The organism is Flavobacterium lotistagni, assembly GCF_011392125.1.
GTDB lineage: Bacteria > Bacteroidota > Bacteroidia > Flavobacteriales > Flavobacteriaceae > Flavobacterium > Flavobacterium lotistagni.
Window position 1 is genome coordinate 115,344 of record NZ_JAAJBU010000001.1, and the last position, 57,671, is coordinate 173,014.

Genomic DNA, 57,671 nt, shown 5'->3' on the forward strand with positions numbered 1-57,671 from the left:
CATTCACACCAATCATCACATTGGACGAACCCGCTTTGAACCCTGCCTTTTGCCCAATCAGGGTATTCCCATCGCCCACTGCCTGATTCCCGGCTTGCGTCCCATACATGGTGTTTCCCCACGCATTAAAAAGTCCTCCGGCACCCCAGCCTGTGATGGTATTATTACCTCCGGTAATATTTTCTGCACCCGCACCAAATCCCAAAAAGGTATTCTGTCCGCCGGTAGTGTTTTTAATACCGACCAGGCCGCCGATGAAAGTGTTGTAGAAAGCTGTCGTTTGCGCCGCCCCGGCGGATCTTCCAATCAAAGTATTGTATTCACCTGTGGAAACGTTAGGCCCGGCTGCCCAACCTACAAAGGTATTATTGGCTCCAGTGGTATCGGCGCCACCTGTAACTGTGCCGATAAATACATTATTCGCTCCGGTGGTCAATGCTGCGCCGGCACCTGTTCCTACCCTTACGCTGGAACTGCCTCCTACGGTTGTCGAAGTTGGAGTGGCTGATGTTAGAGATATTGTTTGTGCATTACTGCTAAAGATTCCGGCAAGTAAGAAACCTGCCATAACTAATTTCTTCATGTGTTTAAGATTTAATTGTTATAGAATGGATTTAATTTTTAATGAATTGGATACTAGCGTACATATTGTTGCCTAGATTGAGTTTGAGAATATAATTCCCATTGGCAAAACCAGAAACGTCAATGGTATAACTCTGTATTGGTGGAGCAAAATTCTGTGACACCTTGGAAACACCAAACATGTCATAAATCGTGAAGTTCTCGACTTGATAATTTGACACTGTGAAATTAAGTTCAGTATGCACCGGAACCGGGTAGACCACAGTTAGTGGCGAACCAATTTTTCCTGAGCCGCCAGGTTTAGGTTTGATTACTGTTCCTGGTGGATCACCTGGCGCACATGTCATACATGGACTAGGCATTTGGGGTTTAAAAACAATCGAATAATTCTGGTGGGGCTTGATTACGACCGAATCGTCAGAGTAGATTTTCCCTTGTAAAACCACATTTTGGGTATTGTTGACTATGACGTCATCTTGAAAATCCAAGTCTAGATTTTCGTTGTCAGAAGAGAAAATGACGTAAGCCGAATTGTTAGAGAAATTAATCGTTTGAGCTACTACATCTTTGCTCCATATGACCAGAAAAAAAATAAAATAAAGCAGCCGTCTCATAAGTGTTGGTTTGGATATGCATCAAATGTAGTACAAGCTCCTACTGAAAAACATCCCATAAAAAGGGTAATTTTTATCTATATTTGAAAAAACAAACCATGGCTAGATTTATACTGACAATACTGGTGTCACTCTTCTTTTTTGAAGTTGCCGGCCAGCATGACAAAAAAAATGTAGCGCAGTGGCTAGAACTCTTCACACAGAGTGTTGCCTCAAAACCAGATTCTGCTTTTTATTATATTAGTCGTGCCCATGCAGCATGTCAAAAAATTAACGACCCCTATTTGATGTCACGCTGCGTTTTTAATTTGGGGTATCATTACTATCTGCAACATCAAAGCGACAAAGCTCAAAAATTCTTCGAACAATCTTTGTCATGGGCCGAAAAATCCAAAAACCATAAAATCCTGTCGATGGCGCACAATCAGCTTGGACTGTTATGGACCGATCGTGGAAAATTCAACGAAGCCTTGAAAGAATACCTGCTTGCCATCGATATCGCACAACAACATGACTTGTTTAAAAACAAATGCGCAACTCTAGTTAATATTGGTTCTTTATATGAATACCAAAAAGACACGGTTAAAGCTCTGAAGTACTATCTTGAAGCAGAAAAAATCGCCAAAAAAAATCATCTGAAAGAGATCTTACTTTCCACTTACGGCAGTATTGCGATCATCAAGCGGAAGTCCGATATTCCGTTATCGCTGAACTATTATCAACGTGCTTATCAAATTGCCAAAGAAATTGATGACCGCTACGAGCAATTCAACACGTTAATCAATTTAAGTTATGGTTATCTGGCTTTGAATTCAGAAACCGGAAACCGTCAAGCATTTGAATGTCTGAAAAAAGCAGAACAAACCGCTTTGGCACTCAACGATAAAGAGAATCTATTTTATGTTCATTTCAATATCGGCGCCTATCATTTCAACCTAAAGCAATATGCCAAAGCACTGCAGAGTTATCAGACTTCGTTGTCGTTTTATCAGCCCACGATTAGTATCGATCAAAAAATCAATCTCTATGATGCGTTGATTGAAGTGTATAAAAAAACCGAAGATTATCGCCATGCCTATGATTTCCAACAAAAACAAAATGCGTTGAAAGACAGTATTTTCAACATAGAGAAAACCAAATCATTCAACGAAATACAAACTCGGTATGCTGTAGAGAAAAAAAATCTGAGGATTCGGTTACTCTCCAAAGAAAAACAAATCGAACGCAACCAAAAGAGAACTGCCATTTACATAGGATTGATGCTCATCATTCCTATGCTATTGTTGCTATTGTTCTACAAGCACCGCATCAAGACCCAAAATTTATTGCGCGAAAAAGAAAACAAAATTTTTGTACAGGAAAAGGAACAGCTCAAACAAGAACAAGAGCTCAAACGCATCACTGGTGTTTTACAAGGTCAAGATCAGGAACGCAATCGCATCGCACAAGAAATTCACGATGGTGTTGGTGGGAAACTAGCCGGTATTAAACTACATTTGTCTCAGATCAATACCACTATAGCCAACGACAAAATCCAGGATATCATCAACGGCATTTCGGGTGTCTTTACTGAGCTTAGAGCCATATCTCATGATTTGAGTCAAAACTACATTCACCAACAATCGCTGCAAAATCTCATTCAGGAACTCATCGTCGAATACAACAATAGAAAGGAGTTTCAAACCGATCTTCATCTTTATCCAGTGGACATGTTAGAAACCTTACCGCAAGAGATCAAACACCACCTTTATCGCATACTTCAAGAATTACTAGCGAATATCGCAAAACACGCCCAAGCCAAACAAGTATATATCAATTTGACCCGCCATGAAAATTCGATTAACCTAATTGTGGAAGATGATGGCATCGGATATATAGATACAGGAAAAACAGGTATCGGCATCAAAAATATTCAGGAGCGATTGCAATCACTTGGAGGCACCTTACATATGGAAAGCCACCCGGGTCAAGGCAGCTGTTCAAACATTAATGTTCCCATTTTATGATTAAAATCATCATTGTAGATGACCATCAAATGTTTCTGGAAGGCATGAGTTCAGTGCTTTCCAACGAAGCGAATATTGAAGTGCTTTTTACTGAAAATAGTGCCCGAGCTACACTAAAAAAAATGAAAAGCGAGTTGCCTGACTTGATTATTACCGATATTTCGATGCCCGATATGAATGGAATTGAATTCATCAAAAACCTCAAAAACCATTTCCCAGAAATCAAAATATTGGTACTCAGTATGTATAAAAGCGCGAACCACATCGACGGAATCGACGGCTACTTACTTAAAGACACTGACAAGAACGAACTCATTGAAGTCATCAACGGCATCGTATTGCAAGGTAAAAAATTCTTAATCAACCCGACTTCGGAAGAAGATTTCGTTTTCAAAAGATCGATACTGAGTCAACGGGAAAAGGAAATCATTCAGCTGATTGCCCAAGAATTTACCACCGAGGAAATAGCAGAAAAGTTATTCATCAGCAAACACACCATTGAGTCGCATCGCAAAAATATTTTTTTGAAATTGCAGGTCAAGAATATCGCCGGATTGATAAAAAAAGCGATCTATCTCGGGGTGATCGATTAATTATTTCTCCCGAATATAAATATCAATCGGCACGCCTGAAAAATCCCAATGTTCGCGAATTTTGTTTTCCAGAAAACGCTTATACGGATCTTTCACATACTGCGGCAAATTGGCAAAAAACACAAACTGTGGCGTAGGCGTTGGCAATTGCATGCAGTATTTGATTTTGACGTATTTGCCTTTCAAAGCCGGTGGCGGATGGCCTTCAATCACTTTGAGCATATAGTCGTTGAATTTGGAAGTCGGTACTCTTTGCGAACGGTTCTCATATACTTTGACCGTTGCTTCTAACGCTTTGAGCAAACGCTGCTTGGTGAGTGCGGAAACGAACAAAATCGGCACATCGGTAAACGGCATGATTTCCTTACGGATTTTTTCCTCGTAATCGCGGGTCGACATGGTGTCTTTCTCGACCAAATCCCATTTGTTGACTAAAATGACAACCCCTTTGCGGTTCTTCTCGGCGAGCCAGAAAATACTTTGATCTTGACCTTCGAAACCACGTGTGGCATCGATCACCAGAATACAAACATCGGCGTGTTCAATCGCGCGCACCGAACGCATCACCGAATAGAATTCGAGATCTTCCTTCACCTTGGCTTTGCGTCGGATTCCGGCAGTATCGACCAAATTGAACTCAAAACCAAAACGATCGAATTTAGTGTCGATGGCATCGCGTGTAGTTCCCGCAATGTCAGTTACCATAAAACGGTCTTGCCCAATGAGCGCGTTGATGAAACTCGACTTTCCAGCATTCGGTCTTCCGACTACGGCAAAACGAGGCAATTCGATTTCTTCTTTTACAGGTTCAGGACGTTGCGGGAAAGCTTCGATCAAGGCATCGAGCAATTCGCCGGTGCCGCTTCCTGAAATGCTCGCAAAAGTATAATAATCGCCGAGGCCGAGGTTGTAGAACTCAAAAGCATCTTTCTCACGCATTGCGTTATCAACTTTGTTCACGGCGAGCAACACGGGTTTGGTCACTTTTCTCAAAAGTTTGGCAACCGTTTCGTCCATTGGGGTAATGCCTTCCTCAACATCCACCACGAAAATGATCACATCGGCCTCATCAATGGCCAGTTCGACCTGTTTGCGGATTTCGCCTTCAAACACATCTTCCGAACCGCGCACGTAACCACCGGTATCAATCACCGAAAACTCTTTTCCGTTCCATTCGCTTTTGCCGTAATTGCGGTCGCGGGTGACGCCCGAAACCGAATCGACAATGGCTTCCCTTCTTTTGATGAGTCGGTTGAAAAGGGTTGATTTCCCTACGTTGGGTCTTCCGACTATGGCTACAATGTTGTTCATGCTTTTGAAAATTGTGCGGCAAAGGTAAATAAAAAAAGTGCCTGAGTGCCTGAGTGCCTGAGTTTAATTTTCAGGAGCTAATCCGGCTGTACGCTATACCTTTTTTTGCCGATGTTGCTGAGTATGCGGTAGAAAAAATGCGGCGGCAAAAAAAGGGTGCCGCTGCCATCCGGGCTAGGGCTAACGATTGCCAATTGCATCTGTTTTATTAATTAGTACGTGTTAAAATACCTGAAGCCCACTGGGCTTCCTCCTCTTAATATCAAATGGGCTAGGGCTATTGTGCTAGAACGGCAATAAATCGGGCGGAAGAAATTCTGCCTTGGCTTTGGCGTCGTTGAATATATCGGTGCTGTAATGCTGCGCAATGAGTTCCTTGAAATGCGTTTGCAATCTTGGGTTCTGGGCCATGAAATCCGTAAAGTCAGCAGTACCAGATTGCAATTTGAAATGATTGACTATGTAAACCGCCGCGACGGTCAAAGTGTGGTGGTAAATTTCGGCTTCACCCAAAAAAGTGGCGTAGGCTTTTATTTGTTGGGTGATATTCGAAACCGCGGTTTCAAGGCCGTACTTCTGGATATGAATCCAGGCCAACCGCAAATGGGCTTCGTGGTTAAAAACCTCAGATGGCAACGCACAAGCGGCAAATTGCTGCTCGAACTGCGAATCGGTAAGGTCGAAATGGTGTTGCATGACGAAATGTTTTTATAATTGGATCAACGTAATAATTGCCAGAGAGCCGCGTGAGGGATAGTAGTGAAAAGCCCGGAGCGCAGTGAGGACTTGAAACGCATAGCCCGACCCTTGTGGTCACGCCCAAAAAACTGTTAACTGTAAACCGTCAACTATTGATTATACCCAAACCGCCGAAGCTGGTTCACGTTGCTGCGCCAGTTTTTGTTAACCTTCACGTAAAGCTCAATGTGAATTTGCTTGCCGAAAAATTTTTCTAAATCGGCGCGGGCTTCGATACCGACTTTCTTTAGCGCCTCGCCTTTGTGGCCGATGATGATGCCTTTCTGGGTGTCGCGCTCGACCATAATCACGCTGCGGATGCGGATGATGCTCTCATCTTCGATAAATTCTTCGGTTTCAATCTCGACCGCGTAGGGAATTTCCTTGCTGTAATTCAGTAGGATTTTCTCGCGAATGGTTTCGTTGACAAAGAAACGCTCGGGCTTATCGGTCAAGGTATCTTTTGGGTAATACGGCGGCGATGCGGGCAACAGTTCGATAATGCGCGAAAAAACTTCGGGCACGTTGAAGTTCTTTAAAGCTGAAATTGGGAAGATTTCGGCATTCGGGACTTTTTCGGCCCAGAACGCGACTTGTTCTTCGAGTTGCTCTTGGTTGGAATTGTCGATTTTGTTGAGCAGTAACAGCACCGGGATTTTCGCGTGGATGATTTTGTTGAAAAACGCTTCGTCTTTCAAATCCTTTTCGCCGATCTCGACCATGTAGATCAGAATGTCGGCGTCTTCAAAAGCGGATTTCACAAACTGCATCATCGATTCCTGCATTTCGTAAGCGGGCTTGATGATGCCAGGTGTGTCGGAAAGTACGACCTGGAAATCGTCTCCGTTGACAATACCGAGAATCCGGTGGCGCGTAGTCTGAGCTTTGGAAGTGATAATCGACAAACGTTCGCCAACAAAAGCGTTCATCAGCGTTGATTTGCCGACGTTGGGGTTTCCGATGATATTGACGAAGCCTGCTTGGTGTTCCATAATGCCAGAATTAAAAAAAGCCACTCATTGCTGAATGGCTTACTTAGTAGCGGGAACAGGACTCGAACCTGTGACCTTCGGGTTATGAGTTGTAGTTGTAAACTCAAATCCGATTGGTAAACCAAACCGCTCTATTGAGAAAGCTACCAAAATCGTATACGAAATCGTGTACTGATTTTTAATTGTTTCAGGCTCCAAAGATAAGGGTTTATACGAATTGATTTTTCTTGTGGAAAATATTTTTCAATAGGTAATCAATCGCTTCTTTATCAGACAATAATTTTTTCGATTTTGGTTTAGATAGGGAATGATGATTCATTTTCTTACTGAGCATAGCGTATAACTTTTCCTGTTCCTCTTGGGAAAGATGAATTGCAATGTTATATACTGTTTCAGCAAGCATACAACAAAACAAGCAAACAAGAAATTTTGCTCTGGGATTAACTATGGTTAACTGTGGTTAAAGGGGTATTAACAGGAGTTAACGCAATATTACCTGTATGTTGAAAAAACTATTTCAACGGTTGTTGCCACGTTGCAACGATTGTTGAGATGCTATTGAACGGTTCAATAAACCTTTCTAAAGACATTCTCAAGTAAATAATCAATTGCCTTTTTGTCTGATAGCAATTGTCTTTTTTTAGGTGTAGATCTCAAATGCGGATTGACTTTTTTGTTGAGCATGAGCAACAGTTTTTCCAGTTCCTTATCAGGAAGGTGAATCGCTATTTCATATACTGACTCTGCACGCATAGTGCGAAACAAGTCAATTGAAATTTTACGGGACGGTGTTTTCCGGGTTTAGCTGGGTTTTGTCGATGATTTCGTGTGATTTCCCGCGATTGGCGACTTTTCCCGAGACTTTCCGAGACTTTCTGAGACTTTCCGAGACTTTCTTGTGAGTTCTGGTTTATTGAAGCTTTTCTAAAGTATTAATCAATTCTATTTTTCTTCTCTTCTACTTTATAGTATCCTGATTTAATTCCGAATGGCAATTCTTGACATATTTATCAATTATATATTGAGAAATAGGCTTTAAAGGCTTGTTGGTATTGGGATGCAAACCCGGAGCATTAAAAAACTCACATTTACTATTCTGTTTGACATACCATACCACAGGTTGATTATTCCTAAAAAAAGTGGTGCTGTCACAAACTTCAATTTTCTTAAAATCAAGTAGGTTTTCGTCTCGATCAATTATCGGATTGATGTTAGCAAAACCTAATTTATTGCCCTCACAAACAACTTCTTCATAATGATCATTATTCCACTGCATACATTCCTTGGAAGGAAACAACTCTTTTTTAATGATGTAGCCCAGAAAAACCAATCCAATAAATCCAAAAATAATTATTACCCTTTTTCTATCAAAATAGTCATTTGAAATATTTTTCAAACCTTCTTCTGCTATGTTTTTAGTCTTTTCTTCTTCAACTTCTATTGAATGATCGCTTACAGCTTCATCAAAATTCTCACCTCTAAAAAAAGAAATAAAAGGTCTTGGGGTAAAATCAATTAATACAGCAATCAATTCCAAAACCGTTTGCTGTGGATTGTCTGTTTTTCCAATCAAAAAATACTGCACGGGGCGCAATCTATCGCTATCCGCTTTTTCAATCTGCTTCCTAAGGTTATCTTCTTGACTTAAATTAAAAAAATCCTTAAAGACTCCCCTATCATTTTTACTATTTCTTATCTCCAAATAATTACAACACGCTTTTTTCAAATTCGCGGGTGTTGGATTTAATAACAAACCTGAACTGTCTTGCATTTTTACAAGATTATAATGATGCTTTATTGCACTTGCATAATCTTCAAGGGTAGCTTTATTCATAAGCAATCATTGGAATTTATCGGAAACCTCTGGAAATATCGGAATCATTGGAAATCTACTGCAATCATCCACAAAAAGCCCCATTCCTTTGCTTCAGAATTAGTTCTTGTTTTGAATTGCAATCAAGACAAATGTACAAAACTACTTCTTAAAAAGTGAGCCCAAACAGGATGGAATTCTTATCCGGGAAGTATAACTAAACCCTTCTGCCACAGCTCACTTCACTTCCCAAAAAACAATTAGCGAGTCATCGCAAATCTCCGCATGGCCTATCCAAAATCAATAGCGATTGAAAACGTCGCCAAGCCATGCTATGTCTAATTTTTTAATCTAAAATCATGAAAAAATCTATTGTTTTATCAGCTTTATTTTTGGCTTTATCTTTTTCAAAAAGCCCAGTAAATTCATTGCAATCTTCAACAAAATCAACCGTTGAAATTGGAGGACAAAATGGTCAAATTCCAGTAAATCCACCTAAACCTTAATTTCAAATCAGGTTGAAATAATTCTAATCGAATTTATTTAGCTAACTTCGGGGAATGGCACTTAAAAAGTTACATTTCCCGATTGTTATTTTATTCTCATTGCTAATTCAATCTTGCGATTTTTCTTCTTCCAAAAAATTGCCTTTGGATAGAGGGAATGATTACAACAAAACTATTGAAACTGCTGAAAAATTTAAGCAGAAAAATAAATTTGACAGTGCTTTCTACTATTTCAACAAAGCCAAAACCATTTGTGATGTTGATAATGAAGGTGAACAAATCATTTATGCGCTGATCCAAATGTCAAACATCCAACAAGTGTTGGGAGATTATTCTGGAAGTGAGGCAAGTGCCACCGAAGCTATAGATTACTTCAACAAAAAAGTAGATCCAAACTATCAAATAGCGATTTACAACCTTCTGGGTATCGCATATGAGGAACAATTAGACTATGACAATGCCGTCTTCTACTACAAACAATCCTTAAAACTTGCAACAGATAATCTACAAGTTGCTATTATAAAAAACAATATCGCCGTAGTCAATATATCAAAGAAGCATTTTGACGCTGCAATTCAAATACTTAGGCCTTTAAAGGAAGTCAATGAAGTAGTAAAACATCCTGAAACCCATGCCAGAATTTTAGACAATTTAGGGTATTCCTATTTCAAGACAAATGCTCCAAAGGCTATTAGTTTACTTGAAGAATCATTGGCTTTAAGAAAAAAAACAGGCGACAATTTTGGCATGATTGCTAGTTATTACCATCTATCAGACTATTATCAAAATAAAGATTATGGCTTGGCTAAAAATTTTGCCCTTATGGCATACCAAACCGCAACTGAAATTAAAAGCGCGGAAGACCGGTTAGAATCGCTCAACTTATTGATTCGAATTGCTTCTGCTGAAGAATCAAAAAAATATTCATTGATTCACATTGCGCTCAATGACAGTATTAACAACGCAAAACAAATTGCCAAAAATCAGTTTGCTAAAATTAAGTACGATTCCAAAAAAGAGAAAGCTGAAAACCTGAGGTTGAAATCTCAAACTGAAAAAATCATTATCGCTTTTATCATTTTCTTAATTGTTGTCATTTTCTCCTTTTTATTAATTCGTTCCAAAAATAGGCGACAGCAGCTACTCTCTGCCTACGAAGCAGAAACTAAAATTGCAAAAAAACTGCATGATGAGTTAGCTAACAATGTTTTTCATTCAATGTCTTTTTTGGAAACACAAGACATGAAAATTCCAGAAAAAAAAGAAGTTCTATTAGATGAATTGGAGAAAATATATCGTCAGGTTAGAAATATCTCAAAAGAAAATAGTGCTATTGACACCAGCGATAAATTTTACGCAAATTTGCTTGAAATGCTCTCTGACTTTAATAGTGATACCGTTAAGGTGATCATCAATAAGAATATGATAGATTGGAAAAAAATCCAGCCAGAAAAAAAAATTACAGTGCATAGAATTTTGCTTGAACTGATGGTCAACATGAAAAAGCATAGTAAGTGTAGCCTTGTCTATATTAGCTTTGAAGCCTTGGGCAATCAAATACAAATTACCTATTCCGACAACGGAGTTGGAATTCAAGACCCGCTTTTTTTAGCCAACGGACTCCAAAATGTGGAAAACCGTATTCAGGCCATCAACGGAACCATTAATTTTGAAACTAAAGCCGATAATGGTTTTAAAGTAAAATTTTTGTTCCCGAAATAACCCGACAACATATGTATAAAAAGGTTCTAATAGCAGAAGATATCGATGCCAACAGTATGGCGATTGTCCATACCCTAGAAGAACTTGAAATCTTAGAGGTTGACTATGCGAAATATTGTGATGATGCCTTGCTAAAAATAAGAAAAGCCATAAACGACAAATGTCCTTTCGATTTGCTAATTAGTGACCTATCTTTTAAAAAAGAACACCGAATAGAAAAAATCGAGACCGGAGAAGATTTGATTACTCAAGTAAGGTCAATACAACCTAATATTGATGTAATTGTCTATTCTGTTGAAGAAAAATCCTATCGCATCCGATCCCTTTTTGAAAACCTTAAAATCAATGGGTTTGTCAATAAAGGCAGAAAGAGTATTGGCGAATTAAAAACTGCTATTCATGCCGTTGCCGATGGTAAAGAATACTTATCTCCTGAATTATCATACATATTAAAGGATAAAACCATTCATGAAATTGATAAGTACGACGTAAAAATAATCCAGCTTCTTTCAAAAGGAATGCAACAAGATGAAATTGAAACCGAGTTTAAAACCATAGGCATTTCTCCGAACAGCAAAAGTGCCATTGAAAAAAGAATCAGCAAACTCAAGGATTATTTCAAAGCCAACAATAATGTACACCTGATTGCCATTGCCAAAGACCTAGGCATTACTTAAACTTTATCATTTTAAATTACTTAAAAAATAATTGCGCTTTACGGTTTTCCGTAAGGATAGGATTTCTATTGGATTTAAGTTTGGGTATTAATCTTAAAAATTAAAACTTATGAATGACAAATGGGAATTTTACCAAGATCCATCCGGCAAATGGAGATGGAGAAGAACCGCTTCAAATGGTTCTATTGTTGGAGCTTCAACACAAGGTTATGTTAACAAATCCGATTGCATTGAAAATGCAAGGCGAAATGGATATAAAAATTAGGGCAAAATGGAATATAAAGTTATCCCATTTGTTGCCTCAATTGACCCTAAAAAGGGAACACCTGAGCATGTTGCCGAACAATTAGATTCGCTAATAAAAATATATACTAGCGATGGCTGGAAATATATAAGACTTGAAAGTGTGACCACTTTTGTCCAACCTGACAATGGATGTTTTGGATTTGGTGCAAAACCAGGATATACTACTACTAGACAAATGGTGGTATTTGAAAAATAAAATGAAGCATTTTATTCTGAAATTCATTCAGTTGTATTGGTTAATAATACCTGAAGAGAAAAGACGGAAATGCATTTTTAGAAAATCATGCTCCAAATATGTATATGAAATCGCTAAAAACGAAGGATTCATTAAAGGCGTATTTGCTTTTCATTTCAGATATAAAAATTGTAGATCTGGGTTTGAACTATTTAAAGACCCTATGAACAATCATACAAAAATGCTTCTTCCATCAAAAAAAGTAATTGAAAACGATGATATCGCGGAAAGACTATTAATTCTAGAAAACTATAAATCATGAAAAAATACTACGTAAACAAAAATGCACAACCAAACGGTGATCATGAAGTACATGATCAAGATTGTCCGGATCTGCCTATTGCGGAAAACAGGAAATACTTAGGAGAATTCTCCAACTGCAAAGCTGCTGTTGCCGAGGCAAAAAAGACCTATTCAAAATCCAATGGCTGCAAGACCTGCTCTAAGGAATGCCATACTTCATAACCTAGATCATGGAACTCAACATTCAACTCAAATCGTTGGCTGACAAAATTCATCAGCTCAAGGATAAAATTGAAACGGAAGAATCAACAAAACACGCTTTTGTGCTTCCGCTGATTAACATTTTGGGCTATGACGCATTCAACCCTACCGAGGTCGTTCCTGAGTTTACCGCAGATTTAGGCTTGAAGAAGGGCGAAAAGGTAGATTATGCCATTTTCCAAGACGGTGTTCCCATTCTGATTATTGAGTGCAAAAAATGGAGTGAAAATTTATCGGTTCACAATTCGCAGCTTTTCCGTTATTTTCATGTGACCAAAACACGTTTTGCACTTTTAACCAACGGCATAACCTATCAATTCTATACTGATTTAGACGAGAAAAACAAAATGGATCAAAAGCCATTTCTGGAATTCGACATCACCAATCTCAAAGACAACGTCATTGCTGAAATAGCCAAATTTCACAAGTCAAGTTTTGATGTAAACAACATCGTTACCAATGCAAGCTCTTTAAAATATATCCGAGAAATCAGAAAGCAAATCAATGATGAATTGACCCATCCTTCTAATGAATTCGTAAAACTTTTCGCCAACAAAGTTTATTCGGGAAGATTGACTGAAAAAGTCATGGAAGAATTCAAAGATTTGGTGCAAAGAGGATTCAATCAATTCATTAGTGAAAAAATCAATGACCGATTGAATGCTGCCCTTAGTAAGGAAGCACAAAAACAAAACGAAGAACAAATCGAAACTATACCTGAAGACAATCGTGTTTTCACCAGCGAAGAGGAACTGGAAGGTTATAGAATCATTGTGGCTATTCTCAGGAGAAAGTTACCCACCAAAAGAATCGTTTATCGCGATACCCAATCCTATTTTGGGGTTCTATTAGACGATAATAACCGAAAACCATTGTGCCGATTACACCTAAACGGCGGCAAAAAATACTTAGGGTTATTTAATGAAAATAAAGCTGAAGTCAAACAACCTATTCAATCCATAGACGACATCTACTCTTTTGAAAAAGAGCTGTTGGAAACTGTGGCTATTTACGAAAAAGAATAGGTATGGGCTTTAGATTCCAAAAAAGGATTAATCTCGGCAAAGGCTTAGGGTTAAACATAAGTAATTCTGGCATTTCACCTAGCTTAAGAACCAAGTCAGGAAGTATTAGCTCCAAAGGGTTTTCTGTAAAAACAGGAATTCCCGGGGTGTCTTACAGAAAATCGTATAAATCGAGTGGATGCTTATTATTAATTGTTCTCTACATCAGCCTAGGCGGAATCATATTCAAAGCACTACTATAAAAACATCAAAAAAATGGAAAGCAACATCATGACTATTGAATTGAAAAGTCATTTTCTCCGATTATATCAGATGGCATTAACCGATGATTCATTTAATATTTTAGAACTGCAAATGCTTTATCATCTGGCTGATGACAGAGGAATTCCAAGAGAAGAATTAGACCGATTGTTTTTAAATCCTGTCGATCATCAATCAGCAATTCCAGAAGATTTAAACATGAGGATTGAGTATCTCTATGATTTGACGCGAATCATCTGGGCAGATCAAAAAATCACCGATGACGAGTTGGCTACTTTAAAAAAGTATTGCAAAAAGTTTGATTTTCTGGATGACAACATTGATGATTTGGCCAATTATCTCATTGATTGTGTGCAAAAAGGAATTCAAAAAGAAGAAATAATTAATCTTTTAAAGGCATAGGCGATGAAATCACTACAACAACTATTCAGTCTCAAAAAAATAGAACAGCCTGAAGAAAATGCTATTGTGGAAGTAGAAGAAGACAGAGAGCAAATTAGAATTACTTACTATCAAAGTGGGTTCGCGGCCTCAGTTAAAGCCAGCGGAAAGCCAATTGTCTTGAAGGCCTGTTTACAAAACTTATATAATAGTTTTGAAGACCAATGCCGCAAACAAAAACTGGAACAAGACCGGTTAAAACAGCCCTTTAGAGAAGAACAAGAAAAAAATAGAACTGAACTCAGAAAATGCGAAACCGCCATTGGAGTTTACGAGAAAAAAGAGCAGGAAATCAACGAAAACATTAATCAGGTTAAGCGTGATATTGTTGAGGTCAAACACAATCCCGACAAATTCATAGAACACGGAAAAGGACTCAAAGCACAATTCAATGTGGGGTTGGTCGTTTTGTTGCCCATCACTCTCTATCTATTGGTTTTTTATGTATCGGCTTCCTACTCTGCCTTTTTTAAAGAGTTCTCCGATGACAGCTTATCGGCGGCAATATTTGATGCAAATGCCTTGACCAATTCTTTCAAAGCAAGTTGGTTGGAAGGCGTTCTAGTGATTACGATTCCTTTTGTTTTTATGGGATTAGGCTATGTAATTCATATGCTCCAAAAAGGCAAAGGCGTCAAAAATGTCCTTAGAATAATTGCCTTGTTCATTACCACTTTTTTGTTTGACGGACTACTAGCCTATCAAATAGAAAGAAAAATCTATGAGTATAATAAAACTCCTGATTCCTTACCATACAACTTGAATATAGCTTTGGGTCAATCTGAATTTTGGATGATCATCTTTGCCGGTTTTGTGGTTTACATTATCTGGGGATTGGTCTTTGATTTTGTGATGAAAGAATACGAGAATTTAGATAAGATAAGGGTATTCATCCGCTCCAAAAATGAAGAACTAATCAATCTTGAAAAACAAAAACAGGATAATGATAATAAAATCAATGACTTTAAACAGCAAAGCATTACAATCAATGGAACCATAACCTTGTTGCAAAATAAAATTGATGGATTTGTATTTCCAGTTAAGGAATACTTGCATTACCACCATCAATACAAAGAAGGTTGGTATCAAGCCATCAATACTGAAATTGCACTACCTCATAAACAAAAAACAGAACTGCTCGAAAACTGCGAACAACTCACCACTGAACATTTAAAAGAATTGAATTTGGTGGATCCAGATTACCAACATCTGGTTTATTCGAAAAACTGACATCATGAGAAAATTAAACCTATTAATTGTCTGCCTTACTGTTACTTTATTTTTCTCTTGTAAAAATGATGAAGTAGCACCTGCAATTCCAGCCGTGAAAGATCACTCAAACAATCTCAATATTAGTATTCTTCTGGATCTTTCTGACCGAATAAGTCCGAGGAAATATCCCAATAAATCCATGGAATATTACCTTCGAGATGTGGGCTACATCAGTTCCGTTGCTGAAGCTTTTACCAATCATTTGAGGAATAAGAAAGTGCGCCAAGTCAATGATAAAATGCAGCTCTTCTTTGATCCTGCTCCGTTGAACCCAGAAATTAATGCCTTATCAAAAGCACTAAAAATAGCTGTTGACAAAAACAATGTTTCAAAAGAGTTCATCGATAAAATCAAAAAAACTTATGCTTCAGAACCTCTGAAAATATATCAGTTAGCCATTGATGACGATTACTACATTGGTTCGGATACATGGAAGTTTTTTCAAAATAAAGTGAATGATTATTGCATTGAGAATAACTACAGAAACATTCTAATTGTACTGACAGATGGCTACATATATTATAAAGACTCCAAAATCAAAGAGAACAACGCAACCACCTATCTTACGCCTGAAGTTATTAGAACTAATGGACTAAACACCTCCGATTGGAGCCAGAAAATGAGAAGCCAAAAATTAGAGTTTATCAAAGCCAACAATGACTTATCTGATCTGGAGGTTTTAGTTTTAGGAATTCATCCTGACCCCAAAAATCCTTATGAAGAAGAAGTCATTAAAGCTTACTGGGGAAATTGGTTCAAGGCAATGAAGGTGAAACGATACGAAATCAGAAATGCAGACATTCCATCAAATATGGATCAGTTAATTCAGAATTTCGTATCAAAAAACAACCTTAATTAACTACTTTTATTTTCCGATACCAGTAAATAAACAAACATGATAAAGAAATTTTTATTGGTTCTCATTGTAATAGCCACTACTTCTTTTCGAAGTCTCGAAACAGAAGTATTCATTTGTGGAAAAACAGGTGCTAAAAAATACCATCTCGAAGAATCATGCCGTGGTCTGAACGCCTGCAAACATGAGGTAATAAAAGTGACTAAAAGTAAAGCACAATCCTATGGCTTGACTTTATGTGGCTGGGAAGATTAACTTAACCACATCAGGGACAAATGCTCAAAAACCTTATCACTTTAATTGCCATTTGTTGTTCTTTCAGCATTTACTGTCAAACCAAAATCCTATCATGGAATCTTGAAGATTTCGGCAAATCAAAATCCGCTCAAACTATAGCGTTTATCGCCAATGTTTCAAGAGATTATGACATTGTTGCCGTTCAAGAAGTCGTGGCAGGAAATGGCGGTGTGCAAGCTATTGCAAAACTTGCGGATGAGCTTAACCGTAAAGGAAGTAAATGGGATTATGTTGTTAGTGACCCGACCTCCAGCAGTGCATACAAAACAGAACGTTATGCCTTTCTTTGGAAAACTGCTAAAGTTAGGAAAATTGGTAAGGCTTGGTTAGAAAAAGAATATCACTTAGAAATTGATCGGGAGCCATTTCTTTGCACTTTTCAAGTTGACGAAAAACAATTTACAATAGCTAATTTCCATGCTATCACAAAAAGTAAACAGCCTGAAACCGAAATAAAATACCTTAAGTTTTTACCCTCGGAATACAAAAAATTGAATATCCTTTTTGTGGGAGACTTTAATTGTCCACAGTCGCATACGGTTTTCAATCCATTGAAGAAAATGGGATACAAATCAATATTTATCGGACAAAAAACATCTCTAAAAAATGAATGCAAAGGCAAGGACTGTCTAGCTTCAGAATTTGATAATATCTTTTATGACTCCAATAAAATAAAACCAATTAAATCGGGTGCAATTCACTTTTACGATAAATTTTCTTCGCTTAAAGAAGCTAGGCAAATTTCAGATCATATTCCAATTTGGTTTGAACTTTCTTTACACTAAAACTACAATTCCCAATTTGACATATTCCTTAGATAAAGGAGAAATACAATAGAAGATTACGTATAAATACGTACAAAATGTAGTATAAATACTGAATCCAACTAATGCTTTTTATCAGTAAATTGCCTACGTAAATTGAATATGAGTTTTAGTAAAACTCATAAAATGACAGAAATTTCATCTTTTAGCTCATGATAAATATTTTCACTTCACTTAAAAAAACAGGTTGCATCCTTCTGCTATTCACATTTCCAAGTATTGGTTTCTGTCAGGATATTCTTTGGGAAAAGTCTCTCGGCGGACGACACGCGGACTATCTCATGGATGCTCAAGCCACACCCGATTACGGTTTTATCCTTGCTGGAAGCTCTCTTTCTAAGAATTCAGGTAACAAAATTGATGACAATGAAGGAGATCTCGATTATTGGATATGGAAGATGGACGAAGATGGTGAACTAGAATGGCAAAAGAGTTTTGGAGGTAGTGGCACTGATTTTCTACAAAGTATACGACTAACCCGAGATGGTGGCTTTATATTGGCCGGCACATCAAACTCTAATAAAAGTGCTCACAAGATAGAAGACAGCAAGGGATTTGACGATTTCTGGGTTATTAAGCTAAATGCAGGAGGTGGACAGCAATGGCAACGAACCATTGGAGGTAGTGGCCAAGAGAAATTGCAAAGTATCTGTCAAACAAAAGACGGAGGTTATATTCTGGGTGGATCATCTGATTCTGACAAATCAGGAGATAAAGCTGACAACAGTAATGGCAGTCTTGATTATTGGATTATAAAGTTAGATAAAGATGGCATCATTGAGTGGCAAAAAACATATGGGGGTGCCTTCTTTGACGAATTACGAAGTATCGAAGAAACCAATGGCGGTGGTTATATTGTAGGCGGATATTCCAACTCCCCAAGTTCTGGAGCTAAATCAGAGGGCAACATGGGAATTGGCGATTATTGGATTTTAAAACTTGACAAGGCGGGGTTGATTGAATGGCAGAAAACGCTCGGAGGAAATAAAGATGATCAGCTATATGCTATTCACCAAACTTATGATAACGGTTTTTTAATTGGTGGAAATTCTGATTCGGATAGTTCCTTTTTTAAAAAAATTGGAAATGGTAGCGGAATCGATTTCTGGATAGTCAAGCTAGACAGCAGCGGCAATAATCTATGGCAACAAACTTATGATATTGGCAAAACTGATATATTGACCTCATTAGTTGAAAATGATGATCATACAATCCTCTTAGGTGGTTTTGCTAAAACCGAAGTAAGTAAAAATAAAATTGACGACAGAGAAATTAACGATTTTGTTGGGATTAAAATTAAGGAAGATGGTGAGGAATTTTGGAGAAGATCGGTAGGTAGTTCTGGTGAAGATATTTTAAAGAAAGCTATTGAAACTAGGGATGGAGGGTACTTACTTGCCGGTTCTTCTAATTCTGCCAAAAGAGGCAATGGTTTATCTTCTAAATATGAAAAAACTAACACTTCTGTTTCTGGGTTGAGTATTGGCAATGGGAAGCAAGTCAAGGCGGTTGAAGATGCTATTTCTTCAGCAAACGATTATGTTAGAGAATTCAATGACGAAATCAATAATTTCTATAAAGAGAAGGTAAACAAAATTACAGATAAAATCAATGAGACAGTTAATAAGGCTAGCCCAGACTCACGCATAAAAATGGGTATGAGTACTTCCACAGGTAACCTTCTTAATAATAATTCTCCTTTAGGAGGAGGCAATGGTGGTGATTTACTAGATGGCTTGACTGGAATGGGAGACAATAGGCTTCCAAACTCAAAACCTTCTGGAGATAAGGAAAAAAATTATGGTTCAAGTGATTTTTGGGTCGTTAAACTCAAAGACAAGGATAAAAAAGGGACTACACAAAGACTAGTAGAAGCTTTTCCAAACCCGACATCCGGTTACACCAATATCATTATTGGCTATAATTATGAAAAAGGAAATGCTACATTGGTTGATTTATCTGGTCATATACTAAAACAGTTTGAAATTTCTAGTAGAACTATTCCATTAGATATGAGTTCCTATCCGATGGGCATTTACATTCTGAATGTTAAAACCGATAAAAGAACCGAAGGGATTAAAATCATGAAGAATTAAAAAATTAATTATCGTAAATATGTTTGTTAGCACCAAAATAAAACAGATTATAATACTCTTACTTCTAGTATTTATAAAATCAACGCTTTATTCACAAAGTACCACATATCCAGATACCTCACAAAAAATATTTCCATCGGCACCGGAATCTTCTAATCTTGGAAGATTTGATATGATAGGTAATGGTAATGGCTCTACTGGTCAGATGAATTATTCAATCCCTCTATTTTCAATTCCAATGAGTGAGCCTTTAAATATCTCTTTGAGCTACAATTACAGTGGGCTTCTACTTCAGGGCAAGCCTTCAATGACCGGGCTAGGATGGACATTATTAGCAACTGGAGTTGTTAATAGAGAGGTGCGCGGGCTACCTGACGAAAGTAAGTTTGGTTATTATGGAACAGAGAGTAAGAGGGCGATAATTAATGATTACATGAACACGGGTAATATGACCCTTACAGATATGAGGGACAAATTCTATGCAGGAGTATGGGATTCACAAGCTGATAAATATACTGTAAGCGTTTATGGAATTAGCTTCTCATTTAAACTTGACGAAAATTACAATCCAGTTTATCTATCACAGCATGACAACAAGGTAAGAATAACACGTAATTTATCGAGACCGAATATAATTGACTCATTTGTGGTAACAGATTCGAAAGGTACAGAGTATACTTTTTCTGCCAAAGAGTACACAGTTCCGCAATTAAATGAGGAGTTTCTCGAAAATAGCATTGATACAGCGTGGTTATTAACTGAAGTTAAATTTCCAAACCAGCAGCTAGTTGTTATAAGTTATAATGATGAAGATATTGTAAGCTATGATTTCCATGCAACAGGTTCTGTAAATCTTGTAGGAAATAATTACGTGGCGCCAAATTATCAGGAATACTACAGCGAAACACATTTAAAAGCTAAAATTCTGGACAAAATTTCGTTTTCAACGGGTGTAGTTATGTTTGATTACAGCTTGATTAATGGGCGACTGTTGTATCAGAGCATAACAGCTAAGAATTATCTTGCTGAACAGATTGAAAATTACCAATTCACTTACCTAGGACATAGGGATCTTCTAACCGAAATAAAAAAGAATAATAAACCATTCTATAATTTTGAGTATTATGATCAAGATAGTTTACCTCCTTTTTTCAATTCAATAGCCACTAAACCTTTGAGTCAGGATCGTTTCGGCTATTACAATGGAGCTCCAAATACTAGAGCAATAAATGTTGGCATTACTAATGGGGCTATTGCAGATTTAAATCCGAATTTCAATTATACTAGAAAAGGTGCTTTAAAAAAAATCATTTACCCTACAAGAGGATATACGGAAATTGAATACGAGCAAAATGAGATAAAAACAGAAAATCTTTTTGGTTCAGAATACTACGAAAACGTTGAAATGAACCCTCACGAATTCAGATGGAAACTCACGGGGCAAATAGGCAACCCGCAAACCGTTCCTCAATATCAACATACCGCAAGACCGTTTGTTTTTCAATATCCTACAGCTGCAACCATAAGCCATAAAATAGCTGCAGAAAGGACAAATACGCATATCACAATAAAGATATCGAAAGAAGGAAGCGATTGTAATTATCATCCCTATTACCCTCCTCAATTTGTTATGCCACAACCTCTAAATGGAGTTTTATCTAATTATAATAATTACATTCCAGCAATAAGAAATGCTCTCGCAGCATATGCAAATGGTAATCCTGACGATTATTTAAATTACAGAACACCTTTTTTGTGCCCAACTATGGCATTAGAGTACGGCCCTGATGACGGCGCTCCTGGATTTAATACAATCACGGGTGATTCAGGAGGCAGGATAGTATTGGTTCCAGGCACCTATTTATTTGAAACCGAAATGGAATTTTCGGGCACAACTGAGGGTTCCGTTGAACTTGTTGCAAGATTTCAAAAAGATTATCATTTACCCCCAAGCCAATATGCCAATTTGAAAATCGGAGGAATTAGGGTTTCTAAGATGATTTCCTATGATAAGAGTAATAGTGTTGCATTTGAAAAGGAATATAGTTATAACGATGATAACAGCTATTCTACAGGTGTTTTGGCATTATCCCCATTTAACGAATCTAAAAGAAGAGTCCAAACCACAAATAATGGGCAAACAACATTAAAGACCGTTATAGGATACTCGACAAGTTTCTATAATTCACTAAATCCTTCATTTGGAACTCCTGTATATTATGCCACGATATATGAAAAGGTCATTAATGGATCTGAATATTATAAAACCAAAAGAAATTTTTCAGCACCTATAAATCTGAATCAGACCATGTATCCAAGAGTGCCTCTTGGTGATGACATAACCAAAGAAAAAATGATAGAGGAACATCATTTCAACGCAAGTAATATTGTTATTAAGTCAACAGTTAATAATTACCAGCAATATCGCGGCCTTTTAACCAGTGACGGCAACCATTTTGATGTCAATCCGAACCATCCTGCAAGTTTTGTTGTCGCCCCTCACAAAAACGTCTCTATTAATTTTGATTTACACAACTATGATTTAAACCCCACAGATCCTGCAGAAATTCAAGCAGTAAAGGACTTATACGTCATTAAACCCTACAAAGAACTGGATTCGGAATATAGGATTATCGAGACTGAAGAGACTGAATTTTTTAGCGGTAACCAAAAAATAAATAAAACCTTTTTTGACTATCTAAACCCACAAATTCACAACCAATTATCGAGTCAAAGAAACATTCTTTCCACTGGAGAAACAGCAGAGACGAAATACTTTTATGCAAAGGATGTCGAATCTTCAAATGAGCCACAGGTAGGCAATCTTATTAGTGAAAATATTGTTGGTGTTCCCCTAAAGACAATATACTACAAAGCGGGCGAACAAGTTTCTGAGGCAAAAACAGAATATGGTATGTTTCCAGGAGCATTAGGGAACACTTTCAACTTTCTTCCTCAATTTGTGTATACAAAAAAAGGCAACTTTTTAAATGGAATTGATCCTGAAAGAAGAATCGAATATGAATATGACCAATATGGAAATCTAATACGATATATCAGTGAAGGAAAGATTGTATCTATAGTATGGGGGTATCAACACAGTCTGCCAGTTTTGAAGATTGAAGGAGACATTACCCTCCCAACTAGTCTAACTAGCAGTATTACACAATTATCAGCACTTGCTGACAGTCAAGCAAACCTGCTTAGTTTTTTTAATCAGTTGTATATTGATTTGGCAGACGCAAATGTAATGATTAGTGCCTATACCTATAAGCCATTAGTAGGCATCACCTCTGTCACAGATGCAAAAGGCATGACCCGTTTTTATGATTATGATGATATGAACAGGCTTAAATCAATAAAAGATTCGCAGGGAAATTTATTAACCGAACAGCATTACAATTATAGACAATAAAGAAGAAAAAATGAGAAATTCGGTTTATATAATTATCGCTATATTCCCTTTGCTAGCTTCTAGCCAGTCATTGACTCAGAATTTTATAGAGACAAAAACTTATAAAGTCCCTACATCATCATCAATCCAAAATCCAACAGATGACCAAATTTCATCGACAATAACATATTATGATGGTTTAGGCAGACCACTTCAGATAAATAATCACAAACAATCTAACAATGCTCATGACATTATAACTCATCTCGAATACGATGGCTTCGGAAGACAAGCAATGGAATACCTACCATATGTCGGAGGAGAAACAGGGAAATTTGATGACGCATCGCTTGATAATACGCTAAGTTACTATACAGAGATTCCGTTCAGTAAAAAACATTATGAATCCTCAGCAATGAACCGAGTTCTAAAACAGTCGGCTCCTGGTGATTCATGGGAGGGGCATTTAACCGATGACAGTGATAACACAATAAAATATCAATACAATACAAATACTGATAGTGAAGTACTTTGGTTCACCGCTGAAACTTCATGGTACGCTAGTTATAATGTCTATGATGCTATTTTAAAAGAGGGAACAAGTAAATATTATAATCCAAATACACTTTACAAGAATATTATAAAGGACGAGAATTGGAAGCCAACACAGGGAAATAATCACACAACGGAAGAATTTATAAACAATGAAGGCCAAGTAGTTTTAAAACGGACTTATAATGATGGAGAAGTTCATGATACTTACTATGTTTATGATGTTTATGGAAATTTAAGCTTTGTAATCCCGCCAAAGGTTCAAATAAATGATGTTTTAACCGATAATAATAACCAACTTAACGCCTTATGCTACCAGTACAAATATGATTATCGCAACCGATTAGTAGAAAAGAAAATTCCGGGAAAAAAAGATTGGGAATGTATTGTATATGATAAACTTGATAGGGTGGTTGCTACTGGACCAGCTTACGACCCTTTAGGCGAAAATTCTCTAGGCTGGTTGATTACTAAGTATGACATATTTGGCAGAGTTATATATACTGGATGGCATAATTATAGGGTAGATTCAGCAAACCGATTAAGGCTTCAACAAAATAGAGATGGTGACTCGATTCTATTTGAAACTAAAATTGACACGCCGAACTCAATTGATAACGTTGACGTATATTACACAAATGATCATTTTGTTACTGACATCGAATTGCTATCAGTTAATTATTATGATAATTATAACTTCCCCGATGGACCATCCTCAGAGGATTTGAACTTGAATATTTTTAGTCAAGAAAAGTTAACCAATTGCAAAGGATTACCTACTGGTACATGGCAAAGAATCTCGATGCAAGATGGTTTCGTTCCTATGGCAGAAACAACTTATACTCTATACGACAGAAAAGCGAGACCGATAAGAGTCTGTAAAAAGAATCATCTTGGAGGTAATACGATTACGGACACTAAATTAGACTTTCTAGGTAAACCTTTATATATTGAAACAAATCATAAAAGAAACCCTGATGCTCTCAATTTAAAAACATTAGAAAGTTTTTCGTATACTCAACAAGACCGTCTATTATCTGTAACTCACAAAATTAACGACCTCCCGGAGGAATTACTTGCTTATAACGAATATGACAACCTAGGAAAACTAATAGGCAAGAAGACTGGTGGGCAAGATTCTAGTGCAGCCAACAGCTATCAGCATATTAACTATTTTTACAACATTCGCGGATGGCTCACAGCAATAAATGACATTGACAATTTGATGGTAAACGGTGATCCAATAGATCTCTTTGCATTTAAGATTTCATATGACAACCCTTCAAACATCATCAATGGAATAGAACCTCTATATAACGGTAATATATCCGAAACATTCTGGCGTACGTCTTCAGATAATATTCAGCGGCAGTACGGTTATCAATACGATGATCTTAACAGATTGTTGAACGCTGTATATAATAAACCGGGCATGGCCACTATGAACAATTATAATGAAAGTTTGACCTATGACAAGAATGGGAATATTAAATCTCTAGATAGATTTGGAGGGCTTGATGCACAGGGAGACACCTACCAAATTGATCACCTCAATTATTTTTATGGTAATGAAGGAAAAAGTAATCAATTGATGAAAGTTGTTGATTCGACAAATAGTTCGTTGGGATTTGATGATGACAGTTCAGGTATCGACCATCAGGATGACTATACATACGATGATTTAGGGAATATGACTTCAGACCAAAATAAGGACATAATTGAGATTTCTTATAATCACTTAAATCAGCCAATCAAAATAAAATTTTCCTCAGGTAATACTATTACATACGCTTATAACACAGCGGGAACTAAAGTAAAGAAAGAGATTGCTACAACTACTGAACTAATCACAATTGATTTCATTGACGGCTACCAATATAAAAACCAGACATTACAGTTTTTTCCAACCAGTGAAGGATATGTCAACTATGTGATTAATGTAGATTCAGGTGACCAAGGTAATACTGGACGTTCTGGCTGGTATAATTACGTATATAATTATCTTGATCATCTTGGGAATGTAAGAATGAGTTATGGCTTTGACCCGAAGACAGAACAAATTAAAATACTCGAAGAAAACCATTATTATCCTTTCGGACTCAAGCATACCAATTATAATTCTACAAAGAATGTTTACGAGAAAGAAAATGAAGAGATTGCGATAAAACCGGCTCCTCCTTATATGAAATCGACGTACAACTATAAATACAACGGAAAGGAGTTTCAAGATGAGTTAGGGCTTAATGTTTATGATTATGGTTGGCGTAATTATTCTCCAGATATTGGGCGTTGGACACAGATAGACCCTTTATTCAATGATTTGAAATTTGCTCACGATAATTTAGATGTAGACCCAGATGATGAAGAGGAAGTTTATATGGCAATTATTAATGATGCCGAAGTCGGTGGTGGAATATATAATACAGATAATTTAAATCCATACGGATATGGTTATAACAATCCAGTAAGTTTTGATGACCCAGATGGTAGATGCCCTTCATGTGATGATGACCCAATTAGCGGTTTATTAAGCTGGACAGATGTTGATGATGTAGCTGTAGCTGTAACAACAGTAACTCGTGGTGTACTTGGAATGTATGATGGTAAGCCTAAACATATTGATGGAACTGATGCCTCAGCATCTGACACTGGTTTTTTAATTGCTGGAGCATTACTTCCAGTAGTTAGTGGTGGTACTGTTAAAAAACTATTTAATAAAGCCGTTAATTTCCTGAAAAAAGACCCAGGGTTAGGCAATCAATTTAAAAACAAAACTCTTAAGCAAGTGGGCAAAGCAATGGATAAACAAGTAAAAAAAGGAAAACTTGAGGCTAAACCATCTGCTCCTGGTAACAAAGCTTATCAAAACAAAAAATCAAAATATTCATATAACGTTGACCCAGGTAAAGTAGGTAAAAAAGGAAGAAAAGAAGCACCTCATGTAGATGTCAATTACCCTAATCCAAAACCTAAAAACGTTCCTAATAAAAAGAAATTATGGATAAAAGACAAAAAGAAGTAACAAAAAAATAAAAAATTATGATAACAATTCAAGGTTTTAAGAAATCAAAAGATAGTATTTTCATCCTTCTTGATAATGAAGGAATAGAAGAAATGATTGGATATTTAAATTTTATAAAAAATCAAGATTCGAGCATTCATCTTAATGAAGGAAATGAACTTATAAGGGATAATGATATTGATGATGATATGTATTTTGTTCCTCATGTAAAGATTGTTAATATTGACAAACTAATTGAAGATTAAAATGGCATAAAAAGTCATAAAGTCGGTAATGTGGTAATGTATCAAAGTTAGTGATGACGGTAGTGTTTCAAAATTAGTGACAAACCACTTTTAAAACATAACTCTTTGAAAAACAAACAAAAAAAGAATAACTTTATAAAGACGAGCTATTAGGTTCGTCTTTTTTTATGATTCCTTTTTACCCTTAAACCATTTAAAAAGAGTATTATCATGACCAGATGTTTCAAAATTAGTGATACTAAAATTTGCCCACATTGTAGTACTAAAAATTTAGTGCGAAATGGTCATACTAAAAACCTGAAACAACAATTTTATTGCAAAAACTGTCATAAGAGATGTATCGATTATTACTGTAATTTCGCCTGTCATCCACAGACAAATAACAGCATAGTGCGGCTTACTAAAGAAGGGCTGGGCATTAGAAGCACGGCACAGATGTTGGGCATTTCAACCACTACGTTATTAAAAAGAATAATTGATATTGCAAAAACAATTACCCAACCTATCATCAGCTATCGGAAAACTTATGAAGTGGATGAAATGAGAACTTACATCCGAAAAAAACAAAAACCGATCTGGATTGTTTATGCCCTAGATCGCGAAACCAAAAATGTAATCAGTTTTAATATTGGCCGAAGAACCAACAAGACATTGAATGTTGTTCTAACCTCTTTAAGAATATCAAAAGCCAAATCAATTTATACTGACGGGCTGAAAAATTACAAATACCTGATTGAAAGCAACATTCATATTTGCAAAAGATTTTCTACCAATCTTATTGAAAGAAAAAATTTATCCGTTAGAACCCATTTAAAAAGACTTCACAGAAAAACCATTTGCTTTTCAAAAAGTCGTGCTATACTGAATGCTGTTTTGAAAATTTATTTCTGGTCAGAATTCACAAATACTCCGAATAATCCTCCGGCAAAACCGCGTCAATATCTCTCAAGTATTTTTCTAAAGCAACCATCGTTGCATGTCCGGTAATAAGCATTAATTTACTTTTAGCCTCATTTGGGGTCATGGTTTTCACAAACTCATGGTACAGCTTGGTAATAAAGGTATGTCTAAAGCTATACAAACCGTAATCTTTACCTAACCCAAAATAATCCTTTACCTTTTTGAAACGTTTGGAGAAATAATCGCGTTTGTCCTTTTCGTTGGTTTCCCATCTGCCACCGATTTTTTCGGGCGTAAACACGAAGTCGTTTCTATTCGCTTTGGACAAATCCGGCAGGTCATTCAGCAGAATTTCGGGAATGATCTTAATTTTCACAGGAATGTTTTTCGCTTTCACATAGAGCTTTCTGTCTTTCAAATCCAAATCTTCTACTCTGAGCCTACAAACTTCAATTGGTCTTAAATAATTATAGGAAATAAATTTCACAAACAGCAATAATATTGGGTCATGTATTTCCATATACTGATAAATATCTTGCTGTAAGCTGGGCGTATAGGTTTTGTTTCTTTCGGGCGTAGCTTTAAGCACGTTGATTTTCTTGATGAAATTCTCGTTGATGATTTCGTTGTCTTCCAATGTTTGGAATAAAGTGCTCAAATCAATTCTTGTGTTATTCCTAGTGCGCGCACTTGTATTATCTAAAACAGTATTCAAATATGAAATAACTGTTTTCTTGTTGATGGTGTCGATAGTTTTATTCTCGAAACCATTTTCAAAAAGCCAACGCTGAAAACGTTTAGTGTTGCTGGAGAAATTAGGAAATGAAGTCGCGCTTAAAATATTCTTTTTGATATTCAATGCCAATTGAAAGGCATCTGGAATGCTCTTTTCATTTGTTGCAACAGTTGTTGAAATGTTCGTTGCAACAGTCGTTGGAATAGTCGTTTCTGTCGTTTTAGATACCGTTTTTGCGGGAATTTCAACCGTAACATCACTATTTAAGCCTTGCAACAACTGTTTTTCCAATTCCGAATTATCGGCATACGGGCTGAATCCTCTATCCAACAAGAGTTGCAAATTGCGTTGCAGCGATTTTAGGATTGACAAACGTTCATTTTTGGTTTTGAACTTATTTGCTCCAGCTTTGATGTTGGGTTGCCGCGTGAGTTTTCCAGTTTTAGGATCGCGGAAGGAATAATACAGATACCAATCTTTTTTCAGTGCTTCTTCTTGCTCAGTTTTACTAAGGTTTTTCCAGTCGGAAATTGCTACCCCGCCAGTGAAGATTTTAGGTTCTGAAAAGTGGTGCTTCATGGTAAAAACGTGTACGATACCGTGTACGTTCTGTAAAAATAGCGAAATAGCAGCCATAAAAAAACGGATTGCGTACACAATCCGTTTGATTTTTAAGGCTTTACCTTAGTAGCGGGAACAGGACTCGAACCTGTGACCTTCGGGTTATGAGCCCGACGAGCTGCCTACTGCTCTATCCCGCGCTGTTTCGAGGGCAAATATACAACCAATATTGACAACCGCAAGTTAAATTGGTAAAAATATTTGTTTGAATAACTGTTTCTGAACTTTTGAAATAAAAAAAACCGCCAATTCCCATCGGCGGTTTTTAACCCAATTTAATTTTAATTACAAAAAACAATTATTAACTATAAAAAACTATTTATTCTTCGTTGGTGAGTGCGGTATTCTTATCGATTACCTTCAGATTGGTTGCCAAACCTTCGTTGTTGAGCATGGTCATGTTGAGCGAATCCATTTTGGAAAGGTTTCTCGATACCGGCCCATTGAACATATTATAAGAGATATTCATTTCTTTGAGCTTGTTGAGTTTCTCCAAGTCGAAAGGAATTTGGCCTTCCATATTGTTGTCGAACAAACTGAATACTTCGAGTTGGTTTAAGTTTGATATTTCCCTTTCCAACTTCCCGGAAAATTTGTTGCTATTGAGTAACAGTATTTTCAACGAGCGCATTTGATAGAGCGAAAGCGGTAACGAGCCTTGCAGTTCGTTGTTATACAGCGATAACTTTTTTAATTTTTTAAGATTTCCTATTTCATTCGGCAAGGCACCAGAGAGCTTGTTCATGAACAATTCGAGTAAAATAAGATCTTGATTCTGGCCGATGGTTGTTGGAATTGTTCCCGTAAGTTTGTTGAAAGAAATATTCAAGATTTTAAGGCTCTTCAAATTCCCAATGGTTTGTGGGATAGTGCCGGAAATGGCATTTCTAGTCAACTTCAGTTTTTGTAAGTACACCAAGTTCCCGATTTCGGCTGGCAACTCGCCTACTAAATTGTTGTTGGTTAAATCTACCGAAATCACTTTATCATCGCTTAACTTCACTCCGTACCATTTAGATACCGGCGCGTTCAAATCCCATTTGTTTTTCCATTGGCTGCCGTTGGTGGCAATGTAAAGCTTAATCAGAGCATCTTTCTCAGGTAGCGAAACACTGGCCAAAACAGGCATAGAAAGGACCGCTGTTAAAAACAGTAAGGTAATTTTTTTCATGTGAAGGTGGTTTTGTTTTGAGACTATTTTCTGTGGGGCAGAAAGGGTTGACCGTTAATCTTCGTTGGCGTAGGCCGAATTTCTATCGACTACAGTCAAGTTGACAGCCAATCCTTTTTCGTTGATCATCGTCATGTTGAGAGTGTCAAGTTGGGCTAAGTTTTTAGAGACTAAGCCACTGAACATATTGTAGGAAATATTCATTTCTTTCAGGTGATTCAATTTCTCCAAATCGAATGGTACTTGGCCTTCCATATTGTTTTCGAATAAACTCAAGTTTTCAAGTGAAGCCAAATTTGCCACTTCTTTATCCAATCTGCCGGTTAGTTTGTTGCTGCTCAATAATAATACTTTGAGCGATTTCATGGTGTACAAGGTAGCTGGAATTGTACCTGTCAATTCATTGTTGAACAAAGACAAGGTCTTAAGGTTTTGTAGGTTTCCGATAGAAGCTGGCAATTCACCTGTCAAGCGATTCATGAACAACTCAATCGACACCAAAGCTGTTGCGTTGGTTAAATTTGCAGGCAGGCTTCCAGACAATTTATTGAAAGCGATATTCAAGGTTTTCAATTGCTTTAAGTTGCCAATGGTTGAAGGAATCAAACCAGAAATATCATTTTTGAACAGGTTAAGATTTTGCAGATGCGCCAAATCACCAATTTCGCTGGGCAATTGTCCGACCAAATGATTGTTGGGTAGGCTCAGACCGATTACTTTATCGCCGACGATTTTTACTCCGTACCATGATTCAACCGGTGCGTTCAAGTCCCATTTGTTGGTCCATTGACTTCCGTTTGTAGCTTTGTATAATTTTACTAGGGCTTCTTTCTCTGAATTAGAGATGTTAGCCAACATTGATGCTGAAGCAACAAAAGACAAGATTAAAGTAGCTAAGTTTTTCATGACAAATGATATTAGGTTGATTTGTTGGTGTAAAAGTAGAAGCATAATCGATAATGTGCAAATAAAATCGATGAAATGCACATTTTTTTAATTTTAAAGTATAATTTTCTTACAATAATAAAATTTTGAGCCGGTTTAAAAAACATCATTAAACTGAAAAAGACAATCAAAAAACCACCGTTACAGAAAAAAAAGTACTTTTGAGATACTAACAATTAAATCGAAAAAACATGGAAATTAATTTTTTAGCACTTTTTGTCGCGGCTTTATCGACCTTGGCAGTGGGTTTTATTTGGTATCACCCAAAAGTTTTCGGGAATACTTGGATGCGTGAATCTGGTACAACAGAAGAAAAAATGAAAGGCAGCAACATGGCCCTGATTTTCGGGCTTTCAGTGCTGTACGCTTTTTTCATTGCCTTTATCATTCAAATGCTGACGATTCACCAATGGGGCGCATTAGGAATGATTGGCGGCGATCCGGCAGTTGCTAAAGCCTCTTACACCGAATTCATGGCGGATTATGGTTCGGCGTTCCGTACGTTCAAACACGGCGCACTGCATGGTTTTATGACGGGTTTGTTTCTAGCCATTCCGATGGTGGGTACCAGCGCGTTGTATGAAAGAAGAAGTTTCAAATATGTATTGATTAGCGGCGGCTTCTGGACAGTTTGCTTCACGATTATGGGCGGCATCATTTGCGCTTGGCAATAATTTCGTTTCAAAAAATTACTCCATCCCGTTGGCTTATAGTTGACGGGATTTTTTTTGCATTCGTTAAATAAATGCCAACGACGGCAAGTTCTACCTGAAATGGCTATATTTGAACGGCCTAGCAAAAACAGTTTGAACCCATATTCTTTTAAGTTATACGCTTCTGCCAGCGAGCTTCCCGAACCATGGGATCAGTTAGCCGCTACAAATGTTTTCCTGAGCAGCAACTACTTTAGAGTACTTCAGGAATCTGCTCCGACCAATATGACTTGCCATTTTATCGGATTATTTGATGGAGAAGAACTCATCGGCATTGCTTTATCGCAGTTTCTGGACCTGAACCAATTGGAGTCATTTGGTGAGCGCGATCAATGTATGAAAACTTATGTGCGAAATTTTGTGTTCCGGAATTTTGCTTCGCATGTGTTGTTTATCGGTAATAATATGCTTACTGGTCAGAATGCTTTCCTACTTTTGAGAGATTGTGATATTACTCAAGCCTTGAGAACAATTCATAAGGCCACCGAGGCTTTAGAGGATTTGTTCCGGTCGAAAGGCAAACCGCTACACATCATTACCTACAAAGATTTTGAATCAGGTGAAATTGCTTTATTCGACACACCGGAATTCAAGCCGTTTTATCGTTTCAGTACACAACCGAATATGACTTTCCATATGCGAAAGGATTGGAACAGCGTTGCAGACTATGTAGCCTCGTTGCACAAAAAATACCGTGACCAATACAAGCGCGCCAACAAAAAGGCACAAGGCATACAGAAAAGACCGTTGGCGTTAGAAGATATTCTTAGTAACGAACAGCGAATCTACGAGCTCTATTTTCACGTGGCTAAAAATGCTCCGTTCAATACTTTCTTTCTGGAGAAAAACCACTTCAGCGCTTTCAAACGCCTATTCGGAAATCAGTTTTTGTTTTATGGCTATTTTCTGGATGGGAAAATGATTGGTTTCAACACCATGATTAAAAACGGAAATTCCCTGGATACTTATTTTTTGGGCTACGACGAGACTTTGCAGCGCGAGAAAATGCTTTATCTGAACATGCTTTACGACATGATTGCTTACGGGATTGAAAATCATTATGAAGTGATTATTTTTTCGAGAACGGCACTGGAGATTAAGAGTTCGGTAGGTGCGCTTCCGGTGAAAACTTATGGTTTGATCAGGCATCGCAATGGGTTAATTAATCGCTTCATGTCGAGGATTTTTCCTTTGATGGAACCTGAAGTGATTTGGCAAGAAAGAAGCCCGTTTCAAACAGCGCACGCGAATGTAGCCGTGATGCCTAGCCCCGATAGCAATGAAAACCCTTTTGTGGCGGGGTTCGACGCAAAAGGTTGTAATGAATAGCGGGATCAGCTTCTAAAATTAAGCATTCTCAATCTCAAGCTGCACTTGTTCCCAATCTTCGAGGAGCTGGTCTAAATCTTTTTTCTTTTTGTTGTAGGCAATGAAAAATGCAGCGTCTTCGATATGTTTGTCGTAGTTGGAAGCCAGCGCCTTATCATCGTTCTGGATATCGATTTCGAGCTGCTTGATTTGGCTTTCGATTTTACTCAATCGGTTTTGCAAGGCTTTGTTTTTCTTTTGGTCTTCGTAGGAAACTTTGACCGCTTCTTTTGGCGCTTGTGTTTTGACAACCTCCTTTTTTTCGACTTCGCGCATGTTTTCTAGGTTGCGCTGCTCAAGGAAGAAGTTGATATCGCCGAGATATTCTTTGATTTTCTGGTTTTTGAATTCGTAAACGATGTTCGACATGCCTTGCAAAAAATCGCGGTCGTGAGAGACAATCAGCAAGGTACCTTCAAACTTCTGCAATGCCGCTTTGAGTACGTTTTTAGATTTGATATCGAGATGGTTCGTCGGCTCGTCCATTAGTAAAACGTTGATCGGTTGCAGCAACAATTTACACAAGGCCAAACGATTGCGCTCGCCTCCGGAAAGCACTTTCACTTTCTTCTCGACGTCGTCGCCACGGAACAAAAACGCCCCAAGCATGTCGCGCACCTTCATGCGGTTGCTGTCTGAAGCTGCACTTTCCATGGTTTCGAGCAAGGTGACTTCTCCGTCGAGGTATTCTGCTTGGTTCTGGGCAAAGTAGCCAACTTGAACGTTATGCCCAAGCTTGATTTGCCCTTCGTATTGAAACTCGTTAACTAAGGCTTTAATCAAAGTGGATTTGCCTTGGCCGTTTTGCCCAACAAAAGCGATCTTGCTGCCGCGCTCTACTAACAGGTTGATGTCTTTTAGAATAGTTTTATCGCCGTATTTTTTGGTGACGTGTTCTGCTTCGATAACAACTTTGCCCGGTACTTTGGAAAGCGGAAACGAAATGTTCATGACCGAATTGTCGTCTTCATCGACTTCAATGCGTTCTACTTTATCGAGCTTTTTGATGAGTGACTGCGCCATAGACGACTTGGTCGCACTGTAGCGGAAACGATCGATGAGCTTTTGTGTTTCCTCTATTTTCTTTTGCTGGTTTTTTTGCGTAGCGAGTTGTTTCTCGCGAAGTTCCTGACGCAGTTCGAGATATTGTGAATACGGTTTATTGAAATCGTAGGCTTTACCCAAGGAGATTTCTATGGTTCGGTTGGTAACGTTGTCCAGAAACATTTTATCGTGCGAGACAATCACTACCACGCCAGGATAATTGCGCAAAAAGTTCTCCAGCCAAATAATACTCTCGATATCGAGGTGGTTGGTTGGCTCGTCAAGTAGTAAAACGTCGTTATTTTGTAATAAGAGCTTGGCCAATTCAATACGCATACGCCAACCGCCGGAGAAAGTCTCGGTCAAATTATCGAATACTTCGCGTTTGAAACCTAGCCCAAGTAGGATTTTTTCGGTATCGCCCACGTAATTGTAGCCGCCCAACAATTCAAAACGGTGAGTGTAATCGGACAAGTCTTCTATAATTTGAGAATAGGCTTCACTCTCGTAATCGGTACGGCTGACCAATTGGTGATTGATGTCTTCGAGTTTCTTCTCGATGGCTTTAATCTCAGTAAAAGCTTGATAGGCTTCTTCAAGCACCGTTCGGCCATGTTCAAAATCGATATCTTGACGCAAGAAACCAATCCGAACGTCTTTCTCGGTGGCAATGCTTCCAGAATCTGGTGCGATATCTTTGGCTAAAATTTTCAACATCGTAGATTTCCCGGCTCCGTTTTTTCCGACCAATCCTACCCTATCGCCTGCTCCCATTCTGAAAGTGACTTCTTCAAACAAGTAGGTGCCTCCAAAGGAAACCGACAAATTGTGGATGTTTAGCATATCTTTATGAAGTTAAAATTCTTTAGCGCTACACAAAAGAATATCTTTGTGAAAATTTTTTGCAAATGTTAAAAAAAGGATCCAAACTAAATAGCATTTTAACAGGAACTTGCCCGCAGTGCCAGTCTGAAAATATGTATGTGAACGCCAACCCATATGCGCTAGACAAAGTGCTTAAAATGAATGAAAATTGCAGCCATTGCGGATTGAAATACCAGATTGAGCCTTCGTTTTTTTACGGCGCGATGTATGTAAGTTACGCGCTCAACGTGGCAGTAGGAATAGCAGCTTTTATTATTTCCTATCTTTTTATGGGGCTTTCTGTTAAAACCTCATTTGTGGTGATTATAGCTGTTTTGGTCATTTTTGCTCCAGTAGTGCTGAGGCTTTCCAGAAACATTTACATCAATATGTTTGTTTCGTATCAGTCAGAACTGAAAAACTAAAGCACTGCTTTCTCAAATCTTTTAATGTCTACTTCTGATGGTAAAGGTAAGCCAAATTCGATATGCTCATAAAGGTTTTTAGCCATCATTGGAGCCAACATCACACCGCGACTTCCAAGCCCGTTCAATACGTGAATGTTATTGTATTGCTGATGCGTTCCTAATAGCGGCTTTCGATCTATAACAGTAGGTCTGATACCAGCGACTTGATCAATCACTTCGAAATCGCAGTTAAGAATCTCCTTTACTTTGGAAATCAACTCTTCTCTCGCAAAAGCAGTGGGCTCAGTAGTTTTGTCTGCCCAATTGTATGTCGCTCCCACCTTGAACAATTCGTTGCCGATTGGCAAAATAAACACATTCGTGTTAACGATAACGTCAAGATTTAATTCTGGCGCTCTAATTAACAGCACTTCTCCTTTTGTGCCTTGCAGTGGTAAATGACAAAAAAACGGGTTTTGAAGCATACCAAATCCTTCAGTGAAAACAATATGTTTAGCTTTGATATCTTTATAAAATAGATGGTCGTTATGGATTTTCAAAACTGAATAATCAAAACTTTCGCTACGCAAAGCATCTATTTCTTTTAAGTATGCCTTGTAAGATGTTAGCAGAGGAATGATATCTAAAAAGCCGGTGCTTTTAACTTCACCATATCCAAATGATGCATCAATGCCATTGTATCGATCCCACCGCAATTGAGTCGACAAAAATGAAGAAAGAGAAGGTTGATCGGCTGCCAAAAACCAATTGTTTTGCTCTTCTACGGAAAAAAACTTCCGCAACATCGGCTTTCTGTGATTAAAAGTTTGTTGAAGTTTCGCCTGAATTAGCCCGTAGAAAATTTCGAGATAGGCAAGTTGTTGCGCAGCGTTCCAAACTGCGCTATATCTTTTTAATATGACAGGATTATACAAGCCAGCCGCCACTTGGGATGCAGGTGGTTTACCGTCATCAAACAAAATAACTTTCTTTCCGTTTTGCAGAGCAGTTTCTAAAAAGGTAACACCAGCCAAACCAGAGCCAACTACTATATAATCTATCATAGTTAAAAATAAAAACTCCCATCAAAATGACAGGAGTTTGTTTGTTTAAAATGAAACCCATTTAGTAGTTCCACATATCTTGTTCGAAATCACGAATCTTATCTTTGACACGTTCCGATTCTAACAGTTGCATTTGAGAATTCTCTTTCATGTATTCTGCTATCTGACGGTCACCATAAACGTTTTCTTCTTTATATATTACAGCATTGAAACGCCTCGAATTCAAAACATGATCGAAAGTAAATGGCATCGCAGAGTTCCTATCGTTGAAAGCTTTGGCCTCATGCAAAACATTTCTGATTGCAGGGAAATACACCCAAAACAACTCAATAACATCTGGATTTTCTGCTCCTATATCTCTGGCCTCAGGTGACACTGGACAAATTCCAAGCATACGGTATTTCAATTCACTTTGACGCTTGTCAAAATACCAATATCCTTTTATTTTGTATCCTGAGATATCTTGAGCTGTCAAATCTTTTGTATTGATAAATTGAGGATCTAGTATTTTTCTACCAGCCTTGTAATCATCATAATAGTTGTTAATCTCATCGATTCCAGCTTGGGTTGTATCTACATACTTAAAAGATGATTGCATATCCTTAAGGGTCTTTTTGGTGTTGAAATAATCATCAGCATAAACCTCAGTAATCTTACCCGATTTAATACCGTTTAACAACACACTAAACAAAGAACGTCTGTCTTTACCAATATTGGCAGTATCAATTGGATAATACAATGGAAAATTGATTCTTTCATCTAAATCGATTATTTCCCATACGGTTTTACCCATCAAGACATCTCTATCATGAACATAACCATAAGGCAGAGGCTTATCATTATCAGAAATCAATTGCGCAGGTGTTTTCTTGCCAATCTCGTCAGGGGTTTTAGCATTGAGCAAATTCGACTGAGCAGAAGCTGAAGTAGCTCCGGCAGCAAAAAGAATTACCAATAAACAATTTCTTAATTTCATCTTTCTATATTCTAAGTTACTAAGTAGGTACAACCAAAACTTAAATTAATTATTGTATTTCGTAAATAACTGGCGCACATTTACCAGTTTGAATATTAGCCGATACACCAACAATTTTAGTTTTAATATCGTAGATTGTAATTTGATCTCCTCTACCTGCTCTTGCCAAAGCAGCTTTACATTGACCATTAACTCTATCTCCGTTCACAATGATTGCAGCTTGTCCAGGAACTTTGAATGTAAACTGAGTTACTTGGAAATTAAGGTCATATAAGAAATCTGGCAACTTTGCCGAAATCTGTGAAACTTCAAGACGAGATTTAGCACCTTTGTCATTTCCAATTGTACCCCCAATAGCTCCTTGTGGGCCTGGGATGTTCTTGATTCTAAATGCTTTTTTATCTGACACTTTAGTTTTATCTGGCAATTCTCCGGTTACACTAACCGTAACTTCAGTCCCAGAACCTGGATTAAGGTTATATTGACCTGGTTTGGAGCCTCTGGTCATACCAGGAGCAGATGCCGTAACTTTGTTGTCAGGAATACCAGCAAACGATATAGTCATTGGGTTAGGTAAACCTCTGTAAACGACATTCATTTTATCTGCAGAAATATTAGCAGAATTAGGCCTTGGAACTACTACGTAATTACCTTTAATTGGGAGGCTTACCACTTTTCCGTTTTCGTCAAAATTGAATGAGCCATTAATTTCATGCTCACCAACTGCACCAGCTCCAAAAGAGAAATTAGCTTGACCGGCTTCAGCCTTAACGGAAGTACCATTAACGATTACTGATTTAGCAACAAGGTTTGGATCAAACTTACCTAAAATAATTTTTCCTTTAACTGCTTCTCCTTGGAAGAAAGCAGTTTTTTCAGGAACAACAATCGGCTGATAAGCTGTTAATGAAGCTGCTGCTACAAGGTCAGATTGGAACATACCGTTAATGATATCACTTTCTGTAGTTTTGATATCTGCTTGCAATTGAGACAACTTTGTTACAGTAGCAATTAAAGGGAAACCTTTGTAGTTGTACTCTAGCCATTCTATGTTTTTGTTTTCTGTTTTAGAGAAAACCGGTTTTGTTGAAAATCTATTCTCGATTTTTTTCATTTCAGCGTCAGCTATAGAGCTACCACCAATTTGCTTTAATTGCGCAACATAGGAAGCAATCTTATCTAAGAATTCTTTTCCTGCTTTTGAAGGCTTATCGCCTTGAAACCACTTCTCATCCACCTTGTCACCTTTGTCCATTTGCTCAAAAGGCAAATTACCATTAGCATCTTTCACAAGTTCTTTTGTGAAATTGTCTTTTGCGGATTCAATGTATTGATAAAAATCCTTTGAAAGGGCACGAATTTTCTCAACCTTCTCTTTTTTAGGGCCATATTGTAATGGTTGATCAGAGGCTTTTTGTGCCAACTGCTCAAATGAAGATTGGTTACGTGCGTCAGTGATTTTATTTGATTCTACAATTTTATTATTCAAAATACCGAAAGCCGATAAAACTTCTTTCGACATGTTTAATGCCAACATCGCGATGAAAACCAAATACATGAGGTTAATCATCTTCTGTCTAGGGGTTAATTTTCCTCCTGCCATTTTTTCTAATTAGTTTGTTTTGTTAATTAATATATTAAAAATGCAGTAGGCTTTAGTTCCCTCTGTTGTTGCTCATTGCAGAAAGCATACCTCCATAAACATTGTTCAAAGATGACAAGTTAGACGTTAAGGACTGCATCTGATCTTTTAATTTCAAATTGTTTTCAGCTACTTCGTTATTGATTTGAGCATTTCTAGAAGCGCTGTCCAATTGAATTTTGTATAAGCTATTCAAAGACTCCATTTGAGCAGCAGCAAGTGTTAATTCTTCACTATACTTTTTGGTAGCAGCAATTCCATCTGCAGCAGGAGAAATACCTTTTGCTGCTGATTCAAAATTTTTAATACTATTTCCTAGACTTGCCATCAATTCACCATCAATTTTTGCTTCTTTCAACATAGCGTCAAGTTTTTGAGAAAGCATACCTTGAGCATCTTTAGGCTCTTCTTTTTTCTCTTTTTTACGAGCTTCTCCACCCGCTAATTCAGGATATACTAATGACCAATCTAGTTCGTCGTCTGGTTTATCAAAAGCTGAAAGCCCAAAGATAAATGCTTCAGTACCCAATCCGATGATCAACATCGCGCTCGCACCTGGCCAGTGCATCAATTTAAAAAGAGCTCCGATGATTACTACTGCCGCTCCCATACCGTAAGCGAAATTCATTGCTTTTTTGCTTAATAATGCCATAATAAAAAAAAATTTAGTTAGTTAAGTTAAATTATAATAGTTGGTTAATATTAATTATCTTTTAGGCGCTTTACCTGTAGTAACTGTACCCATATAATCCTGAACTGTTCTGAATCCTATGTAGCTTCTTGCAGTATCGGCATATTCAAAATCACGGGTACTCACTTGTAGAAAATAAGCAACATCTTTCCATGATCCTCCACGAACCACTTTACGCATATTCTTGTTGTCAGGGACATTAGGGTTCATCGTAGACACATACTCATAAGCTCCCGCATCATAAGACGAATCTGTCCATTCAGCTACGTTACCCGCCATGTTGTATAGGTTATAACCATTAGGCTCAAACGATTTTGCTTCTACGGTGTATAGTGACTGATCCGCAGCATAATCCCCACGATTTGGTTTAAAATTAGCCAAGAAACAACCTCTATCGTTCTTCGTATAAGGACCTCCCCATGGATAAGTTCCTGATTCTAAACCTCCTCTAGCTGAATATTCCCACTCAGCCTCGGTTGGAAGACGGAAAGAGTTGGTCAAATCTCTTCCTTTTTTCTTCGACTTAATCCAAGTATTCTTTTTCAAAGTTCTCCAAGCACAAAATGCTTTTGCCTGTTTCCAATTTACACCAACCACTGGATATTCAGAGTAAGCTTGATGCCAAAGATAATCATTATGCATCGGCTCATTGTATGAATACGCAAAGTCTTTAATCCAAACAGTTGTATCTGGATAAACTTTAGTTTGTTCAGTTTTTATGAAGTCTTTTCTTTTTCCAGTCTTAGCCTTTGCAGCAGCCTGAATATCCATCCACGAATAACGAAACTTTAATTTATTTACATCAATAGTACGCAAACCATTGTAGGATTCAGCCACAGGTAAATACATAGTATCCATTACTTCAGTATAATATTCATCAGGATACTTTGAAGTATCTTTAATGAGTTTTACTTTTCTGTTAAGTTTTCTTCCCGCATACGGATCATCATCAGTACCCACACTGTAATAGTTTTCATACATGTATTTATCGTATGCAGTCATTTTAGCAGGATCAGCATCATTAAAAGCGAAATCAGAAATACTTCCGCCTTTTCCTCCTTTTCCACCTTTAGCACCAGCACCAGCAGTTCCTCCTCCACCAACTTCATCAGCCAAAATAGCCAAACGAACCCGAATGGTCGAGTCTTTCACCCACTCGACAAATTCTCTATACTCACTATTAGTTATTTCAGTTTCATCCATATAAAAAGAACGAACCGTTACGGTTTTCGTAGGCGCATCTTGAACATTCGCTAAATCATCATCGGATTTACCCATAATGAACGAACCTCCTGGAACCAAAGTCATTCCATATGGTTTTTCAGGATGCCATTTCTTTCCTTTAACGCCTACCAATTCACCTTTATCGCTCGAACCTCCACAGCTCGCCAACATAGCTAAAATTACTGAAAATGAAATGAATTTCTTCATATAAATTGGGGTTATGTATGTGTTCATAATTTAAGGGCGTAAACCTATTTATTATTTTTTAAAAAAGCAATTAATTGTTATTAAATTTTATTGCCTTGAAATGATAACACAAATTCACATTCCAAAAGTAGAATTAAATTTGATATCAAAAAAATATTTTATCGATAAAATGCAAAAAACAACGACAAAATGCGCTTTTTTGTATTAATAATAAAGAAAAATATTACAATTAGTTGATTTAAAAAGACTAACAACTATATAATATTCTTTCTTTGTGCTTTCCACCATCTTTCTGGCAGTTGTTGATTGCAAGCTGCCAGGTATTCCTCATGTGAACAGGGTAACAACGTGCTTTTCTTTAATTTATTATTAGACGAGGAAACAAAAGGGATTTCAATCCACCAGCGTTCAGTTCTATTGCTCTTGTAAAACACTAGCTCATCATCCTCTAGGGGTATAATGTACTTTAAATAATGCTCTTTACTTCCAAAAGGATATTCATTAGACCTGTAATGAAAACCTTCAATAAAATACCAAACAATTTGCGCTATTAAAACTGCCTCTTGACTCAAACCCTCATGATTGAAAACTCCAAAAAGGGAAACTTTGTCGCTAATTCCTGAATACCTAGCCAATGCGCAAATTTCTTTTCCATTAAAACCGTTTGGAGTAAAAGTAATGAAATTTCCTGAATCTGAAGACTTTACACTATGCAAATCCAAACTCACAATATCTGCATCGCGAAAAACCGGTTCCGTTATCGAAATAGAATGTGTTGCATCGCCCAATCTATACGCATCGAAAAACAACTTTTCAATAAGATCAATTTCTTCCTGAGAATTATAATATGTTTGAAACCCCACATTGCTAAAATTGAACAAGTTGTTAGGCTCGTCAAGTACAATTCTGGTTAAATAAGATGAGGCTGAAATCGGATCGCTTTCCTTTCCAAAATCAAACTTACTATCAATGGCAACCAAATTCACCATTTGTTCAAGATTGTCATAAGCCCGATAAAGCGCATAGGTCAAATCTTGTGAACCACCAATAATTATAGGTATGATTTTTCTTTTAATTAAAGAAGAAACGGTCATTTGCAGCGCAAAATAAGTGTCACTTTTAGTATTCCCTGGTAATATGTCGCCTAAATCAGCTATGGAACTTTCCCAGTTACCCGGAAACAGCGAGTATAAAGCCTCCCGAAAATGACTCAAATCAATTTCAAGATCATTCAAACCACGATTATCGCAGACTCCAATAATTGCAATTTTAATTCTTTCCATATCCGGAAAATCTTCCTGTGTATGAAAAGTCACTTTACTTCCAAGTTGTTGCGAAGACAATTCCTTAAGAAAACTTTGCAATTCAAGCGATACTGGTTGCAGAAAATTAAACTCCATCAACTATTTCTTTTTACTGTTTGAAGTTTTCTTGGGTGCCGCTTTTTTGGCGGTAGCTTTTTTTGCCGGCGCCTTCTCATCTATAAGTTCTTGCACTTGCGCCAGAGTAAGCTTTGAAGCGTCGACTTCTTTGCCCAATTCGATTTTTATTTTTCCTTGCGTAATAACCGATCTGCCCCAACGCGCTTTCTCCACCACGATGCCTTCCGACTTCCATTCGTGAATCACTTTATCGAGGTCTTTTTGCAATTTATCCTCAATCAATGCCGCCACATCTTGAGCAGATAAGTTGTCAAAGTTGTATTTTTTACTTACGTTAATAAAAAGCCCATTCCATTTAATAAAAGGTCCAAAACGCCCTACGCCTTTTTGCACATCTATTCCTTTATATGTTGCAATCGGAGCATCTGCCTTCAACTTCTGGTTAATAATTTCCTGGGCAAATTCCATCGAGACATCCAGTGGATCTTTTCCTTTGGGGAGCGAGATAAATTGGCTGCCAAATCTAACATAAGGTCCGAAGCGGCCATTGTTGACCTCTATTTCTTCACCTTTATAAATGCCGAGTTGTTTCGGAAGTAAGAACAAATTCAACACTTCTTCTAAAGTCACATTACCAATATTTTGATCGGATCTTAAACTCGCAAATAATTTATCATTGTCTTCCGCTTCTCCGATTTGAGCCATTGGACCAAATTTACCCAATCGCACACTAACCTGACGTCCGGTTTTCGGGTCGGTTCCCAATATACGCTCACCACTTTCGCGCTCTGCATTGGCTTCTACTTCGGTCACATTCGGATGGAATTGATTGTAGAAATCCTGCATCATGCGCTCCCAATTGACGTTTCCTTCGGCAATTTCATCGAAGTCTTGCTCTACTTTTGCGGTAAAATTATAATCGAGAATCGTTTCAAAATTCTTTACCAAAAAGTCAGTCACGATGGTACCAATATCTGTAGGCACAAGCTTTCCTTTATCAGAACCTGTATTTTCTTTTAGTTGCTGTCGATTGATTGTTCCGTCTTTGAGCAACAACTGCACATAATTTCTTTCCTGGCCTTCGAGATTACCTTTCTCTACATAGTTTCTGTTGATAATCGTAGAGATAGTAGGCGCATAAGTCGACGGACGGCCAATCCCCAATTCTTCGAGTTTCTTCACCAGGGCTGCTTCTGTGTAACGTGCTGCTGGCCTTGTGTATCGTTCAGTAGCCGTAATCGAATTATTGAGCAACTTCTCATTAATTTTCATTGCCGGCAGCATACCTTCTTGTTCTTCATCGTCATCGTCATTGCCTTCGAGATATACTTTCAGGAATCCTTCAAAAAGCAATACTTCTCCCGACGCCACAAATGCCTCATTGTGATTGTTTGCTTCGATTCTCACGTTGGTTCGTTCCAGTTCAGCATCACTCATTTGAGATGCCAAGGTACGTTTCCAGATTAGGTCATACAACCGAGATTGATCACGATCTATGTTCACTGAATGTCTAGACATATCCGTTGGGCGAATAGCTTCGTGGGCTTCCTGTGCGCCTTTACTTTTAGTAGCAAAAGCCCGCGGTTTAGAGAACTCCTTACCATAAGATTTGATGATTTCTGCTTGGGCTGCCTCCATCGCATCCTTAGAAAGGTTTACGCTATCGGTTCTCATATAGGTAATAAGTCCGGCTTCATACAAGCGCTGGGCGAGTTGCATGGTAATTCCTACCGGTAAATAAAGCTTTCTGGCCGCTTCTTGCTGAAGGGTTGATGTGGTAAAAGGTGCCGCCGGTGATTTTTTGGCGGGTTTGGTTTCGATGTCCGATACTTCATAGGATGAGCCGATGTTCTGCTGCAAGAAATCTTCGGCTTCTTTCTGGGTACTGAAATTCTTTGGCAGTTTGGCTTTTACAGACTTTCCGGTTTCGGTAGTGAACTCTGCGCTAACCGAAAAACTGGCTACCGGCTTGAAATTTTGTATTTCTCTTTCGCGCTCCACAATCAATCTTACCGCGACCGATTGTACACGACCGGCCGACAAACCACCTTTGACTTTGCGCCATAAAACTGGTGATAATTCGTAACCGACCAAACGGTCAAGCACGCGGCGGGCTTGTTGGGCGTTGACTAAATTATAATCAATTTCGCGTGGGTTTTCTATGGCTTTTAAAATGGCTGATTTGGTGATTTCGTGAAAAACAATCCGTTTGGTTTTGTTCTTATCGAGTTTCAGTTCTTCAGCCAAATGCCAGGAAATGGCTTCTCCTTCACGGTCTTCATCGGAAGCGAGCCAAACCATATCGGCATTTTTTGACAAAGTCTTGAGTTTGGTAACCAGCGCTTTTTTATCGGACGACACTTCGTATTTCGGTTTAAAGCCATTGGCTACATCCACACCGATTTCTTTTGAAGGAAGGTCGGCAATGTGCCCATAACTGGACTCCACCTGATAATCACTTCCGAGAAATTTTTCGATTGTTTTTGCCTTCGCCGGCGACTCCACGATCACTAAATTCTTTGCCATATTGCTGTGGTTTGGTGCCGCAAAAGTATCTAAATTTTTTAAATATCGTCTTTTCGACCGAAATTTTGGGTATTTCACCGAGATTTGCCATTAGAATCTGCAGCCCAAGCCCTGACTCAAATTGAATTCAATACAATATTCAATGATGTTACGGTCACCCTAGCCCTGATGGAAGTGGAAAGCCCGCAGCTCAGCGAGGACTTGCAGCGTACAGCAGGTTCCCGGCTCCTAAAAATTAACAACCGCTACCGCTGACATCTTGTCATATTTTTACCTATTTGTCTTATATTTGCAGTTCGAAATTGCACAATCAAAAACATGGAAAAGACAATCGAAGAAAGCAAACAAGGAGAAAGCCTCACCCTAGAACACAAACCGCAGAACACCAAGAAATTGTTTATTGAAAGCTACGGCTGTTCGATGAATTTCTCTGACAGCGAAATCGTGGCTTCGATTCTTTCTGAGAATGGTTTCAACACCACGCAAATACTTGAAGAAGCGGATTTGGTTTTGGTAAACACCTGTTCCATTCGAGACAAAGCCGAACAAACCGTTCGCAAACGCCTAGAAAAATATAACGCCGTGAAGCGCGAAGTGAACCCGAAAATGAAAGTCGGGGTTTTGGGTTGTATGGCAGAACGCCTCAAAGAACAATTTCTGGAACAAGAGAAAATAGTCGATTTGGTTGTCGGGCCAGATGCTTACAAAGATTTGCCAAACTTATTGGCAGAAGTCGAAGAAGGCAGAGATGCTATCAATGTAATTTTGTCTAAAGAAGAAACTTATGGCGATATCTCACCGGTCAGGCTCATGACCAACGGGGTTTCTGCACTGGTTTCCATTACGCGCGGTTGCGATAATATGTGTACTTTCTGCGTAGTGCCTTTTACTCGCGGACGGGAACGCAGCCGAGAACCGCAAAGTATCATGAACGAAATTCAAGATCTCTGGAACAAAGGCTATAAAGAAATCACGCTCTTGGGTCAGAATGTTGACAGCTATTTATGGTACGGTGGCGGGCTCAAGAAAGATTTCGACAAAGCCTCTGAAATGCAAAAAGCCACGGCCGTAGATTTCGACCAGTTGCTCGATATGGTGGCGACGGCTTTCCCGAAGATGCGCATTCGTTTCTCGACCTCGAACCCGCAAGACATGCATTTGAGTGTCTTGGAAGTGATTGCCAAACATCCGAACATTTGCAACCATATTCATTTACCGGTACAGTCGGGCAGCAATAGAATTTTGAAAGAAATGAATAGGCTCCATACCCGGGAAGAATATATGACACTGATTGACAACATCCGTCGGATCATTCCCGAATGTGGCATTACCCAAGACATGATTGCAGGTTTTCCGACTGAAACCGAAGCCGACCACCAAGACAGTTTGAGCTTAATGGAATACGTGAAATACGATTTTGGTTATATGTATGCCTATTCGGAAAGACCGGGAACTTTGGCCGGAAGGAAAATGAAAGACGACGTGCCTGAAGAAACCAAGCTACGCCGTTTGCAGGAAATTGTCGCTTTGCAACGCGAGCACAGTGCTTTTCGGACCGCTCAATTTGTGGGTAAAACCGTCGAAGTGCTGATTGAAAAAGAATCTAAAAGATCAGAAAATGATTGGTCTGGACGCAATTCTCAAAACCTGACGGTCGTTTTCCCGAAAGAACAATATAATATAGGTGAATTCGTAAATGTCGAAATCACTTCCTGTACCAGCGGCACTTTAATAGGAAAAGCTGTTGGCTATTCAGAAATGAACGTAAAATAATTAACAGAAATAATGAATGATTGATATTGGGTACAACCTCTTAATTATTAATTATTCATTGTTCATTATTCATTGAAAACATGGAAAGTGTACAAGCCATCAAGCAACGTTTCGAGATTATCGGCAACGACCCGAAACTCAACCGTGCGATAGAAAAAGCGATTCAAGTGGCCCCGACTGACATTACCGTTTTAGTAGCCGGGGAAAGTGGCGTAGGAAAAGAAAGCATTCCAAAAATCATCCATTCCTTATCGCATCGCAAACACGGAAAATACATCGCCGTGAACTGCGGAGCAATTCCTGAAGGCACCATAGACAGTGAACTTTTCGGCCATGAAAAAGGCGCTTTTACCGGAGCGACCAATACGCGAGAAGGTTATTTTGAAGTAGCCGACGGCGGAACGATTTTCTTAGACGAAGTAGGCGAACTGCCACTGACCACGCAAGTCCGTTTGCTTCGGGTATTGGAAAACGGGGAATTCATCAAAGTAGGTTCGTCGCAAGTACAGAAAACCAATGTTAGGATTGTTGCGGCCACCAACGTGAATCTGCAAGATGCGATTGAAAAAGGAAAATTCCGCGAAGATCTTTATTACCGATTGAGTACAGTTGACATTCAGCTTCCGCCGTTGCGCGACCGAAAAGATGACATTCATTTATTGTTCAGAAAATTCGCTTCAGACTTTGCGCACAAATACAAAATGCCACCACTCAGACTTGACGAACAGGCCGTTCAGGTGTTGCAAAAATACCGTTGGAGCGGGAACATCCGACAGTTACGTAACATGGCCGAGCAGCTATCAGTATTAGAAACCAATCGCGATATTTCAGGTGCAACCCTTCAATCTTACTTGCCGAGCGAAGGCAGCAATTTGCCACTAGTGATTAAAAACGAAAAATCCGAAAGCGATTTCAGTACCGAGCGCGATATATTATATAAGGTATTGTTTGACATGCGAAGCGATTTGAACGATTTGAAAAAACTCACGCTCGAGCTCATGAAAAACGGAGGCGGAAAAATGCAAGACATCAACCCGAATTTGATTCAGAAAATTTACGGTTCGAGTCATAGCGAAGATGAAATTTCGTTTGAGGAAACACCGAGAACTTCGGTGATTCCGTCTACAAGTAAGCCTGTGGTTTTTGAATCCAACGATGACCATTTTCAATTTGCCGAAACCGTTGAGGAAGAAGAAAACCTCAAACTCGAGCAAAAAGAAATTGAGATGATTAAAAAATCACTCGAGAAAAACAAAGGGAAACGAAAAGCCGCCGCCGACGAACTGGGCATTTCAGAAAGAACTTTGTACCGCAAAATCAAACAGTTTGATTTATAATCCGACTTAGCCCGAATTTAAATATCTTTGGCTTTTTAATTTTGAAATGAAACACCTCAAATATCTTTTACTGCTTGCCATCGCTTTCTCCGTTAACAGCTGTTCGGTTTACAACTTTACCGGTACCGGAAAGATCGATGCCAAAACTTTTCAGGTGAATTATTTCCAGAACAATGCGCCGCTGGTAGAACCCGGAATTGAGCGCACTTTTACACAAAGATTGCAAAACCTGATACAGAACCAAACCAACTTGAATCTGGTTAACACCAATGGCGATTTGCTTTACGAAGGCGAAATCATCGATTACAGAATTAGCCCGACTACCGCTACCGCAGATCAATTGGCTGCCGAAAGCCGATTATCGATTACAGTCAACGTCCGGTTTTCTAATAAAAACAAAGAAACAGACAACTTCGAGAAGAAATTCAGTTTTTTCTATAATTTTCCCGGTACCGAACAATTGGTTGGCTCTAGGCTGACAGCGGCACTCGACGAAATTTTCGAAAGAATTACCCAAGATATTTTTAATGAATCACTGGCGAAGTGGTAAATGAAAAAATTCGTTTCTTTGCCTTACCTTAATATAGTGTGCTGATTAGCTTTATGAATGTAACCGAATATACTCACCTGCTCAACAAGCCCGAAACGGTCCAGGAAAAACAGACCGAGGCGCTCGAGAAAATCGTGCAGGAGTTTCCGTACTTTCAAAGCGCGCGGGCCTTGTACCTTAAAGGTTTGTATAATCAGAACAGTTTTAAATACAATTATGCGCTAAAAATTGCAGCGGCGCATACTACTGATAGAAGTGTGCTGTTCGATTTTATCACTTCGGATACTTTCACGACCATCAACAAAGAATTGTTCGATAAGAACGAAGCGGAATTGCTCAACATTCAGGTAGATGACAGCGAAATAGTCGATGCAAACCAGGAAATACCGGCTAGAACGGATTACGCCGAAGAACCGCAACTCGAAATCCGTGAGAATACAATAGAACAATCATTATTGTCTTCGATTAAAGAAGCAGAAATCCCAACGGTAGAACTGGAAGTTTCAAAAATCACCATTGACGATTTTGTGCAAGCGCCCGAGGAAACTCAAAACAAAGAACCAGAACCTGCTGAAATTGCCGATGAAATAGAAGATACCGTAATTAAAGAAGCGGTTTCGGAACCGGCACCTGAGGCAACTCCGGAAGCCATCTCAGCCGAAGAAAAACTCGATTTGGGCAAACCCCTTGAATTTTCAGCAGGCGAACGGCACTCTTTTCAAGAATGGCTACAGCTTTCAAAATTGAAGCCGATTGAGCGTGAAAACCCGCCTACTACAACTCAAGAACCAACACCTACTTCAGAAGCCCACTTCGAGAAGCAAAAAAAAAACGTCTTGATTGACCGTTTCATAGAGGCCAACCCAAAGATTCCGCCAATTAAGAAAGACGCCGAGATTCCGGCTGTTTTTTACGAACCGAGTTTTGCCGATAGTTCTTCGCTGATGACCGAGACTTTGGCCCGGGTTTACCTCGAACAGAAAAAATATCAGAAAGCGATTCAGGCCTATGAAATTTTAATTTTGAAATATCCGGAAAAAAGTTCTTTCTTTGCAGACCGAATTTTGGATATCAAAAATTTACAACAAAATAACAAATAATAGCAATGAGCACATTTTCAATTTTTTTAGTCTTGATCACCATAGTTTGTTTTCTATTGATCATCGTTGTCATGGTACAAAATCCTAAAGGCGGCGGCTTGTCTTCTTCTTTGGGTGGATCGCAAATGATTGGCGGCGTTCAAAAAACAACAGACTTTTTAGATAAAAGCACCTGGACTTTAGCCACCATTTTAATTGTCTTGATTATGCTTTCGAGCTTAAGCTTTAATGGAGCTATGAGTGACAACGAATCGAAAATCATTGACCAAACTGAAACTGCGGCTCCAAAAGCAGCTACTCCTGCACCTGCTAAAACTGAAGCTCCTGCAACTGAGGCTGCACCTACAACGGAAGCACCTGCTACTGAAGCACCTGCAACGCCAGCTACAAAATAATTATCCGTATCGATAAATACAAGAAGTGCCAGCTTGACAATGCTGGCATTTTTTTTAGGTAAAATTGTCAGTTTTTCGCTGTCGGCACAATTTCTGAAAACCGGCGGTGCGTTAAAAAAATAATCTTAAAAAATATTTGAATTATGGCATTACAAATCCAACCGCTCGCAGACCGAGTACTCATCGAGCCTGTAGCCGCTGAAACCCAAACCGCTTCGGGTATCTTTATTCCTGACACCGCGAAAGAAAAACCGCAAAAAGGAACTGTCGTTGCTGTAGGCAAAGGCACTAAAGACCATGCAATGACCGTAAAAATCGGGGACACCGTACTCTACGGAAAATACGCAGGCACCGAACTCAAACTCGAAGGAAAAGATTACTTAATGATGAGAGAAGACGATATTCTCGCTATTGTATAGCACCAAGCTTTAAGCCAAAAGCAAGAAGCAATGAGAGATTTCAAAAAATATGATATTTGGCAGTTAAGTCATTCCTTCACGTTAGAGATTTATAAAATCTCAGCAAATTTTCCAAAAGAAGAGTTGCACGGCTTATCGAGCCAAATTCGTAGAGCAGCTACTTCAATTCCGACTAATATAAGCGAAGGCTGCGGAAGAAGTAGCGATAAAGAATTCAATCAATTTCTCAATATTGCTATTGGTTCATCTAATGAAGTTGAATACTTATTGATTCTTTCAAAAGATTTAAACTACATCAACATTGAAGTATTTGAATCTCTCGGAAAAGACATCAATCAAATCAAAAGCAAAATATATAAACTAAAACAAATACTTAATCTGCAGTAGCATGAAGCAAAATCGCTTAAAGCCTACTGCCTAAAGCAAAAAAAATATGGCAAAAGATATTAAATTTGACATCGAAGCCCGCGACGGACTCAAGCGCGGCGTTGACGCATTAGCCAATGCAGTAAAAGTAACTTTAGGCCCAAAAGGCCGCAACGTGATTATCGGAAAATCTTTCGGCGGACCGAACGTGACCAAAGACGGAGTTACCGTTGCGAAAGAAATCGAGCTGCAAGATCCGTTGGAAAATATGGGCGCCCAGATGGTGAAGGAAGTCGCTTCCAAAACTAATGATTTGGCCGGAGACGGAACCACAACCGCCACCGTTTTAGCCCAAGCTATCGTAAAAGAAGGTTTGAAAAACGTTGCCGCCGGTGCCAATCCAATGGATTTGAAACGCGGTATCGATAAAGCCGTTGAAGCCATTGTGGCCGATTTATCAAAACAAGCCAAAGTAGTCGGTAGCAGCTCTGAGAAAATCAAACAAATTGCTGCAATTTCTGCCAACAACGACGAAGTTATCGGAGAATTGATTGCCAATGCTTTCTCGAAAGTCGGAAAAGAAGGTGTAATTACTGTCGAAGAAGCAAAAGGAACCGAAACCTACGTAGATGTGGTGGAAGGTATGCAGTTCGACCGCGGTTATTTGTCACCGTATTTCGTGACCAACGCCGAAAAAATGGAGGCTGAACTAGACAATCCGTACATTTTATTGTATGACAAAAAAGTCTCTTCACTTAAAGAATTATTACCAGTTTTAGAACCGGTAGCCCAATCTGGAAAACCGTTATTGATTATCGCTGAAGATGTCGATGGTGAAGCGTTGTCAACTTTAGTCGTCAACAAATTGCGTGGTGCGCTTAAAATTGCTGCTGTGAAAGCTCCTGGTTTTGGCGACCGAAGAAAAGCAATGCTCGAAGATATTGCCATCTTAACTGGTGGAACTGTCATCTCTGAAGAAAGAGGTTATACTCTAGAAAACACAACTATTGACATGCTCGGTTCGGCCAAGCGCGTGAACATTGACAAAGACAATACAACTGTGGTAAGCGGTGCCGGTGATGCCAATATGATTAAAAACCGCGTGAACCAAATCAAAGGCCAAATGGAAGCGACGACTTCTGATTACGATAGAGAAAAATTGCAGGAACGTTTGGCAAAACTAGCTGGCGGTGTTGCAGTTTTATATGTCGGAGCAGCTTCAGAAGTTGAAATGAAAGAGAAAAAAGACCGCGTAGACGATGCGTTACATGCAACTCGTGCCGCGGTTGAAGAAGGAATCGTGGCCGGTGGTGGTGTGGCATTGCTTCGTGCAAAAAGCGTCTTGAAAAACGTGAAAGCTGACAACGCCGATGAAACTACCGGAATTCAGATCGTATCGCGCGCGATTGAAGCTCCGCTGAGAACGATTGTTGAAAACGCAGGACTTGAAGGTTCTGTGGTGGTTGCAAAAGTATCAGAAGGCAAAAACGACTTCGGTTACAACGCGAAAACCGACCAATACGTAGACATGCTCAAAGCCGGAATCATCGATCCTAAAAAAGTAACCCGTGTGGCTTTAGAGAACGCGGCTTCGGTATCGGGTATGATTCTTACTACCGAATGCGCTTTGGTCGATATTAAAGAAGACAATGCTGCTGGCGGCGGAATGCCAATGGGCGGCGGAATGCCGGGAATGATGTAATATCCCAAATTCATTAAAACAAAAAATCCGTCAGGTAATTAACTTGACGGATTTTTTATTTTACACTTGATCGGATGGCTTGACGGTTCGCTTCTTCAGTAGCTTCATCAACACCGGAAAGGTCGAAATAAAAATGATTCCGATGACAATCCATTCGATGTGCTCTTTTAAGTCAATACCACGCTCTAAGAAGAATCCGTAAAGATAATGCCCGGAAAAAATCAGAATGAACGACCATAAAAACGAACTCAGAATGTTGAAGAACATAAATCGTTTTTTATCCATCGACACGATTCCGGCCACAATCGGGGCAAAGGTTCTGAAAATTGGTAAAAATCTGGCGAATATAATCGCTTTCCCTCCATACTTCTCAAAGAAATCCTTTGACTGCAACAGGTATTTTTTCTTGAACCAAAAAGTGTCCTCTTTCTTAAATAGATAATAACCGCTTTTGGCTCCAAACCAGTAGCCCATCATATTGCCAAACACTCCGGATATGGCTACCAACACAGACAAAAGCGTCACATTGACAAAATCAGCGGGAATATTTACTACGTTCTGAATCAAATCGCGGCTGTAAATTCCGGCTAAAAAAAGCAAACTATCTCCGGGAAGAAAAAAACCGGCGAACAAACCCGTTTCGGCAAATACAATAAACAAGACAATATACAAACCGAGTTGGATGCCGGCGATTTCAAAAGTGATGTAAAATTCCGGATTCAAGAGCTGCGTCCACTCAAAATTGTTCATAAAGGCTGGTTATTGGTTGAGCCCGTGAAAGTAATAATAATTTAATTTAACCGCAATTTATCGGTGTTTTTTAAAATTAAGTTAACGCTTTTATGGCTTTCTTTCATAAAGACAGCAACTGTGGAGCTTTTCATACACCGCATCTTCTGCTTTGATTTCGTCCGTATCATGACCGACCTTAGCAATGGCTTTTTTAACTTCGACTACTGAAGTCTTTTCCTCATTAAGGATTACACTCAACTCATGTGACTCTAGATTCCAAATGGCCGACTTTACTCCAGCAACGCTGAAGGCAGCTTTTTCAATTCGTTTTTTACATTGTTCGCAATTGCCATTGACCTCAAAAGTGTATTTGGCATTTTTATTTTTTTTCTCTTGTGCCGGCATCGAAATTCCGAAGCCAATCAGGCACAAAACCATGATGATATTTTTCATTGTCGTTTAATTTAATGGATTCAAAAGATTAAAGTTACCTAATTTTATAACGCAGACCGGCATAAAACATTTGACCAAAAACAGGCGCATAAACAATCGAGGTGTCGAAATTAGACCCGAACGGATTATCGCTTCCCAAAATGGCTTTGTCTTGACGGTAATTGCCGATGTTTTCTCCGCCGATGTACATTTCAAAATTCGACGAAAAAGTTCTGGTGATTTGGGTGTTCATCACCAAAAATGCGGGCGAATATTTACCTAACTGATTTTCTGGTGCATTAGATTGCGTATTGGGCAAAGCTTGCTTTCCGAGCCAGTTGAAGGTATAATCGAACTTCCATTGCTTGCCTTTATCGACAATGTGTGTGGCGTATTCGAGGTTGGCAAAAAATCGGTGCTTGGCCTGCAAAGGTCGTTCTGCAGTGGTAGATAAATAATCTGTGCGGATATCATAATACTTATAAGCGGTTCGAAGGTTCAGATGCTTGATAATTTCCAGATTGAAATCGAGTTGCAAACTATTGGCGTAGGATTTTCCTCTTAGATTGTAAAACAAAACCTGCTGCGGCCCGGCATATAAATCGACTACGACTTGATTTTGAAAATCGGTGCGATAAAAATCAAGGCCAATGTCGGCACTTTTGCCTAAAAGCTTGAACTGTTGACTAAAGCTAAAACCATAATTCCATGCAATTTCCGGATCTAAGCCATAAATCTTTCCCGAGGAATCCAGCACCGAGAAATCCCTCGAACTCGCCAATAGGCTCTGGTTTTCTGCAAAAATATTAGCCGCTCGTTTGCCTCGACCCAACGAAACCCGAACGACGCCTTTTTCCCAAGGAAGGTATTTCGCAAAAATTCGCGGGGTGACAAAGACGCCCAATCGGTTGTGGTAATCTATTCGTCCGCCCAAAACCAGACTGAAATTATCCGTATTGTCATAGGTATATTCGAAGAAAGTACCGACAGAATTATCAATCCGCCCGAGATCATTCTGTGAAATTACTTCCGAATAGGCATCATAAGTGAAATTCATTCCCGTGGCAAACTTATGCATCGTATTACTGATGATGGAATTGAAAATCAGGTTCGAATAATAGCTCTGTTGCTTGATATTGTAGGTGCGCAATCCGAAATAGGAATCTTGGTTGTGGCTGCTAAAAGCATTCTGAAAACCAATGCTTTGAAAAGGCATATCTTTAAATACATACCCAACTTTGGAGGTTAAATCAAACCGCTCAGTGTTGACCTCTGAACCCCAGAACTGCGTGGAGCCTTTGTGAAGCGTCCGGTCATAATCGAGTTGGCCGGTTTGCTTTTTATCATTCATATAGCGAAGGCTCAAAAATGTGATCCAGCCCGTTTCGGCACAAGCATATTGCCAACGATTAATTAAGTTGATTTGTTGTCCAAGCGGATTATCGAGAAAACCATCATCGTTCATGTCATTCTTGGAAACGCGAGTGTTTCCGTGAACATATAGGCTGGTGGCCCAATCGTCAGACACTTTCTTGTTGAAATGCGTGTTGAGTTCAAAGCGCGAATCAGTCGAGCCGTACGCATTGACAAATACCGGAACATCATTAAGCGGCTTAATCAGTTCGGTATTGATTTGGCCCGAGATGCTTTCATAACCATTCACTACCGAACCCGCGCCTTTGGTAACTTGAATACTTTCTACCCAAGTGCCGGGCGTAAACGATAAGCCATAAGCCTGCGAAGCACCACGAACAATCGGGATATTCTCCTCGGTAATCATCAAATACGGACTCGTGAGCCCAAGCATTTTGATTTGTTTGGTGCCGGTCAACGCGTCGGCAAAATTAACGTCGATGGACGGATTGGTTTCGAAACTTTCCGCCAAATTACAGCAAGCGGCTTTGAGCAATTCTTTGCTGCTCATTACCGTTGTATTCGAAGTCAGATTAGAGGACTTCTTGAGGCTTTTGCGGCTGGCTTCTACTTGAACGGTTTGCAGCGTATCTTGTTTGACAGGCTCTTGGGCAAATCCGTAGTAAAAAGTAAAGCACCACCCGAAAAGCAGTACGTTTTTTTTCATAAAAGGAATTTAATGTTAATAATCATTTGGCCACCGAAGTGGATTCAATTAAAAACATTAAACCGGGTCGTAAAATATGTATTGGGAATAAAGCTTGAAAAGCGGCGGTGCGTGTGAATCGCAACAATAAGCCGCAGACTGCTTTGGAGAATGAAATACCGCTGGAGCTAAAAAAACCGGGGACGAAAAATTTGGCAAGACGGCTACAGCCCATTCAAAAACAAATGATTGAAGTAACGCTTGGTCTGATTTTTTTTCAATAAAAACTACTCTGTCTTTACAGCAATGCGAAGTTTCTTCTACAGCACCACAGCAATCTTCTTCTATTTCAGCGGGTTTAGAAGCGTTCAAAGAGACCGATGCAATCTCATTATCGCAATAATGCACGTTGAGTGCTAATCCTACGTTGGAAAACAACAGCAGAAAAGCGAGCAGAAGCACTATGGGTTTCTTGAATTGCATATGGCAAAAGTATTCAAAAAAATGGAGGTGTTTCTTAAAATGGTGTTAGAAAAAAACGCCTCCGGTTTGAGAGGGAGGCGTTGTTGAATCTGAAAATATTCAATCCAATGATAAAAATCAATTTCATTTATTGGCTTGTTCTTCCATTTTTTGTTTGAGTTCTTCCGGCATTTTCCACGAATATTCTTTGGCAATCTTTCCAAAAATAGCTTTCCAATCTGACTCATTAATCGACTTGCTATCATAGCCTTTTAAAAATTTAGATATTTCGAAGGCGCTTTTGTATTGCGGCGATAGTTCGTCCAATTTTGAAAAGGTAGAAGTGGCATTGAGTAAGTCTTTGTTGAGAATGAAATTATATCCTTTCCTTTCAATATCGGCCAAATCAACTGTTTTCATCAATTCAACATTTGCATTGATTTTATCAGCCTCGGCTTGAACCTGTTGTGCTTCCGCCTTGGTTTTATCGGCCAGCGCAATAGTTTCGGCCACCTTTAATATTCTTCTGAACAACGCCGAAGAAATACTGTCGATAGGAACGTTGTTGTGATTTACGTTCATTTCATTAAGCCTGAATAAGGCATCTCTTAACACATTCACCGCCACAGTTCTTTGCCCTAATTGAATAACGCTTTCAGTAAGTTTAACCGACTGCTCCGTATCCACTTTAGGATCTAACTTCAACTTGTTTACTAAATCCGTTGCTTGTTGTATAATAGCGTCTGGCGGTGGTTCTGACAATGTAGTAAAGCGGTTGTTGACCTTGTCATAAACGAAGTAAGCATTTCTTTTCGACCCGTCAACATTAGCAACTTGAGCTTCCAAATTTTCTGTTTTGACCAATTGTTTCATTAGCATTCGATGACTGCAACTCGATAGAGACAATACCGATGACGCTAGAATAAAATAAATCCATTTTGTTTTCATAATTAAATTGTTTTAGAATTACTGATTCAAA

Annotated in this window: 53 protein-coding genes, 1 tRNA gene and 1 pseudogene (1 of these 55 only partly in view); 32 read left to right on the forward strand and 23 right to left on the reverse strand. The window is 38.6% G+C overall.

The genetic code is table 11. The features are described 5' to 3' along the window. Nucleotides 1-583 carry the 5' portion of an autotransporter outer membrane beta-barrel domain-containing protein gene (locus tag G4D82_RS00450; protein ID WP_166333298.1) on the reverse strand. It extends 509 nt beyond the left edge of the window, so the window shows 583 of its 1,092 coding nt (coding positions 1-583); its start codon is at nt 581-583; the stop codon falls past the left edge of the window. A 31-nt stretch (nt 584-614) separates the two neighbouring features. After that, on the reverse strand, nt 615-1,196 hold the full coding sequence (locus tag G4D82_RS00455; RefSeq protein ID WP_166333300.1) for a T9SS type A sorting domain-containing protein: 582 nt from the start codon (nt 1,194-1,196) through the stop codon (nt 615-617). A gap of 287 nt (nt 1,197-1,483) precedes the next feature. On the opposite strand from G4D82_RS00455, the gene G4D82_RS00460 reads away from it, so the two are divergent. Together G4D82_RS00460 and G4D82_RS00465 are read left to right on the forward strand one after the other, a co-directional pair. Then, nucleotides 1,484-3,202 (forward strand): tetratricopeptide repeat-containing sensor histidine kinase, encoded by a 1,719-nt coding sequence (locus G4D82_RS00460; RefSeq protein ID WP_166333302.1) that lies wholly within the window; start codon nt 1,484-1,486, stop codon nt 3,200-3,202. After that, a complete protein-coding gene (locus tag G4D82_RS00465; protein WP_166333305.1) occupies nt 3,199-3,795 on the forward strand; it encodes a response regulator transcription factor in 597 nt (198 codons plus the stop codon). The genes G4D82_RS00460 and G4D82_RS00465 overlap by 4 nt, the downstream gene beginning before the upstream one ends. On the opposite strand, the gene der is transcribed toward G4D82_RS00465, so the two are convergent. The 4 genes from der to G4D82_RS00485 form a co-directional block, all read right to left on the reverse strand. Then, complete coding sequence (der, locus tag G4D82_RS00470; protein ID WP_166333307.1) at nt 3,796-5,106, reverse strand: ribosome biogenesis GTPase Der; 1,311 nt, start codon at nt 5,104-5,106, stop codon at nt 3,796-3,798. It lies immediately after the preceding gene. A gap of 285 nt (nt 5,107-5,391) precedes the next feature. Continuing rightward, nucleotides 5,392-5,802 (reverse strand): hypothetical protein, encoded by a 411-nt coding sequence (locus G4D82_RS00475; protein WP_166333309.1) that lies wholly within the window; start codon nt 5,800-5,802, stop codon nt 5,392-5,394. A gap of 152 nt (nt 5,803-5,954) precedes the next feature. Further along, the gene (era, locus tag G4D82_RS00480) at nt 5,955-6,836 is read right to left on the reverse strand and encodes a GTPase Era (RefSeq protein ID WP_166333311.1); all 882 of its coding nucleotides are present in this window, start codon (nt 6,834-6,836) and stop codon (nt 5,955-5,957) included. 958 nt (nt 6,837-7,794) lie between these two features. Further along, complete coding sequence (locus tag G4D82_RS00485; protein WP_166333313.1) at nt 7,795-8,670, reverse strand: hypothetical protein; 876 nt, start codon at nt 8,668-8,670, stop codon at nt 7,795-7,797. Between the two features lie 338 nt (nt 8,671-9,008). On the opposite strand from G4D82_RS00485, the gene G4D82_RS00490 reads away from it, so the two are divergent. From G4D82_RS00490 to G4D82_RS00580, 19 genes and pseudogenes are all read left to right on the forward strand, one after another. Next, nucleotides 9,009-9,155: a hypothetical protein gene (locus G4D82_RS00490; RefSeq protein ID WP_166333315.1), complete on the forward strand. Its 147-nt coding sequence runs from the start codon at nt 9,009-9,011 to the stop codon at nt 9,153-9,155. Between the two features lie 54 nt (nt 9,156-9,209). Then, nucleotides 9,210-10,877 (forward strand): tetratricopeptide repeat-containing sensor histidine kinase, encoded by a 1,668-nt coding sequence (locus tag G4D82_RS00495; protein WP_166333317.1) that lies wholly within the window; start codon nt 9,210-9,212, stop codon nt 10,875-10,877. A gap of 11 nt (nt 10,878-10,888) precedes the next feature. After that, nucleotides 10,889-11,554: a response regulator transcription factor gene (locus G4D82_RS00500; RefSeq protein WP_166333320.1), complete on the forward strand. Its 666-nt coding sequence runs from the start codon at nt 10,889-10,891 to the stop codon at nt 11,552-11,554. A gap of 109 nt (nt 11,555-11,663) precedes the next feature. After that, nucleotides 11,664-11,819: a YegP family protein gene (locus G4D82_RS00505; protein WP_166333322.1), complete on the forward strand. Its 156-nt coding sequence runs from the start codon at nt 11,664-11,666 to the stop codon at nt 11,817-11,819. Between the two features lie 6 nt (nt 11,820-11,825). Then, on the forward strand, nt 11,826-12,056 hold the full coding sequence (locus G4D82_RS00510; RefSeq protein WP_166333324.1) for a hypothetical protein: 231 nt from the start codon (nt 11,826-11,828) through the stop codon (nt 12,054-12,056). Nucleotide 12,057: 1 nt separating this feature from the next. After that, nucleotides 12,058-12,357 (forward strand): membrane protein insertion efficiency factor YidD, encoded by a 300-nt coding sequence (gene yidD / locus G4D82_RS00515; RefSeq protein WP_166334256.1) that lies wholly within the window; start codon nt 12,058-12,060, stop codon nt 12,355-12,357. Next, the gene (locus G4D82_RS00520) at nt 12,354-12,560 is read left to right on the forward strand and encodes a hypothetical protein (protein ID WP_166333326.1); all 207 of its coding nucleotides are present in this window, start codon (nt 12,354-12,356) and stop codon (nt 12,558-12,560) included. Before yidD ends, G4D82_RS00520 begins: the two co-directional genes overlap by 4 nt. A gap of 8 nt (nt 12,561-12,568) precedes the next feature. Beyond that, nucleotides 12,569-13,624, forward strand: a complete 1,056-nt coding sequence (locus tag G4D82_RS00525) for a type I restriction endonuclease (protein WP_166333328.1) — start codon at nt 12,569-12,571, stop codon at nt 13,622-13,624. 2 nt (nt 13,625-13,626) lie between these two features. Continuing rightward, complete coding sequence (locus G4D82_RS14550; RefSeq protein ID WP_166333330.1) at nt 13,627-13,866, forward strand: DUF4236 domain-containing protein; 240 nt, start codon at nt 13,627-13,629, stop codon at nt 13,864-13,866. A gap of 13 nt (nt 13,867-13,879) precedes the next feature. Further along, nucleotides 13,880-14,287, forward strand: coding sequence for a hypothetical protein (locus G4D82_RS00535; protein ID WP_207788109.1), 408 nt, complete (start codon nt 13,880-13,882; stop codon nt 14,285-14,287). A 3-nt stretch (nt 14,288-14,290) separates the two neighbouring features. Beyond that, on the forward strand, nt 14,291-15,556 hold the full coding sequence (locus G4D82_RS00540) for an ABC transporter permease (RefSeq protein ID WP_166333332.1): 1,266 nt from the start codon (nt 14,291-14,293) through the stop codon (nt 15,554-15,556). Between the two features lie 4 nt (nt 15,557-15,560). After that, on the forward strand, nt 15,561-16,457 hold the full coding sequence (locus tag G4D82_RS00545) for a hypothetical protein (protein WP_166333334.1): 897 nt from the start codon (nt 15,561-15,563) through the stop codon (nt 16,455-16,457). 36 nt (nt 16,458-16,493) lie between these two features. Next, a complete protein-coding gene (locus G4D82_RS00550; RefSeq protein ID WP_166333337.1) occupies nt 16,494-16,709 on the forward strand; it encodes a hypothetical protein in 216 nt (71 codons plus the stop codon). 20 nt (nt 16,710-16,729) lie between these two features. Next, on the forward strand, nt 16,730-17,536 hold the full coding sequence (locus G4D82_RS00555; protein ID WP_166333339.1) for an endonuclease/exonuclease/phosphatase family protein: 807 nt from the start codon (nt 16,730-16,732) through the stop codon (nt 17,534-17,536). Between the two features lie 191 nt (nt 17,537-17,727). Next, entirely contained in the window at nt 17,728-19,671 is a 1,944-nt protein-coding gene (locus G4D82_RS00560; protein WP_235924276.1) for a T9SS type A sorting domain-containing protein, read from the forward strand. Nucleotides 19,672-19,690: 19 nt separating this feature from the next. Further along, nucleotides 19,691-23,086: a hypothetical protein gene (locus G4D82_RS00565; RefSeq protein WP_166333341.1), complete on the forward strand. Its 3,396-nt coding sequence runs from the start codon at nt 19,691-19,693 to the stop codon at nt 23,084-23,086. A 10-nt stretch (nt 23,087-23,096) separates the two neighbouring features. Continuing rightward, nucleotides 23,097-26,639, forward strand: a complete 3,543-nt coding sequence (locus tag G4D82_RS00570) for a DUF6443 domain-containing protein (protein ID WP_166333343.1) — start codon at nt 23,097-23,099, stop codon at nt 26,637-26,639. A 17-nt stretch (nt 26,640-26,656) separates the two neighbouring features. Then, nucleotides 26,657-26,884 carry a hypothetical protein gene (locus G4D82_RS00575; RefSeq protein ID WP_166333345.1) on the forward strand — a complete coding sequence of 76 codons (228 nt, stop codon included), beginning with the start codon at nt 26,657-26,659 and terminating at the stop codon, nt 26,882-26,884. Nucleotides 26,885-27,094: 210 nt separating this feature from the next. Continuing rightward, a pseudogene (locus G4D82_RS00580) lies at nt 27,095-27,775 on the forward strand (IS1 family transposase); the annotation flags it as partial. Nucleotides 27,776-27,782: 7 nt separating this feature from the next. On the opposite strand, the gene G4D82_RS00585 reads toward G4D82_RS00580, so the two are convergent. From G4D82_RS00585 to G4D82_RS00600, 4 genes are all read right to left on the reverse strand, one after another. Beyond that, complete coding sequence (locus tag G4D82_RS00585; RefSeq protein ID WP_166333347.1) at nt 27,783-29,156, reverse strand: tyrosine-type recombinase/integrase; 1,374 nt, start codon at nt 29,154-29,156, stop codon at nt 27,783-27,785. Between the two features lie 52 nt (nt 29,157-29,208). Continuing rightward, a tRNA-Met gene (locus G4D82_RS00590) sits at nt 29,209-29,281 on the reverse strand. Nucleotides 29,282-29,460: 179 nt separating this feature from the next. Further along, a complete protein-coding gene (locus tag G4D82_RS00595; RefSeq protein ID WP_166333348.1) occupies nt 29,461-30,312 on the reverse strand; it encodes a leucine-rich repeat domain-containing protein in 852 nt (283 codons plus the stop codon). Between the two features lie 54 nt (nt 30,313-30,366). Beyond that, nucleotides 30,367-31,218, reverse strand: a complete 852-nt coding sequence (locus G4D82_RS00600; RefSeq protein ID WP_166333349.1) for a leucine-rich repeat domain-containing protein — start codon at nt 31,216-31,218, stop codon at nt 30,367-30,369. Nucleotides 31,219-31,448: 230 nt separating this feature from the next. On the opposite strand from G4D82_RS00600, the gene G4D82_RS00605 reads away from it, so the two are divergent. Both G4D82_RS00605 and G4D82_RS00610 read left to right on the forward strand, forming a co-directional pair. Then, entirely contained in the window at nt 31,449-31,931 is a 483-nt protein-coding gene (locus tag G4D82_RS00605) for a DUF1761 domain-containing protein (RefSeq protein ID WP_166333350.1), read from the forward strand. A gap of 132 nt (nt 31,932-32,063) precedes the next feature. Continuing rightward, entirely contained in the window at nt 32,064-33,299 is a 1,236-nt protein-coding gene (locus tag G4D82_RS00610) for a GNAT family N-acetyltransferase (protein ID WP_166333351.1), read from the forward strand. A gap of 18 nt (nt 33,300-33,317) precedes the next feature. Here G4D82_RS00610 and abc-f read toward each other — a convergent pair whose 3' ends face one another. Next, complete coding sequence (gene abc-f, locus G4D82_RS00615; protein ID WP_166333352.1) at nt 33,318-35,225, reverse strand: ribosomal protection-like ABC-F family protein; 1,908 nt, start codon at nt 35,223-35,225, stop codon at nt 33,318-33,320. 65 nt (nt 35,226-35,290) lie between these two features. Here abc-f and G4D82_RS00620 point away from each other — a divergent pair, with 65 nt between their 5' ends. Continuing rightward, nucleotides 35,291-35,671 (forward strand): DUF983 domain-containing protein, encoded by a 381-nt coding sequence (locus G4D82_RS00620; protein WP_166333353.1) that lies wholly within the window; start codon nt 35,291-35,293, stop codon nt 35,669-35,671. Here the strand turns inward: G4D82_RS00620 and G4D82_RS00625 are convergent. The 7 genes from G4D82_RS00625 to topA all read right to left on the reverse strand — a co-directional run bounded on the left by G4D82_RS00625 (nt 35,668) and on the right by topA (nt 45,365). Next, nucleotides 35,668-36,717, reverse strand: a complete 1,050-nt coding sequence (locus G4D82_RS00625; protein WP_166333354.1) for an NAD(P)/FAD-dependent oxidoreductase — start codon at nt 36,715-36,717, stop codon at nt 35,668-35,670. The two genes, G4D82_RS00620 and G4D82_RS00625, sit on opposite strands and share 4 nt — an antisense overlap. A 61-nt stretch (nt 36,718-36,778) precedes the next feature. Further along, entirely contained in the window at nt 36,779-37,693 is a 915-nt protein-coding gene (porN, locus tag G4D82_RS00630) for a type IX secretion system ring subunit PorN/GldN (RefSeq protein WP_166333356.1), read from the reverse strand. Between the two features lie 49 nt (nt 37,694-37,742). Further along, nucleotides 37,743-39,296: a type IX secretion system motor protein PorM/GldM gene (gene porM / locus G4D82_RS00635; protein ID WP_166333358.1), complete on the reverse strand. Its 1,554-nt coding sequence runs from the start codon at nt 39,294-39,296 to the stop codon at nt 37,743-37,745. Nucleotides 39,297-39,348: 52 nt separating this feature from the next. After that, entirely contained in the window at nt 39,349-39,987 is a 639-nt protein-coding gene (porL, locus tag G4D82_RS00640; RefSeq protein ID WP_166333361.1) for a type IX secretion system motor protein PorL/GldL, read from the reverse strand. Between the two features lie 54 nt (nt 39,988-40,041). After that, on the reverse strand, nt 40,042-41,457 hold the full coding sequence (gene porK / locus G4D82_RS00645) for a T9SS ring complex lipoprotein PorK/GldK (RefSeq protein ID WP_166333363.1): 1,416 nt from the start codon (nt 41,455-41,457) through the stop codon (nt 40,042-40,044). A 254-nt stretch (nt 41,458-41,711) separates the two neighbouring features. Beyond that, nucleotides 41,712-42,857, reverse strand: a complete 1,146-nt coding sequence (locus G4D82_RS00650; protein WP_166333365.1) for a formimidoylglutamase — start codon at nt 42,855-42,857, stop codon at nt 41,712-41,714. Nucleotides 42,858-42,860: 3 nt separating this feature from the next. Beyond that, nucleotides 42,861-45,365 (reverse strand): type I DNA topoisomerase, encoded by a 2,505-nt coding sequence (gene topA / locus G4D82_RS00655; protein WP_166333367.1) that lies wholly within the window; start codon nt 45,363-45,365, stop codon nt 42,861-42,863. Nucleotides 45,366-45,683: 318 nt separating this feature from the next. Here topA and miaB point away from each other — a divergent pair, with 318 nt between their 5' ends. From miaB to groL, 8 genes are all read left to right on the forward strand, one after another. Beyond that, nucleotides 45,684-47,138, forward strand: a complete 1,455-nt coding sequence (miaB, locus tag G4D82_RS00660) for a tRNA (N6-isopentenyl adenosine(37)-C2)-methylthiotransferase MiaB (RefSeq protein WP_166333370.1) — start codon at nt 45,684-45,686, stop codon at nt 47,136-47,138. A gap of 80 nt (nt 47,139-47,218) precedes the next feature. After that, nucleotides 47,219-48,475: a sigma-54 interaction domain-containing protein gene (locus tag G4D82_RS00665; protein ID WP_166333372.1), complete on the forward strand. Its 1,257-nt coding sequence runs from the start codon at nt 47,219-47,221 to the stop codon at nt 48,473-48,475. A 46-nt stretch (nt 48,476-48,521) separates the two neighbouring features. After that, nucleotides 48,522-49,025, forward strand: a complete 504-nt coding sequence (locus G4D82_RS00670) for an LptE family protein (protein WP_166333374.1) — start codon at nt 48,522-48,524, stop codon at nt 49,023-49,025. 53 nt (nt 49,026-49,078) lie between these two features. Continuing rightward, nucleotides 49,079-50,125, forward strand: a complete 1,047-nt coding sequence (locus G4D82_RS00675; RefSeq protein ID WP_166333376.1) for a tetratricopeptide repeat protein — start codon at nt 49,079-49,081, stop codon at nt 50,123-50,125. Between the two features lie 5 nt (nt 50,126-50,130). Beyond that, nucleotides 50,131-50,520, forward strand: a complete 390-nt coding sequence (gene secG / locus G4D82_RS00680; RefSeq protein ID WP_166333378.1) for a preprotein translocase subunit SecG — start codon at nt 50,131-50,133, stop codon at nt 50,518-50,520. Between the two features lie 143 nt (nt 50,521-50,663). Further along, nucleotides 50,664-50,939 (forward strand): co-chaperone GroES, encoded by a 276-nt coding sequence (locus tag G4D82_RS00685; protein ID WP_166333380.1) that lies wholly within the window; start codon nt 50,664-50,666, stop codon nt 50,937-50,939. Nucleotides 50,940-50,969: 30 nt separating this feature from the next. Further along, entirely contained in the window at nt 50,970-51,326 is a 357-nt protein-coding gene (locus G4D82_RS00690; protein WP_166333382.1) for a four helix bundle protein, read from the forward strand. Nucleotides 51,327-51,372: 46 nt separating this feature from the next. Next, nucleotides 51,373-53,007: a chaperonin GroEL gene (gene groL, locus G4D82_RS00695; RefSeq protein ID WP_166333384.1), complete on the forward strand. Its 1,635-nt coding sequence runs from the start codon at nt 51,373-51,375 to the stop codon at nt 53,005-53,007. A gap of 60 nt (nt 53,008-53,067) precedes the next feature. Here the strand turns inward: groL and G4D82_RS00700 are convergent, their stop codons facing one another. From G4D82_RS00700 to G4D82_RS00720, 5 genes are all read right to left on the reverse strand, one after another. Then, nucleotides 53,068-53,757 carry a DedA family protein gene (locus G4D82_RS00700; protein WP_166333386.1) on the reverse strand — a complete coding sequence of 230 codons (690 nt, stop codon included), beginning with the start codon at nt 53,755-53,757 and terminating at the stop codon, nt 53,068-53,070. 90 nt (nt 53,758-53,847) lie between these two features. Then, nucleotides 53,848-54,192: a heavy-metal-associated domain-containing protein gene (locus tag G4D82_RS00705; RefSeq protein ID WP_166333388.1), complete on the reverse strand. Its 345-nt coding sequence runs from the start codon at nt 54,190-54,192 to the stop codon at nt 53,848-53,850. A 34-nt stretch (nt 54,193-54,226) separates the two neighbouring features. Continuing rightward, a complete protein-coding gene (locus G4D82_RS00710; protein ID WP_166333390.1) occupies nt 54,227-56,251 on the reverse strand; it encodes a TonB-dependent receptor plug domain-containing protein in 2,025 nt (674 codons plus the stop codon). Between the two features lie 57 nt (nt 56,252-56,308). Further along, nucleotides 56,309-56,713: an HYC_CC_PP family protein gene (locus G4D82_RS00715; protein ID WP_166333392.1), complete on the reverse strand. Its 405-nt coding sequence runs from the start codon at nt 56,711-56,713 to the stop codon at nt 56,309-56,311. A 123-nt stretch (nt 56,714-56,836) separates the two neighbouring features. Further along, complete coding sequence (locus G4D82_RS00720) at nt 56,837-57,640, reverse strand: hypothetical protein (protein ID WP_166333394.1); 804 nt, start codon at nt 57,638-57,640, stop codon at nt 56,837-56,839. Nucleotides 57,641-57,671: the final 31 nt, after the last annotated feature.

What these genes read in the sequence shown, in the direction of transcription:
- G4D82_RS00465 (WP_166333305.1), top strand. Translation starts at nt 3,199, where the DNA reads ATGATTAAAATCATCATTGTAGATGACCATCAAATGTTTCTGGAAGGC.
- G4D82_RS00650 (WP_166333365.1), bottom strand. Translation starts at nt 42,857, where the DNA reads ATGGAGTTTAATTTTCTGCAACCAGTATCGCTTGAATTGCAAAGTTTT.
- G4D82_RS00485 (WP_166333313.1), bottom strand. Translation starts at nt 8,670, where the DNA reads ATGAATAAAGCTACCCTTGAAGATTATGCAAGTGCAATAAAGCATCAT.
- G4D82_RS00490 (WP_166333315.1), top strand. Translation starts at nt 9,009, where the DNA reads ATGAAAAAATCTATTGTTTTATCAGCTTTATTTTTGGCTTTATCTTTT.
- groL (WP_166333384.1), top strand. Translation starts at nt 51,373, where the DNA reads ATGGCAAAAGATATTAAATTTGACATCGAAGCCCGCGACGGACTCAAG.
- G4D82_RS00535 (WP_207788109.1), top strand. Translation starts at nt 13,880, where the DNA reads ATGGAAAGCAACATCATGACTATTGAATTGAAAAGTCATTTTCTCCGA.
- G4D82_RS00510 (WP_166333324.1), top strand. Translation starts at nt 11,826, where the DNA reads ATGGAATATAAAGTTATCCCATTTGTTGCCTCAATTGACCCTAAAAAG.
- topA (WP_166333367.1), bottom strand. Translation starts at nt 45,365, where the DNA reads ATGGCAAAGAATTTAGTGATCGTGGAGTCGCCGGCGAAGGCAAAAACA.
- G4D82_RS00505 (WP_166333322.1), top strand. Translation starts at nt 11,664, where the DNA reads ATGAATGACAAATGGGAATTTTACCAAGATCCATCCGGCAAATGGAGA.
- G4D82_RS00625 (WP_166333354.1), bottom strand. Translation starts at nt 36,717, where the DNA reads ATGATAGATTATATAGTAGTTGGCTCTGGTTTGGCTGGTGTTACCTTT.
- porM (WP_166333358.1), bottom strand. Translation starts at nt 39,296, where the DNA reads ATGGCAGGAGGAAAATTAACCCCTAGACAGAAGATGATTAACCTCATG.
- era (WP_166333311.1), bottom strand. Translation starts at nt 6,836, where the DNA reads ATGGAACACCAAGCAGGCTTCGTCAATATCATCGGAAACCCCAACGTC.
- G4D82_RS00495 (WP_166333317.1), top strand. Translation starts at nt 9,210, where the DNA reads ATGGCACTTAAAAAGTTACATTTCCCGATTGTTATTTTATTCTCATTG.
- G4D82_RS00455 (WP_166333300.1), bottom strand. Translation starts at nt 1,196, where the DNA reads ATGAGACGGCTGCTTTATTTTATTTTTTTTCTGGTCATATGGAGCAAA.
- G4D82_RS00700 (WP_166333386.1), bottom strand. Translation starts at nt 53,757, where the DNA reads ATGAACAATTTTGAGTGGACGCAGCTCTTGAATCCGGAATTTTACATC.
- der (WP_166333307.1), bottom strand. Translation starts at nt 5,106, where the DNA reads ATGAACAACATTGTAGCCATAGTCGGAAGACCCAACGTAGGGAAATCA.
- G4D82_RS00665 (WP_166333372.1), top strand. Translation starts at nt 47,219, where the DNA reads ATGGAAAGTGTACAAGCCATCAAGCAACGTTTCGAGATTATCGGCAAC.
- G4D82_RS00565 (WP_166333341.1), top strand. Translation starts at nt 19,691, where the DNA reads ATGTTTGTTAGCACCAAAATAAAACAGATTATAATACTCTTACTTCTA.
- porN (WP_166333356.1), bottom strand. Translation starts at nt 37,693, where the DNA reads ATGAAATTAAGAAATTGTTTATTGGTAATTCTTTTTGCTGCCGGAGCT.
- G4D82_RS00670 (WP_166333374.1), top strand. Translation starts at nt 48,522, where the DNA reads ATGAAACACCTCAAATATCTTTTACTGCTTGCCATCGCTTTCTCCGTT.
- G4D82_RS00570 (WP_166333343.1), top strand. Translation starts at nt 23,097, where the DNA reads ATGAGAAATTCGGTTTATATAATTATCGCTATATTCCCTTTGCTAGCT.
- G4D82_RS00545 (WP_166333334.1), top strand. Translation starts at nt 15,561, where the DNA reads ATGAGAAAATTAAACCTATTAATTGTCTGCCTTACTGTTACTTTATTT.
- G4D82_RS00520 (WP_166333326.1), top strand. Translation starts at nt 12,354, where the DNA reads ATGAAAAAATACTACGTAAACAAAAATGCACAACCAAACGGTGATCAT.
- G4D82_RS00500 (WP_166333320.1), top strand. Translation starts at nt 10,889, where the DNA reads ATGTATAAAAAGGTTCTAATAGCAGAAGATATCGATGCCAACAGTATG.
- abc-f (WP_166333352.1), bottom strand. Translation starts at nt 35,225, where the DNA reads ATGCTAAACATCCACAATTTGTCGGTTTCCTTTGGAGGCACCTACTTG.
- porL (WP_166333361.1), bottom strand. Translation starts at nt 39,987, where the DNA reads ATGGCATTATTAAGCAAAAAAGCAATGAATTTCGCTTACGGTATGGGA.
- G4D82_RS00575 (WP_166333345.1), top strand. Translation starts at nt 26,657, where the DNA reads ATGATAACAATTCAAGGTTTTAAGAAATCAAAAGATAGTATTTTCATC.
- miaB (WP_166333370.1), top strand. Translation starts at nt 45,684, where the DNA reads ATGGAAAAGACAATCGAAGAAAGCAAACAAGGAGAAAGCCTCACCCTA.
- G4D82_RS00675 (WP_166333376.1), top strand. Translation starts at nt 49,079, where the DNA reads ATGAATGTAACCGAATATACTCACCTGCTCAACAAGCCCGAAACGGTC.
- G4D82_RS00550 (WP_166333337.1), top strand. Translation starts at nt 16,494, where the DNA reads ATGATAAAGAAATTTTTATTGGTTCTCATTGTAATAGCCACTACTTCT.
- G4D82_RS00705 (WP_166333388.1), bottom strand. Translation starts at nt 54,192, where the DNA reads ATGAAAAATATCATCATGGTTTTGTGCCTGATTGGCTTCGGAATTTCG.
- porK (WP_166333363.1), bottom strand. Translation starts at nt 41,457, where the DNA reads ATGAAGAAATTCATTTCATTTTCAGTAATTTTAGCTATGTTGGCGAGC.
- G4D82_RS00595 (WP_166333348.1), bottom strand. Translation starts at nt 30,312, where the DNA reads ATGAAAAAAATTACCTTACTGTTTTTAACAGCGGTCCTTTCTATGCCT.
- secG (WP_166333378.1), top strand. Translation starts at nt 50,131, where the DNA reads ATGAGCACATTTTCAATTTTTTTAGTCTTGATCACCATAGTTTGTTTT.
- G4D82_RS00540 (WP_166333332.1), top strand. Translation starts at nt 14,291, where the DNA reads ATGAAATCACTACAACAACTATTCAGTCTCAAAAAAATAGAACAGCCT.
- G4D82_RS00715 (WP_166333392.1), bottom strand. Translation starts at nt 56,713, where the DNA reads ATGCAATTCAAGAAACCCATAGTGCTTCTGCTCGCTTTTCTGCTGTTG.
- G4D82_RS00710 (WP_166333390.1), bottom strand. Translation starts at nt 56,251, where the DNA reads ATGAAAAAAAACGTACTGCTTTTCGGGTGGTGCTTTACTTTTTACTAC.
- G4D82_RS00585 (WP_166333347.1), bottom strand. Translation starts at nt 29,156, where the DNA reads ATGGCTGCTATTTCGCTATTTTTACAGAACGTACACGGTATCGTACAC.
- G4D82_RS00685 (WP_166333380.1), top strand. Translation starts at nt 50,664, where the DNA reads ATGGCATTACAAATCCAACCGCTCGCAGACCGAGTACTCATCGAGCCT.
- G4D82_RS00460 (WP_166333302.1), top strand. Translation starts at nt 1,484, where the DNA reads ATGTCACGCTGCGTTTTTAATTTGGGGTATCATTACTATCTGCAACAT.
- G4D82_RS00600 (WP_166333349.1), bottom strand. Translation starts at nt 31,218, where the DNA reads ATGAAAAACTTAGCTACTTTAATCTTGTCTTTTGTTGCTTCAGCATCA.
- G4D82_RS00605 (WP_166333350.1), top strand. Translation starts at nt 31,449, where the DNA reads ATGGAAATTAATTTTTTAGCACTTTTTGTCGCGGCTTTATCGACCTTG.
- G4D82_RS00555 (WP_166333339.1), top strand. Translation starts at nt 16,730, where the DNA reads ATGCTCAAAAACCTTATCACTTTAATTGCCATTTGTTGTTCTTTCAGC.
- G4D82_RS00560 (WP_235924276.1), top strand. Translation starts at nt 17,728, where the DNA reads ATGATAAATATTTTCACTTCACTTAAAAAAACAGGTTGCATCCTTCTG.
- G4D82_RS14550 (WP_166333330.1), top strand. Translation starts at nt 13,627, where the DNA reads ATGGGCTTTAGATTCCAAAAAAGGATTAATCTCGGCAAAGGCTTAGGG.
- yidD (WP_166334256.1), top strand. Translation starts at nt 12,058, where the DNA reads ATGAAGCATTTTATTCTGAAATTCATTCAGTTGTATTGGTTAATAATA.
- G4D82_RS00720 (WP_166333394.1), bottom strand. Translation starts at nt 57,640, where the DNA reads ATGAAAACAAAATGGATTTATTTTATTCTAGCGTCATCGGTATTGTCT.
- G4D82_RS00620 (WP_166333353.1), top strand. Translation starts at nt 35,291, where the DNA reads ATGTTAAAAAAAGGATCCAAACTAAATAGCATTTTAACAGGAACTTGC.
- G4D82_RS00475 (WP_166333309.1), bottom strand. Translation starts at nt 5,802, where the DNA reads ATGCAACACCATTTCGACCTTACCGATTCGCAGTTCGAGCAGCAATTT.
- G4D82_RS00525 (WP_166333328.1), top strand. Translation starts at nt 12,569, where the DNA reads ATGGAACTCAACATTCAACTCAAATCGTTGGCTGACAAAATTCATCAG.
- G4D82_RS00690 (WP_166333382.1), top strand. Translation starts at nt 50,970, where the DNA reads ATGAGAGATTTCAAAAAATATGATATTTGGCAGTTAAGTCATTCCTTC.